General features: G+C 59.0%; 59 protein-coding genes and 3 tRNA genes (1 of these 62 running past the window's edge). 20 read left to right on the forward strand and 42 right to left on the reverse strand.

Going from position 1 to position 54,470, the window contains the following annotated elements:
* Nucleotides 1-88 precede the first annotated feature (88 nt).
* From ABWQ00_RS07185 to rpe, 10 genes are all read right to left on the reverse strand, one after another.
* Nucleotides 89-162, reverse strand: a tRNA-Gly gene (locus ABWQ00_RS07185).
* 87 nt (nt 163-249) lie between these two features.
* Nucleotides 250-335: transfer RNA gene (locus tag ABWQ00_RS07190), tRNA-Tyr, on the reverse strand.
* A gap of 61 nt (nt 336-396) precedes the next feature.
* Entirely contained in the window at nt 397-1,158 is a 762-nt protein-coding gene (locus ABWQ00_RS07195) for a uracil-DNA glycosylase (protein WP_353237994.1), read from the reverse strand.
* Entirely contained in the window at nt 1,158-1,946 is a 789-nt protein-coding gene (gene trpC / locus ABWQ00_RS07200) for an indole-3-glycerol phosphate synthase TrpC (protein ID WP_353237995.1), read from the reverse strand. The genes ABWQ00_RS07195 and trpC overlap by 1 nt, the downstream gene beginning before the upstream one ends.
* A gap of 55 nt (nt 1,947-2,001) precedes the next feature.
* Nucleotides 2,002-3,030: an anthranilate phosphoribosyltransferase gene (gene trpD / locus ABWQ00_RS07205; RefSeq protein WP_353237996.1), complete on the reverse strand. Its 1,029-nt coding sequence runs from the start codon at nt 3,028-3,030 to the stop codon at nt 2,002-2,004.
* A gap of 26 nt (nt 3,031-3,056) precedes the next feature.
* Nucleotides 3,057-4,133, reverse strand: coding sequence for a low-specificity L-threonine aldolase (gene ltaE, locus ABWQ00_RS07210; protein WP_353237997.1), 1,077 nt, complete (start codon nt 4,131-4,133; stop codon nt 3,057-3,059).
* Nucleotides 4,130-4,711 carry an aminodeoxychorismate/anthranilate synthase component II gene (locus tag ABWQ00_RS07215; protein WP_353237998.1) on the reverse strand — a complete coding sequence of 194 codons (582 nt, stop codon included), beginning with the start codon at nt 4,709-4,711 and terminating at the stop codon, nt 4,130-4,132. Before ABWQ00_RS07215 ends, ltaE begins: the two co-directional genes overlap by 4 nt.
* Before the next feature lie 2 nt (nt 4,712-4,713).
* Complete coding sequence (gene trpE / locus ABWQ00_RS07220) at nt 4,714-6,213, reverse strand: anthranilate synthase component I (protein ID WP_353237999.1); 1,500 nt, start codon at nt 6,211-6,213, stop codon at nt 4,714-4,716.
* 287 nt (nt 6,214-6,500) lie between these two features.
* Nucleotides 6,501-7,202, reverse strand: a complete 702-nt coding sequence (gph, locus tag ABWQ00_RS07225; protein ID WP_353238000.1) for a phosphoglycolate phosphatase — start codon at nt 7,200-7,202, stop codon at nt 6,501-6,503.
* Nucleotides 7,203-7,230: 28 nt separating this feature from the next.
* Nucleotides 7,231-7,911: a ribulose-phosphate 3-epimerase gene (gene rpe, locus ABWQ00_RS07230; RefSeq protein ID WP_353238001.1), complete on the reverse strand. Its 681-nt coding sequence runs from the start codon at nt 7,909-7,911 to the stop codon at nt 7,231-7,233.
* A 29-nt stretch (nt 7,912-7,940) separates the two neighbouring features.
* On the opposite strand from rpe, the gene apaG reads away from it, so the two are divergent.
* Genes apaG through ABWQ00_RS07250 form a run of 4 tightly spaced genes read left to right on the forward strand, consistent with a single transcriptional unit; the run spans nt 7,941 to nt 10,352 of the window.
* Nucleotides 7,941-8,333 (forward strand): Co2+/Mg2+ efflux facilitator ApaG/CorD, encoded by a 393-nt coding sequence (gene apaG, locus ABWQ00_RS07235; RefSeq protein WP_353238002.1) that lies wholly within the window; start codon nt 7,941-7,943, stop codon nt 8,331-8,333.
* Nucleotides 8,334-8,368: 35 nt separating this feature from the next.
* Complete coding sequence (gene thiL / locus ABWQ00_RS07240; protein ID WP_353238089.1) at nt 8,369-9,328, forward strand: thiamine-phosphate kinase; 960 nt, start codon at nt 8,369-8,371, stop codon at nt 9,326-9,328.
* A 14-nt stretch (nt 9,329-9,342) separates the two neighbouring features.
* Entirely contained in the window at nt 9,343-9,882 is a 540-nt protein-coding gene (locus tag ABWQ00_RS07245; protein ID WP_353238003.1) for a phosphatidylglycerophosphatase A family protein, read from the forward strand.
* Nucleotides 9,870-10,352, forward strand: coding sequence for a CinA family protein (locus ABWQ00_RS07250; RefSeq protein ID WP_353238004.1), 483 nt, complete (start codon nt 9,870-9,872; stop codon nt 10,350-10,352). Before ABWQ00_RS07245 ends, ABWQ00_RS07250 begins: the two co-directional genes overlap by 13 nt.
* A 94-nt stretch (nt 10,353-10,446) precedes the next feature.
* Here ABWQ00_RS07250 and ABWQ00_RS07255 read toward each other — a convergent pair whose 3' ends face one another.
* From ABWQ00_RS07255 to ABWQ00_RS07285, 7 genes are all read right to left on the reverse strand, one after another.
* A complete protein-coding gene (locus tag ABWQ00_RS07255) occupies nt 10,447-10,650 on the reverse strand; it encodes a hypothetical protein (RefSeq protein WP_353238005.1) in 204 nt (67 codons plus the stop codon).
* Nucleotides 10,629-11,054 (reverse strand): barstar family protein, encoded by a 426-nt coding sequence (locus ABWQ00_RS07260; RefSeq protein ID WP_353238006.1) that lies wholly within the window; start codon nt 11,052-11,054, stop codon nt 10,629-10,631. The genes ABWQ00_RS07255 and ABWQ00_RS07260 overlap by 22 nt, the downstream gene beginning before the upstream one ends.
* Nucleotides 11,055-11,079: 25 nt before the next feature.
* Nucleotides 11,080-11,493 (reverse strand): guanyl-specific ribonuclease, encoded by a 414-nt coding sequence (locus tag ABWQ00_RS07265; RefSeq protein WP_502908095.1) that lies wholly within the window; start codon nt 11,491-11,493, stop codon nt 11,080-11,082.
* Between the two features lie 154 nt (nt 11,494-11,647).
* A complete protein-coding gene (locus ABWQ00_RS07270) occupies nt 11,648-13,951 on the reverse strand; it encodes an NADP-dependent malic enzyme (RefSeq protein WP_353238007.1) in 2,304 nt (767 codons plus the stop codon).
* 206 nt (nt 13,952-14,157) lie between these two features.
* A complete protein-coding gene (locus ABWQ00_RS07275; protein WP_353238008.1) occupies nt 14,158-14,775 on the reverse strand; it encodes an MOSC domain-containing protein in 618 nt (205 codons plus the stop codon).
* A gap of 7 nt (nt 14,776-14,782) precedes the next feature.
* Nucleotides 14,783-16,171, reverse strand: a complete 1,389-nt coding sequence (locus ABWQ00_RS07280) for an aminopeptidase P N-terminal domain-containing protein (RefSeq protein ID WP_353238009.1) — start codon at nt 16,169-16,171, stop codon at nt 14,783-14,785.
* Nucleotides 16,172-16,231: 60 nt separating this feature from the next.
* Nucleotides 16,232-17,014: a nucleotidyltransferase family protein gene (locus tag ABWQ00_RS07285; protein WP_353238010.1), complete on the reverse strand. Its 783-nt coding sequence runs from the start codon at nt 17,012-17,014 to the stop codon at nt 16,232-16,234.
* A gap of 89 nt (nt 17,015-17,103) precedes the next feature.
* Here ABWQ00_RS07285 and ABWQ00_RS07290 point away from each other — a divergent pair, with 89 nt between their 5' ends.
* From ABWQ00_RS07290 to gap, 3 genes are all read left to right on the forward strand, one after another.
* On the forward strand, nt 17,104-18,198 hold the full coding sequence (locus tag ABWQ00_RS07290; RefSeq protein WP_353238011.1) for a Rieske 2Fe-2S domain-containing protein: 1,095 nt from the start codon (nt 17,104-17,106) through the stop codon (nt 18,196-18,198).
* A 102-nt stretch (nt 18,199-18,300) separates the two neighbouring features.
* Complete coding sequence (gene tkt / locus ABWQ00_RS07295; protein ID WP_353238012.1) at nt 18,301-20,328, forward strand: transketolase; 2,028 nt, start codon at nt 18,301-18,303, stop codon at nt 20,326-20,328.
* A gap of 102 nt (nt 20,329-20,430) precedes the next feature.
* Nucleotides 20,431-21,438 carry a type I glyceraldehyde-3-phosphate dehydrogenase gene (gap, locus tag ABWQ00_RS07300; RefSeq protein WP_353238013.1) on the forward strand — a complete coding sequence of 336 codons (1,008 nt, stop codon included), beginning with the start codon at nt 20,431-20,433 and terminating at the stop codon, nt 21,436-21,438.
* Nucleotides 21,439-21,597: 159 nt separating this feature from the next.
* On the opposite strand, the gene ABWQ00_RS07305 is transcribed toward gap, so the two are convergent.
* A complete protein-coding gene (locus ABWQ00_RS07305) occupies nt 21,598-23,190 on the reverse strand; it encodes a GMC family oxidoreductase (protein ID WP_353238014.1) in 1,593 nt (530 codons plus the stop codon).
* A gap of 215 nt (nt 23,191-23,405) precedes the next feature.
* Here ABWQ00_RS07305 and ABWQ00_RS07310 point away from each other — a divergent pair, with 215 nt between their 5' ends.
* Complete coding sequence (locus ABWQ00_RS07310) at nt 23,406-24,557, forward strand: alkane 1-monooxygenase (RefSeq protein WP_353238015.1); 1,152 nt, start codon at nt 23,406-23,408, stop codon at nt 24,555-24,557.
* 79 nt (nt 24,558-24,636) lie between these two features.
* On the opposite strand, the gene ABWQ00_RS07315 is transcribed toward ABWQ00_RS07310, so the two are convergent.
* Nucleotides 24,637-25,413 (reverse strand): IclR family transcriptional regulator, encoded by a 777-nt coding sequence (locus tag ABWQ00_RS07315; protein ID WP_353238016.1) that lies wholly within the window; start codon nt 25,411-25,413, stop codon nt 24,637-24,639.
* 193 nt (nt 25,414-25,606) lie between these two features.
* Between ABWQ00_RS07315 and ABWQ00_RS07320 the strand changes: the two genes are divergently transcribed.
* The 6 genes from ABWQ00_RS07320 to ABWQ00_RS07345 all read left to right on the forward strand — a co-directional run bounded on the left by ABWQ00_RS07320 (nt 25,607) and on the right by ABWQ00_RS07345 (nt 32,715).
* Nucleotides 25,607-26,581, forward strand: a complete 975-nt coding sequence (locus ABWQ00_RS07320; protein WP_502908096.1) for a tripartite tricarboxylate transporter substrate binding protein — start codon at nt 25,607-25,609, stop codon at nt 26,579-26,581.
* 26 nt (nt 26,582-26,607) lie between these two features.
* A complete protein-coding gene (locus ABWQ00_RS07325) occupies nt 26,608-27,399 on the forward strand; it encodes an enoyl-CoA hydratase/isomerase family protein (RefSeq protein WP_353238017.1) in 792 nt (263 codons plus the stop codon).
* Nucleotides 27,400-27,428: 29 nt separating this feature from the next.
* The gene (locus ABWQ00_RS07330) at nt 27,429-29,531 is read left to right on the forward strand and encodes an acetate--CoA ligase family protein (RefSeq protein ID WP_353238018.1); all 2,103 of its coding nucleotides are present in this window, start codon (nt 27,429-27,431) and stop codon (nt 29,529-29,531) included.
* Nucleotides 29,532-29,541: 10 nt separating this feature from the next.
* Nucleotides 29,542-30,906, forward strand: coding sequence for an MmgE/PrpD family protein (locus ABWQ00_RS07335; protein ID WP_353238019.1), 1,365 nt, complete (start codon nt 29,542-29,544; stop codon nt 30,904-30,906).
* Between the two features lie 205 nt (nt 30,907-31,111).
* The gene (gene otnI, locus ABWQ00_RS07340; RefSeq protein WP_353238020.1) at nt 31,112-31,945 is read left to right on the forward strand and encodes a 2-oxo-tetronate isomerase; all 834 of its coding nucleotides are present in this window, start codon (nt 31,112-31,114) and stop codon (nt 31,943-31,945) included.
* A gap of 26 nt (nt 31,946-31,971) precedes the next feature.
* Nucleotides 31,972-32,715, forward strand: coding sequence for a sulfite exporter TauE/SafE family protein (locus ABWQ00_RS07345; RefSeq protein ID WP_353238021.1), 744 nt, complete (start codon nt 31,972-31,974; stop codon nt 32,713-32,715).
* Nucleotides 32,716-32,721: 6 nt separating this feature from the next.
* On the opposite strand, the gene ABWQ00_RS07350 is transcribed toward ABWQ00_RS07345, so the two are convergent.
* Nucleotides 32,722-33,723, reverse strand: coding sequence for an XdhC family protein (locus ABWQ00_RS07350; protein ID WP_353238022.1), 1,002 nt, complete (start codon nt 33,721-33,723; stop codon nt 32,722-32,724).
* A 14-nt stretch (nt 33,724-33,737) separates the two neighbouring features.
* Nucleotides 33,738-34,424, reverse strand: coding sequence for a nucleotidyltransferase family protein (locus ABWQ00_RS07355; RefSeq protein ID WP_353238023.1), 687 nt, complete (start codon nt 34,422-34,424; stop codon nt 33,738-33,740).
* A 174-nt stretch (nt 34,425-34,598) separates the two neighbouring features.
* Here ABWQ00_RS07355 and ABWQ00_RS07360 point away from each other — a divergent pair, with 174 nt between their 5' ends.
* Nucleotides 34,599-36,080: a M20 family metallopeptidase gene (locus tag ABWQ00_RS07360; RefSeq protein ID WP_353238024.1), complete on the forward strand. Its 1,482-nt coding sequence runs from the start codon at nt 34,599-34,601 to the stop codon at nt 36,078-36,080.
* Nucleotides 36,080-36,958, forward strand: coding sequence for an alpha/beta hydrolase (locus ABWQ00_RS07365; RefSeq protein ID WP_353238025.1), 879 nt, complete (start codon nt 36,080-36,082; stop codon nt 36,956-36,958). Before ABWQ00_RS07360 ends, ABWQ00_RS07365 begins: the two co-directional genes overlap by 1 nt.
* Here the strand turns inward: ABWQ00_RS07365 and ABWQ00_RS07370 are convergent.
* The 3 genes from ABWQ00_RS07370 to ABWQ00_RS07380 form a co-directional block, all read right to left on the reverse strand.
* Entirely contained in the window at nt 36,912-38,102 is a 1,191-nt protein-coding gene (locus ABWQ00_RS07370; protein ID WP_353238026.1) for an MFS transporter, read from the reverse strand. The genes ABWQ00_RS07365 and ABWQ00_RS07370 overlap by 47 nt on opposite strands.
* Nucleotides 38,103-38,207: 105 nt before the next feature.
* Entirely contained in the window at nt 38,208-38,912 is a 705-nt protein-coding gene (locus ABWQ00_RS07375; RefSeq protein WP_353238027.1) for a 16S rRNA (uracil(1498)-N(3))-methyltransferase, read from the reverse strand.
* 6 nt (nt 38,913-38,918) lie between these two features.
* Complete coding sequence (locus ABWQ00_RS07380) at nt 38,919-40,016, reverse strand: aminoglycoside phosphotransferase family protein (protein WP_353238028.1); 1,098 nt, start codon at nt 40,014-40,016, stop codon at nt 38,919-38,921.
* A 77-nt stretch (nt 40,017-40,093) separates the two neighbouring features.
* Between ABWQ00_RS07380 and ABWQ00_RS07385 the strand changes: the two genes are divergently transcribed.
* From ABWQ00_RS07385 to rsmA, 3 genes are read left to right on the forward strand one after another with little or no spacing between them, the layout of a single operon-like run.
* On the forward strand, nt 40,094-42,487 hold the full coding sequence (locus ABWQ00_RS07385; RefSeq protein WP_353238029.1) for an LPS-assembly protein LptD: 2,394 nt from the start codon (nt 40,094-40,096) through the stop codon (nt 42,485-42,487).
* Nucleotides 42,480-43,823, forward strand: a complete 1,344-nt coding sequence (locus ABWQ00_RS07390; RefSeq protein WP_353238030.1) for a peptidylprolyl isomerase — start codon at nt 42,480-42,482, stop codon at nt 43,821-43,823. Before ABWQ00_RS07385 ends, ABWQ00_RS07390 begins: the two co-directional genes overlap by 8 nt.
* Nucleotides 43,820-44,656, forward strand: a complete 837-nt coding sequence (rsmA, locus tag ABWQ00_RS07395; protein WP_353238031.1) for a 16S rRNA (adenine(1518)-N(6)/adenine(1519)-N(6))-dimethyltransferase RsmA — start codon at nt 43,820-43,822, stop codon at nt 44,654-44,656. The genes ABWQ00_RS07390 and rsmA overlap by 4 nt, the downstream gene beginning before the upstream one ends.
* Before the next feature lie 68 nt (nt 44,657-44,724).
* Here rsmA and ABWQ00_RS07400 read toward each other — a convergent pair.
* The 18 genes from ABWQ00_RS07400 to rplN all read right to left on the reverse strand — a co-directional run bounded on the left by ABWQ00_RS07400 (nt 44,725) and on the right by rplN (nt 53,537).
* Nucleotides 44,725-44,801: transfer RNA gene (locus ABWQ00_RS07400), tRNA-Met, on the reverse strand.
* Between the two features lie 18 nt (nt 44,802-44,819).
* Complete coding sequence (gene rplQ, locus ABWQ00_RS07405) at nt 44,820-45,206, reverse strand: 50S ribosomal protein L17 (protein ID WP_353238032.1); 387 nt, start codon at nt 45,204-45,206, stop codon at nt 44,820-44,822.
* A gap of 82 nt (nt 45,207-45,288) precedes the next feature.
* Nucleotides 45,289-46,281 (reverse strand): DNA-directed RNA polymerase subunit alpha, encoded by a 993-nt coding sequence (locus ABWQ00_RS07410; RefSeq protein ID WP_353238033.1) that lies wholly within the window; start codon nt 46,279-46,281, stop codon nt 45,289-45,291.
* Nucleotides 46,282-46,379: 98 nt separating this feature from the next.
* Complete coding sequence (gene rpsD, locus ABWQ00_RS07415; RefSeq protein WP_353238034.1) at nt 46,380-47,003, reverse strand: 30S ribosomal protein S4; 624 nt, start codon at nt 47,001-47,003, stop codon at nt 46,380-46,382.
* Between the two features lie 88 nt (nt 47,004-47,091).
* The gene (gene rpsK, locus ABWQ00_RS07420; RefSeq protein ID WP_019427456.1) at nt 47,092-47,496 is read right to left on the reverse strand and encodes a 30S ribosomal protein S11; all 405 of its coding nucleotides are present in this window, start codon (nt 47,494-47,496) and stop codon (nt 47,092-47,094) included.
* A 19-nt stretch (nt 47,497-47,515) separates the two neighbouring features.
* Nucleotides 47,516-47,881, reverse strand: coding sequence for a 30S ribosomal protein S13 (gene rpsM / locus ABWQ00_RS07425; RefSeq protein WP_019427455.1), 366 nt, complete (start codon nt 47,879-47,881; stop codon nt 47,516-47,518).
* A gap of 24 nt (nt 47,882-47,905) precedes the next feature.
* On the reverse strand, nt 47,906-48,019 hold the full coding sequence (gene rpmJ, locus ABWQ00_RS07430) for a 50S ribosomal protein L36 (RefSeq protein WP_028820150.1): 114 nt from the start codon (nt 48,017-48,019) through the stop codon (nt 47,906-47,908).
* Nucleotides 48,020-48,124: 105 nt separating this feature from the next.
* Nucleotides 48,125-49,444, reverse strand: coding sequence for a preprotein translocase subunit SecY (gene secY, locus ABWQ00_RS07435; RefSeq protein ID WP_353238035.1), 1,320 nt, complete (start codon nt 49,442-49,444; stop codon nt 48,125-48,127).
* A gap of 22 nt (nt 49,445-49,466) precedes the next feature.
* Complete coding sequence (rplO, locus tag ABWQ00_RS07440) at nt 49,467-49,898, reverse strand: 50S ribosomal protein L15 (RefSeq protein WP_353238036.1); 432 nt, start codon at nt 49,896-49,898, stop codon at nt 49,467-49,469.
* Between the two features lie 10 nt (nt 49,899-49,908).
* Nucleotides 49,909-50,091: a 50S ribosomal protein L30 gene (gene rpmD / locus ABWQ00_RS07445; RefSeq protein WP_353238037.1), complete on the reverse strand. Its 183-nt coding sequence runs from the start codon at nt 50,089-50,091 to the stop codon at nt 49,909-49,911.
* A 14-nt stretch (nt 50,092-50,105) separates the two neighbouring features.
* Nucleotides 50,106-50,624 (reverse strand): 30S ribosomal protein S5, encoded by a 519-nt coding sequence (rpsE, locus tag ABWQ00_RS07450; RefSeq protein WP_353238038.1) that lies wholly within the window; start codon nt 50,622-50,624, stop codon nt 50,106-50,108.
* A gap of 17 nt (nt 50,625-50,641) precedes the next feature.
* Nucleotides 50,642-51,007, reverse strand: a complete 366-nt coding sequence (gene rplR / locus ABWQ00_RS07455; protein WP_353238039.1) for a 50S ribosomal protein L18 — start codon at nt 51,005-51,007, stop codon at nt 50,642-50,644.
* A gap of 11 nt (nt 51,008-51,018) precedes the next feature.
* Nucleotides 51,019-51,552 (reverse strand): 50S ribosomal protein L6, encoded by a 534-nt coding sequence (gene rplF / locus ABWQ00_RS07460; RefSeq protein ID WP_353238040.1) that lies wholly within the window; start codon nt 51,550-51,552, stop codon nt 51,019-51,021.
* Between the two features lie 16 nt (nt 51,553-51,568).
* Nucleotides 51,569-51,964, reverse strand: a complete 396-nt coding sequence (gene rpsH / locus ABWQ00_RS07465; RefSeq protein ID WP_019427448.1) for a 30S ribosomal protein S8 — start codon at nt 51,962-51,964, stop codon at nt 51,569-51,571.
* 18 nt (nt 51,965-51,982) lie between these two features.
* The gene (rpsN, locus tag ABWQ00_RS07470) at nt 51,983-52,288 is read right to left on the reverse strand and encodes a 30S ribosomal protein S14 (RefSeq protein ID WP_026039637.1); all 306 of its coding nucleotides are present in this window, start codon (nt 52,286-52,288) and stop codon (nt 51,983-51,985) included.
* Nucleotides 52,289-52,296: 8 nt separating this feature from the next.
* Nucleotides 52,297-52,836 carry a 50S ribosomal protein L5 gene (gene rplE / locus ABWQ00_RS07475; RefSeq protein WP_353238041.1) on the reverse strand — a complete coding sequence of 180 codons (540 nt, stop codon included), beginning with the start codon at nt 52,834-52,836 and terminating at the stop codon, nt 52,297-52,299.
* A gap of 2 nt (nt 52,837-52,838) precedes the next feature.
* Nucleotides 52,839-53,159, reverse strand: coding sequence for a 50S ribosomal protein L24 (rplX, locus tag ABWQ00_RS07480; RefSeq protein WP_353238042.1), 321 nt, complete (start codon nt 53,157-53,159; stop codon nt 52,839-52,841).
* A gap of 9 nt (nt 53,160-53,168) precedes the next feature.
* On the reverse strand, nt 53,169-53,537 hold the full coding sequence (rplN, locus tag ABWQ00_RS07485) for a 50S ribosomal protein L14 (protein ID WP_019427444.1): 369 nt from the start codon (nt 53,535-53,537) through the stop codon (nt 53,169-53,171).
* Nucleotides 53,538-53,855: 318 nt separating this feature from the next.
* Here rplN and proC point away from each other — a divergent pair, with 318 nt between their 5' ends.
* Nucleotides 53,856-54,470 carry the 5' portion of a pyrroline-5-carboxylate reductase gene (gene proC / locus ABWQ00_RS07490; protein WP_353238043.1) on the forward strand. It continues 210 nt past the right edge of the window, so only the first 615 of its 825 coding nucleotides appear in the window; it begins with the start codon at nt 53,856-53,858; its stop codon lies off the right edge, out of view.

The following is a 54,470-nucleotide window of genomic DNA, read 5'->3' on the forward strand; positions in this document are numbered from 1 at the left end:
GAATCGGACCCGCGACCTCTCCCTTACCAAGGGAGTGCTCTACCACTGAGCCACAAGGGCAAAACTCCTGACAAACTCACCGGCAGACTGGAGCGGGAAACGGGAATCGAACCCGTGTCATTAGCTTGGAAGGCTAAGGTTCTACCATTAAACTACTCCCGCACTGATTGAACCGCACGAGTGAATGCGGAGCCAATGCTTGGAAACCATTTCCAATTGCTCAAATCAAGCCGGCTTTCGCCAGTTTGCTGGTGGAGGAGACTGGATTCGAACCAGTGTAGGCGTAAGCCAACAGATTTACAGTCTGCCCCCTTTAGCCACTCGGGCACCCCTCCAGAAGCGAGTCTTAGATTATGCCATCTTTTTGTGACCGAGCGCAATTGAGCGCTCAACTTTTCACCAGGCGATGGGTTTTCTACCGGTTTGCGCCGCAAAAAGCTGGGCGCTGGCGAAATGCCCGCAACCCACAAAAGGCAAGGGCGGGCGCGAAGCGGACAGTGGCGAGGGGTGATTGGCCTGGAGGATCAAATGCCGAGCTGAACCCGCCACGGCTTCCACCACTTTTTTCTTGGTCTGCGCGTGCGCGCCCCACAACATGAACACAACAGGCTTGGGGCTTTGGGCCACAGCGGTGACCAGAGCATCGGTCAACACCTCCCAGCCCCAACCGGCGTGGCTGCCGGCCTGTCCCGCCCCCACAGTCAAGCAGGTGTTGAGCAGCAAAACGCCCTGCTGAGCCCAGTGCACCAAGGACCCGTCAGCGGGAGTTGGCACCCCAAGGCTTTGCTGAAGCTCCTTGAAGATATTGCGCAAACTGGGCGGGATGCGCACCCCAGGCGCAACCGAAAAAGCCATGCCATGCGCCTGACCCGGGCCATGGTATGGGTCTTGACCCAATATGACGACACCGACTTGGTCCAGGGGTGTCAATCTGAGCGCTTTCAATGGATCGGGCGGGTAAATGGTTTGACCTGCCAATAAAGCCTCGTTGAGGCGCGCAGACAAAGCCCGCCCTGGCTCACTGCTCAAGAAGCCCTGCACGAGCGGGGTCCAACCCGCATCCAAGGCCGACAGGTCTGGCGGCCAGTTTGCCAATCGATCGGCCCCCAAGGGGGTATCGCCCCAATCTAGCACTTGCTGAGCCACGCCAACTGGCATCAGGCAAAGAGCTTGGCCAAAGCCTCACCCGGCTCGTCCGCCCGCATGAAGGCCTCACCCACCAAAAAGGCATGGACCTTGGCCTCGCGCATGCGGCGAACATCGTCGGGCGTTTGAATCCCGCTTTCGGTGATCAACAGGCGATCAGCAGGCACGTCGGGCAACATGTCCAAAGTGGTCTGCAGTGAAACATCGAAGGTTTTCAGGTTGCGGTTGTTGATGCCGACAAGACGGGTTTTGAGTTTCAGCGCTCGGTCCAGTTCGGCGCGGTCATGCACTTCAACCAACACCGCCATGTCCAAGCTGCGTGCCACGGCCTCCATATCAGCCATCTGGGCATCGTCCAAACAAGCAGCAATGAGCAAAACCGCATCGGCGCCCATGGCCCTGGCTTCATAGATTTGGTAGGCATCGATCATGAAGTCTTTGCGCAAGACCGGCAGGTCACAACTGGCACGCGCCTGCTTGAGGTAATCGACGCTGCCTTGGAAAAACTGTTTGTCGGTCAGCACCGACAAGCAAGCGGCGCCGAATTCGGCATAGCTCTGGGCGATATCGGCCGGAATGAACTCGGCCCGCAAAACGCCCTTGGAGGGACTGGCTTTTTTGATTTCGGCAATCACCGCCGCTTGACCCGCAGCGATCTTGGCACGCATGGCGCCCTCAAAGTCTCGCGTGAGGACTCGGCTTTCTGCATCGGCCCGCACCACCTCCAAGGGCTTGTGCCTGAGTGAGGCGGCCACTTCTTCACGCTTGACCGCCACAATTTTGTCCAAGATGTCCGTCATGTCTTTTCTTTCTGTCTGGGCTCTGAGGCACCAATGGGCTGATTGGAAGCTGCACTCAAGCAGTTCTTTGGCCAAAGGCCACAAATTGCGCCAACTTGGCTTTGGCAGCGCCCGATTCGATGGCCACCCTGGCGCGGTCGAGGCCGTCTGCGATGCTGCTGGCCACATTGGCCGCATACAAGGCAGCGCCCGCATTGATCATGACAATGTCGCGCGCTGCGCCGGCCTGATTGTCCAGCACCCCACGCAACATGGCCATTGACTCCTCGGGCGTGTCCACTTTCAAGGCGCGGTTGCTGGACATGGTCAGGCCAAAGTCTTCCGGGTGGATTTCGTATTCGGTGATCTGGCCGTTTTTGAGCTCGCCCACCAAGGTGGCAGCACCCAGGCTGATCTCGTCCATGCCGTCGCGCCCATAAACCACCACCGCATGCTCCGCCCCCAAGCGTTGCAGGGCTCGCACCTGAATGCCCACCAGGTCGGAGTGGAACACGCCCATCAAAATGTTGGGCGCGCTGGCGGGGTTGGTCAGAGGTCCGAGGATGTTGAACATCGTGCGCACACCCAGCTCTTTGCGCACAGGGGCCACGTTTTTCATGGCAGGGTGGTGGTTGGGCGCAAACATGAAGCCAATGCCCACCTCTTCAATCGAGCGCGCAATCTGCTCTGGCGACAAATGGATGTTGCCACCCAAAGCCTCGACCACATCGGCGCTGCCAGACTTGCTGCTCACGCTGCGGCCGCCGTGCTTGGCGGTTTTGGCACCGGCAGCCGCGGCCACGAACATGGCGCATGTCGAAATGTTGAAGGTGTGCGCACCATCGCCACCCGTTCCGACGATGTCGACCAGATGCCGCGGGTCGGCCACATGCACCTTGTTGGAAAACTCGCGCATCACTTGCGCAGCAGCCGTGATCTCGCCAATCGTTTCTTTTTTCACGCGCAAACCCGTGAGCAACGACGCCATCATGACGGGTGACAACTCACCATTCATGATCATGCGCATGATGTGCAGCATCTCGTCATGGAAAATTTCGCGGTGCTCGATGGTGCGCTGCAGAGCTTCTTGAGGGGTGATGGGCATGGCGTCGTCCTAAGGGGGATAGATTTTCAATAGATACCTGTGGAGGATGATCCTGCACCTTGACTTGCCAATGGCTGGGCCATGAAGCGGCGAATGCAAGCGATGGCGAAGTCGACGCCTGCAGCGTCCACATCCAGATGCGTCACAAAACGCAGACCGATCAAACCTGTGGCCAAAACACCCTGGGCTTTGAGTTCGGCCAACAAGGCGGGGCCTCGGCCATCGGCCACATCCACAAACACGATGTTGGTTTGCGCAGAACGCACGCTCAGGCCCGGCAGGCCTTGCAAGCCCTGCGCCAGTCGCTGCGCCAGCGCATGGTCATCGGCCAATCGGTCGATGTGGTGATCCAATGCGTGCAAAGCACCAGCGGCCAACAAGCCAGACTGTCGCATGCCGCCGCCCAAGGCCTTGCGCCAGCGCAAAGCCTTGGCGACCAACTCATGCGAGCCGCACAAGGCAGATCCCACAGGCGCGCCCAAGCCCTTGCTGAAACACACGGACACACTGTCGAAGTGGTCGACGATGCGGCGCACGCTGGCCGTGACAGCTCCACCTTCGGCCTGTGCCACAGCGGCATTGAACAAGCGTGCGCCATCCAGATGCACGGCCAAGCCATGCTTCCGTGCCAAGCCTGTGGCTTGCGCCAGGTAGTCTTGCGACATGGGGTGGCCGTTCCAGGTATTTTCGAGCGCCAGCAGACGGGTGCGGGCAAAGTGGCAATCGTTGGGCTTGATGGCTGCGGCAATGTCGGCCAGAGACATTTCACCCGAATTGTTTTGCGCCAAGGGCTGCGGCTGGATGCTGCCCAGCACCGCCGCGCCCCCACCCTCATAGCGGTAGGTGTGGGCGTTTTGCCCCACGATGTACTCGTCGCCCCGCTCGCAGTGCGCCATCAAGGCGCACAGGTTGCTCTGCGTCCCGGTCGGCATGAACAGCGCCGCTGCTTTGCCGGTGATTTGCGCGATGCGTTCTTGCAAGGCGTTGACCGTGGGGTCATCGCCAAACACATCGTCCCCCAAGGGGGCGTTCATCATGGCTTCGCGCATGGCTGCGGTGGGCTGGGTGACGGTATCGCTGCGCAGATCAATGGGTCTGTTCATGGACGCACCAAAAAGTTTTTGAGCATGGCGTGGCCGTGCTCGGTCAGGATGGATTCGGGGTGAAACTGCACGCCTTCGATGTCGAGCTCGGTGTGGTGCACGCCCATGATCTCGCCGTCATCGGTCCAGGCGGTGACTTTCAGGCAGGGCGGACAACTGGCCCGCTCAATGGCCAGGGAATGGTATCGGTTGACGGTGAATTTTTCAGGCAAACCCGCGAACACGCCTTCTTGCGTGGTGGTGATGACACTGGTCTTGCCGTGCATCAACTCTTGCGCGCGAACAATCTTGCCGCCAAAGGCCGCACCAATGCTTTGGTGCCCCAGGCACACGCCCAGAATGGGCAACTGGCCCGCGAAGTGCCGGATAGCCGCCACGGAAATGCCTGCCTCTGCAGGTGAACATGGGCCAGGCGAGATCACCAAACGCTCGGGCTGGCGGGCCGCAATGCCCTCAAGCGTGATTTCATCGTTGCGAAAGACTTCGACCTCCGCGCCCAGTTCACCGAAGTACTGCACGATGTTGAAGGTGAAAGAGTCGTAGTTGTCGACCATCAGGAGTTTGATTTTTTTCGCCATGTTCACTCCAAGCCTTCTTCCACCAACTCGCTGGCCCTCAACAAGGCACGCGCCTTGTGCTCGGTTTCGCGCCATTCCATCTCGGGCACAGAATCGGCCACCACCCCCGCAGCAGCTTGCACATACAGCGTCTGGTCCTTGATGACGGCGGTGCGGATCGCAATCGCCACATCCATGTCGCCGGCATAGCTGATGTAGCCACAAGCGCCGCCGTAGATGCCGCGCTTGACGGGCTCGAACTGGTCGATCAACTCCATAGCGTGTACCTTGGGCGCGCCTGTCAGCGTGCCCGCCGGGAAGGTGGCTTTGAGCACGTCCATGTTGCTCATGCCCTGATTGAGCAGGCCCTCGACGTTGCTCACGATGTGCATGACGTGGCTGTAGCGCTCAACCACAAAAGCCTCGGTGACCTTGACGGAGCCAATTTGAGCGATGCGGCCAATGTCGTTGCGGGCCAGATCGATCAGCATCACATGCTCGGCCCGCTCTTTGGGGTCGTTGATCAGTTCCTGCTCGGCAGCCGTGTCCTTTTCGGGTGTCGCACCCCGGGGACGTGTGCCCGCCAAAGGACGGATGATGACTTTGGCGCCCTCTTCAGTTTGCTCCTGGCGCACCAAAATTTCTGGGCTGGCCCCGACGACATGGAAGTCGCCGAAGTTGTAGAAGTACATGTAGGGGCTGGGGTTGAGCGAACGCAGCGCACGGTACAAGGACAGCGGGCTTTCGGTGTAGCGCTTTTTGATGCGCTGACCCACCTGCACCTGCATGAAATCGCCCCCGGCGATCAGCTCTTTGGCTTTTTCAACCGCGGCGATGTAATCGGCCTTTGGAAAGTCACGCTCAGCCGGGTAAGACTGAGAGGGTTTGACCACCGGAGCGCTGACCGAGTATTTGAGCTGCTCTTTCAAATCGCGCAGGCGTTTTTTCGCACCCACATAGGCCTCGGGCGTGCCCGGATCAGCATAAACAATCAGGTAAAGCTTGCCTGACAAGTTGTCGATCACCGCCAGTTCTTCGCATTGCAGCAACAAGATGTCGGGCGTGCCCAAGGTGTCGGGCGGGCAGGATTTTTCGAGTTTTTTCTCGATATAACGGACGGCGTCGTAACCAAAATAGCCTGCCAAGCCGCCACAAAAACGTGGCAAACCGGGGCGCAAGGCCACCTTGAAACGCTTTTGGTACGCCTCAATGAAGTCCAGCGGGTTGCCCGTGGCCGTTTCGATGACCGCGCCATCGCGCACCACTTCGGTTTTGGCATCAGCCCCAAAGCCACTGGCGCGCAACAAGGTGCGGGCCGGCAGACCGATGAAGCTGTATCGGCCAAAACGCTCGCCACCCACCACGGATTCCAACAAGAAACTGTATTGGCCGTTGTCCTTGGTGTGCGCCAGCTTCAGGTACAGCGATAAAGGGGTTTCCAAATCCGCAAAGGCTTCCAGCATGAGTGGAATGCGGTTGTAGCCTTGACTGGCCAGGCTTTTGAATTCAAGTTCGGTGATCATGGGCAAGAGCCTCCAAAGCGCTCAGCGACCTCTGGCGAGGTGCTTTCATTCATCCAGGTGCCCAGTCATCTTGCGAATGAAGCTGGGCGCGGGTGGCGGGCAAGGCCGCACGGTCGGTGGGGTCAGGCTGGCCGACGCCAGGGCCAGGCTCCCCGGCCTTCCGCAGGGGAATGGCTCGGCAGGCTGGCTGCGCTGGAATGATGATGGAGGATGCACATGGTGTTGCGAGTGTAGCAAAGCCCTAAGGCACAGCGGCGGACACGCCAGCAGGCACTTTGGTCGAATGGTCAAGCCTTCATGCGCGCAGGCAAATCGGCCAAGCTGTCCAGCCAAGCAGCCGCAGGCGTGTCTTGAACAGGTTGGCCATGGTTGTAGCCGTAGGTCACCAGTACCACAGGACATCCTGCAGCGTGAGCCGCCTGGGCATCGTTGCTTGAGTCGCCGACCATCAGGGTCCTGGCCACAGGGCTGCTCAAGGCTTCGCAGGTTTTCAGAATCGGTAAAGGGTCGGGCTTTTTGCGCTCGAAACTGTCCCCTCCAAACACGGGGCCAAAAAAGTGTGCAAGTGACTTTTCTTTCAGCAAGTCCTTTGCAAAGCCCAAGGGCTTGTTGGTCAGACAGGCCATGGGCATGCCCCGGGCGGCCAAAGACTCCAGCGCCTCCAGGGCGCCAGGGTAGACATTGGCAAACTGGCCGTTGATGTCCAGGTAGTGGTGTTGGTAACGTTGCCAAGCGCGATCGAACAGGGCGTCTACCGACAGCGCTGGACAAGCCTGGCCCACCCCTTTGACTTCGGGCCGGTTGATTTGATGCGCCAGCAAGGTGCGGATCAGGTGCTCGGAGCCTTTGCCGATGGTTTGCTCGATGAGCGCGTCCGACACCGGCGGCAAGTCCAGATCGGCCATGGTGCGGTGCAAGGCCACCTGGAAATCGCCCAAGGTGTGCACCAAGGTACCGTCCAGATCAAAGATGACCGCGTCAATCTGCATCAAATGCTGCATATCGGTTGACACCAATTCAAGACAAAGCCACGCGCATCTGATCGATCACGGCCTTGTAATCGGGCTTGCCAAAAATGGCACTGCCCGCCACAAAGGTGTCAGCCCCTGCATCGGCCACGCGGCGAATGTTGTCGGTTTTGATGCCGCCGTCCACCTCCAGGCGAATGTCGCGGCCACTGCGCTCAATCCATTGGCGCGCCAGCTCAACCTTGCGCAAGGCCGAATCGATGAAACTTTGGCCCCCAAAGCCCGGGTTGACGCTCATGATGAGGATCAGATCGATTTCGTCGATCGTCCACTCCAGCACATCGAGCGGCTCGGCCGGATTGAACACCAATCCAGCCTTCACACCCTTGCTCTTGATGGCCTGGATGCTGCGGTGCACATGCGCGCTGGCGTCCGGGTGAAAGCTGATGAGGTCGGCTCCAGCCTCGGCAAAAGACGCGGCCAACGCATCGACTGGCGAAATCATCAGATGCACATCGATCGGGACAGCCAAACCAGTGGCTGTTTTGGCATGCGGCTTGAGCGCTTGACAAATCATGGGCCCGAAGGTGAGGTTGGGCACGTAATGGTTGTCCATCACGTCGAAATGGATCCAGTCGGCACCAGCATCGACGACGCTTTTGACTTCGTCGCCCAAACGAGCGAAATCAGCCGAGAGAATGGAAGGGGCAATGCGAAAAGTCTTTGTCATCACAGAATTGTCGCAGTTAACATCGGCCCATGTCTGCTTACAACGTTCAAATCGATGTCGTGCCTCAATACGTGGCCGACCAAAGCAAGCCCTTGCAAGAGGTCTTTGCCTTTGCCTACACGGTCACGGTCACCAACACGGGCAAGGTGCCGGTGCAACTGATCTCCCGTCATTGGGTGATTCAGGACGAACGCGGGCACTCCGAAGAGGTCAAAGGTTTGGGTGTCGTCGGTCAGCAACCCCTGCTGCGTCCGGGTGAATCCTTCCAGTACAGCAGTGGCTGCCGCTTGCGAGCCCCCAGCGGCACCATGGGTGGCAGTTATTTCTTTGTGGCAGAAGATGGTCACCGGTTCGACGCGGCCATTGGCACTTTCATTTTGGAATCTTCCAACACCATGCCCACGGGCCGCACCCTGCACTGAGTCCCCCCTTTTGACTTGCGGTTAAGCTCATGGGCATGGGTGAATTTGAGCTGATCGAGCGCTACTTCAAACGTCCTGCACGGCAAGCAGCCGTTGGCATTGGCGACGACTGCGCGGTGTGGACGCCCCGCCCCGGTCACCAGTTGGCTTTTTCGGCCGACATGTTGGTCGAAGGCCGTCACTTTTTGTCCACCGTGTCCCCCCGGTCTTTGGGTCACAAAGCCTTGGCAGTGAACCTCAGCGATTTGGCCGCTTCTGGCGCCACACCCCGTGCTTTTTTGTTGTCGTTGTCATTGCCTCGCGCCGATGAAGACTGGCTGTCGGATTTTTCGCAGGGCCTTTTGGCCTTGGCCGATGCACATTGCTGTGAGTTGATCGGTGGCGACACCACCCGAGGCCCCTTGAACATCGCCATCACGGTGATGGGCGAAATCCCCCATGGGCAAGCCATTTTGCGCAGTACAGCGCAAACAGGAGACGACATTTATGTCAGCGGTCATTTGGGCGATGCCCGACTGGCCTTGGAGGTTTTTCGGGGCCACTTGAGCGTGCCGCAAGCTGTTTTTGACCTGGCCAGAGCCCGCCTGGAAACACCGATACCCCGCATGAGCTTGGGCACTTCTTTGCGCGGTTTGGCCACTGCCATGGCCGACGTCAGCGATGGCTTGCTGGGCGACTTGGGCCACATCCTCAAGGCCAGCGGTGTCGGCGCCCAGTTGAACTTGCCAGCCCTCTCGCAGCTGATGCTCACCCGCCAAGCTTGGGACTGCCCCCGTGAATGCTGGCTGCGCTGCGTGCTGACTGGCGGTGACGATTACGAGCTGGTGTTCACCGCCCCGCCCGCCTTGCAGCACGCGGTGGAAGCGGCCACTTTGGGCAGCGGAACCCCCATCACCCGCATCGGCCGCATCACGTCAGACAGCGGCTTGATACTGATGGACGACAACGGCAATGTTGTGCGCCCTGCATTTTCTTCTTTTGACCATTTCGCATGACGATGAGCGGGCCAATGACCACCCCTGACGTCACCGCCCAACTGGGGCCCGTGCGTGCGACGGCGGGATTCATGCTCAAGCACCCCGCCCATGTGATCGCTTTGGGTTTTGGCTCGGGCCTGTCACCCAAAGCCCCGGGCACGGTAGGCAGCCTTTGGGGCTGGGCGTCTTGGTTGCTGATTCAACACAGCTTGTCTTTGCCGATGCAGGCTGCTTTGATTGGCGCAGCCATCCTCTTGGGCTGGTGGGCCTGCACGGTGACAGCACGAAACATGGGCGTGAGCGACCCCGGCGCGATTGTCTGGGATGAAATTGTGGCCGTCTGGCTGATTTTTTTCATCCTCGCGCCCTCTAGTTTTACAGGTCAACTGGTGGCATTTGTGTTGTTTCGTTTTTTCGATGCTGTGAAACCGGATCCGGTGGCTTGGGCTGACGGTTTGTTCAAGGGATTTGGATGGCGGGGCGGCTGGGGCATCGTCTTTGACGACCTGGTCGCCGCCTTTTGCACCCTTTTTCTCATCGCACTTTGGAGGTCATTTGGATGGCTGATGTGACTTCTATTTTGGCGGATCGGCTCCATTCCTTGCAATGGATGATGGCCACCGCCGAAAGCTGCACAGGTGGCTTGATTGCCGCCCATTGCACCGATTTGCCAGGCTCCAGCCGTTGGTTTGAACGGGGTTTTGTGACCTACTCGAATGCCGCCAAGACCGATTTGCTGGGTGTCCCACCGGATGTGATCGCTGCCGAGGGCGCGGTCAGCGAGGCTGTCGCACGTGCCATGGCGCTGGGCGCTTTCTACCGGACTCCCGCCAAGGTGTCTGTGGCCGTCACGGGTATTGCAGGCCCCGATGGGGGCAGCGCCGACAAACCCGTGGGCACGGTCTGGCTGGCTTGGTGCATCAATGGCCAGGTTCACGCAGAACGGCAAAATTTTGGCGGCGACCGTCAAAGCGTGCGGCACGCCACTGTGGCTCGGGCATTGGAAGGACTGCTGCAAAGGCTGCCCCACGCCACCACCTGAAGGCACCCAAGGCCAAGAAAAATCCATCAAAAAACCCGCTGAAAAGCGGGTTTTTTAATGATCGCAGGCCCTTCATCAGGGTCTGCCGAAAGGGTCAAGCTGCTGCGAGCCAGTACCCAGCGTTGAAAGGGCTGCTCATGCGCAGCGCCAAAGGCGAGACGTCCACCAACTTGTCGGTGGGCATTTTTTCACCTTCCTCGACCGACTCGGCCATGGTGGTGTCCTCGGTTTGTGCCTCAATCGCCCGTCCTGCTTGGCTGTTTTGCGCAGAACGGGCTACAGAAAAGAATAGAAGCATCGGAAGGGTACCTTCCTGTCTCCCCAGAAATCTGCCGTGTCGCGGAAGATGTCCAACAATTGCTCACGGGCTTCTTTGTCGAATTTAACGTGGGCAGGGATCTGCTCCAGCACGACAATGAAACCGGGCTGTGGGCCCGATTTGTGCAAAGGGTCGGTCATGCAGTCGTAAAGCGCATCGAAGTTTTTGCCGAAATGCGATGGCAATGTGAATTGCGCACCGATCAAATCCAGCACATCTTGCTTGCTTTGGGCTTCTGCCAAATTGGCATACAAAAAGTGATGCCCCAATCCTTGGGCGGCTTCCTGCAGATCGCTCACGCGGTAAGCGCGAATCGACTGCACGATATTTGACCGCACGCCCTTCAGGGGCGCCTCTTGGTCATAGCGTGTCAGCGTGTCCATCTCCGTGGTCTTTCTCAAACAAAAATTAGGGTCGATCGACCATCATGCGAAAACTCGCGTAATGGTCTTGGGTGTAGTAACAGGCTTTCGGTTCCGCTGGCACTGGACCGCCGCAAACAATGCGGCGAGCACCACGGGTGCGCTCTCCAGGGGTCCTGACGGTGTACTCACGGTAAAAACCGCGGTCCTCACGAGGCAAAAGCCGCTCGCGATTGCCAAAAACCGTGCCGTCCTTTTCGTAAGGAAAAGGACCACCCTTTCGGATGGCTCGGTAGGTTTCTTGCGCTTCGCGGGGCAGCTCAGTCACCAAAACGGTGGCCAGGCCTGCAGTCTCGGTGGGCGGCTTGGCATGCACCAAAACTGTGCAAGCCATCCAAAGAAGGCCCATCAGCACAGCAAACCAACGCTGATGGGGCACGAATTGCTGGGCCACCCTCATGAATACACCTTTCAGGAGCGTCCGGGTTTACCCGAAAACTCAAAGGCGCTAGTGTGCGGCAAATGCGATAAAAATGCAAGCGAATGCCCAATAAACAGGCAAAGACATTTTGGGCATTTTTAACGCAGGTGAGCGCGCACTCTCCTCAAAGTCTTTAGCGCGCAGCGTTCGCGTCTGCCACCGTCAAGGCTGTCATGTTCACAATTCGACGCACGGTCGTGCTGGGCGTCAAGATATGGACCGGCTTGGCAGCGCCCAGCAAAACCGGACCCACGGCAATATTGCCCCCGGCAGCGGTTTTGAGCAAGTTGTAAGCGATGTTCGCGGCATCGATATTGGGCAAAACCAACAAATTGGCATCGCCCATCAAGGTGCTGTTGGGCATGATGGTGTGGCGGGCGGCGGCGTCCAAAGCCACATCCCCGTGCATCTCGCCATCGACTTCGAGCCAAGGGGCTTTCTGACGCAACAGCGCCAACACATCGCGCATTTTGACGGCGCTGGGTTGGTTAGACGACCCAAAATTGGAGTGCGACAACAAGGCCGCTTTGGGCTGTATGCCAAATCGGCGCATTTCTTCGGCCGCCATGATGGTGAATTCGGTCAATTGCTCTGCTGTGGGGTCGTAGTTGACATGGGTGTCCACCATGAACACTTGGCGTCCGGGCAGCATCAAACCGTTCATGCACGCGAATGTGTTGACCCCCGCACGTTTTCCAATGACTTGGTCGATGTAATTCAGGTGCATCGGGTTGGTACCCCAGGTGCCACAGATCATCCCGTCCACATCGCCTTTGTACAGCAACATGGCACCGATCAAAGACAGACGGCGTCGCATTTCGATCTTGGCCATTTGCTGGGTGATGCCCTTGCGCTCGGTCATGCGGTGGTAGCTTTGCCAAAAATCGCGGTACCGGTGATCGTCTTCCACATTGACCACGTCGTAATCGAGCTCTTCTTTCAGGCGCAGGCCAAATTTTTCGATGCGCTCGGCAATCACCGCAGGGCGACCGATCAAGGTGGGGCGGGCAATGCCCTCGTCCACCACGATCTGGGCGGCACGCAGCACGCGCTCTTCTTCACCTTCGCTGTAGGCGATGCGCTTTTTCAGCGCGCGCTTAGCGGCTGTGAAAATCGGCTTCATCATGGTGCCCGAGGCATAGACAAAACCTTGCAGACTTTCACGGTAAGCATCCATGTCTTTGATGGGCCGCAGGGCGACGCCGCTGTCGGCAGCCGCCTGAGCGACGGCAGGAGCGATTTTGATCATCAAGCGCGGATCAAACGGCTTGGGGATCAAGTACTCGGGGCCAAAAGCCAAGGGCTCGCCCGCATAAGCAGCGGCCACCACTTCGCTTTGCTCGGCTTGGGCCAATTCGGCGATGGCGTGGACAGCGGCAATTTCCATCTCCAGCGTGATGGTGGATGCACCCGCATCGAGCGCGCCCCTGAAGATGTAGGGGAAACACAAGACGTTGTTGACCTGGTTGGGGTAATCGGTGCGGCCAGTGGCCATGATGGCGTCGTCGCGCACGGCCTTGACATCTTCTGGGTTGATTTCGGGGTTGGGGTTGGCCAGCGCAAAAATCAGGGGCTTGGCGGCCATGGACTTGACCATGTCTTGTTTGAGCACGCCGCCTGCCGACAAACCCAAGAACACGTCGGCCCCCGCAATGACTTGCGCCAAGGTGCGGTGATCGGTTTTTTGCACAAACTGGATTTTGTCTTCGTCCATCAGCTCGGTGCGACCCTCATAGACCACACCGGCCAAATCGGTGACCCAAATGTTTTCGCGTGGAATGCCCAGCTTGACCAACAGGCCCAAGCAAGCCAGCGCCGCAGCGCCCGCGCCCGAGGTGACCAGTTTGATCTGTTTAGGGTCCTTGCCCACGACTTTGAGGCCGTTCAAGATGGCCGCACCCACCACGATGGCGGTGCCGTGCTGGTCATCATGAAAAACCGGAATCTTCATGCGTTCGCGCAGCTTGCGCTCGATGTAGAAGCAATCCGGCGCCTTGATGTCTTCGAGGTTGATGCCACCAAAAGTGGGCTCCAGCGAAGCGATGATTTCGACCAGCTTGTCCGGGTCTTTCTCGTTGATTTCGATGTCAAACACATCGATGCCCGAGAACTTCTTGAACAGAACGCCCTTGCCCTCCATCACCGGCTTGCTGGCCAGCGGGCCGATGTCGCCCAAACCCAGCACGGCCGTGCCATTGGTCACTACCCCCACCAGGTTGCCCCGGCTGGTGTATTTGAAAGCGTTGGCTGGGTCTTTGACGATTTCTTCGCAGGGTGCAGCCACGCCGGGTGAGTAGGCCAACGCCAAATCATGCTGGTTGACCAGCTGTTTGGTGGCGGCGATCGCTACCTTGCCGGGGGTCGGAAACTCATGGTATTCGAGCGCCGCTTTGCGCAATTGGGCGCGCTTTTCTTCGGCTTGAACCTTGTTGGTCATGGATGTGCTCCGCTGTAAGTTTTTCCAGTGGGCTGCTGGGGTTCAGCAGCCTTCTTGCGTCCGTTCGAACACATGGGTGGGCAAGTCGAAACGGTGGTCGTTTCATTGTAGGCCCCGGATTAGGGGGTCAAGACTGCGTAAATCTGCGTAGCAAGTGAGTTGGCTTTTGACTTTTTGGCACAAATAAGGACCGACATGTCGTCTGTTCAGCGCAAATGCTTCCAGGCTTTGTGCTGCAAAGCCTGTGCCACGCTGACCGAGCCTTGCCCTGGGATGATTTGAAAAGACGCACCGGATTGCAAACGACCCGGTTGGTCCACCGCCAAATAAAAACCGCATCGCCCGCTTTGCACCATGTCTTTGGCGGCCTGGGCGTAGCCCATGACGGCATTGAACTTGCCGCAGGGCTCTCGCGGCTGGGTCACGCGCAGGACCACGCCGCCAAAGTCCAAGCGGTCACCCACGAAGAGGTCGTGTTCGAGCACGCCTTGCAAGCTGAGGTTTTCACCCAAGTAGCCGGGCACCAAAACTTCTTCAAACATCGTCGCGCCCCGCACTTGCCGCTGCGCCTGCCACCAGGCCAGATGCTCTGAGGGCAAGGCGTACACCGCTTTGCTGAGACCCCCATGCACCGACAAGTCGGCTTGCTCGTCACCGGCGAGGCCCAGCACCCCGACCGCGATGGGGCCAGAGACAGCGGTTTTGCCAATCGCCGACACCAGCTTGCGCCCGCCCACCATCAGGGGGCGAACCTGGCCGATTTGGATGGAGAGCAGCGAGCCCGACAAACCGGGCTGCCAAGTGGGCTGCGGGCTGGGCTGCATGGGCCTTTCAGCCCCGCATCAGGGCTTCGATCTCGTCGGCCTTGACCGGCACACCCCGCGTGATCAGCTCGCAACCCGTGGCGGTCACGATGGCGTCGTCTTCGATGCGAATACCAATGTTGTTGAACTTCTCGGGCACGCCCGGCGCAGGGCGCACATACAAGCCCGGCTCGATGGTCAAGACCATGCCCGGCTGCAGGATGCGGCTGGGGCGGTCTTTGATCAGCTCACCACTCAGCGGGTCCTTGCGTTCGCTCACCTGGCCCACCTGCGAGGGCTCGACATAGCTGCCGCAGTCGTGCACGTCCATGCCCAGCCAGTGGCCCGTGCGGTGCATGTAGAACTGGAAATAGCTGCGGTTGGCGATCACGTCCTGCGCGTTGCCCACTTTGTTTTTGTCGAGCAAGCCCACATCGAGCAGGCCCTGCGCCAGCACGGCCACGGTGGCCTCGTGCGGGTCCACAAAGCGGGCACCCGCTTTGGTGGCGGCCACAGCCGCATCTTGCGAGGCCAGCACCAGGTCGTACAGGGCACGTTGCGGGCCGGTGAACTTTCCGTTGGCCGGGAAGGTGCGGGTGATGTCGCTGGCGTAGCCGTCCAGCTCGCACCCGGCGTCAATCAGCACCAAATCGCCATCGCGGATCAAAGCGGTGTCGGCGCGGTAATGCAACACGCAGGCATTGGCCCCGCCCGCCACGATGGAGCCATAGGCCGGGTACTGCGAGCCGTGCTGACGGAACTCGTGCAGCAGCTCGGCATCCAGGTGGTATTCGCGCACCTCTTGGCCGGCGCGCAGCATGCTGGCGCTGCGCTGCATGGCGCGGATGTGGGCCCGGGCGCTGATGGCGCTGGCGCGGCGCATGATGTCTTGCTCGTGCGCGTCTTTCACCAGGCGCATCTCGTCAAGCAGGCTGCACAGATCGCGCTGCTGTTCAGGACACAAGGCGCCATAACGCACCCGCGAGCGCACCGACTGTAACCAAGCATGGACCAGGCTTTCCAGCCCGGTATGGATGGCAAAGGGGTACCACACGGTGCTGCGGTTTTCCAGCAACTTGGGCATGTGCGCGGCCATCTCGCCGATGGGCAATGCCCGGTTCACGCCCAAAGCGGCGGGTGCGGCTTCTGGCCCCAAACGGATGCCGTCCCAGATTTCCCGCTCCAAGTCTTTGGGCTGGCAAAACAGCGTGGTCTCACCATCGGCCGTGATCACCAAGGCCGCGTGCGGTTCGGTGAAGCCGGTCAGGTAATAAAAGTAGCTGTCGTGCCGGTACAGGTAATCGCTGTCGCGGTTGCGCTGGCGCTCAGGGGCGGTGGGGATGATGGCCAAGCCACCCGCGCCCAATTGGGCAGCCAGGCGAGCGCGGCGGTCGGCGTAGAGTTGGGACGTGTTCATGGCAGATAGGGTATGGGGTTGGGTCAAGAATGGCACAAGCTTAATGGGGCTGGGCCAAATTCAGGTCGCCTCGGGGGCATTCAGTTGCGCCAGCCGCTGCGGGGTGCCCACATCGGTCCAGCGGCCTGGGTACACCTCACCCGTGACCTGCCCGCGGTCCATCGCGGCGCGCAGCAAGGGGGCCAGCGCCAGCGCGACGCCTTCAGGGTTACCCGGCGGCAGGCCACAAGCTGCAAAAAAAGCTTTTTTGTACAGCGCCACCGTGCTGAAGGTGTATGGGCAAGCCTCAGCGCCTTTGGCCAAGTTGAGCACTTGCCCCGTGACCGTGAGGCCAAAGTCGCCGCCCGGGTTGTGCGCCGGGTTGGGCACCAGCCACAGGTGCGCCAGGGCCGGGCTGGCCTCAAAGCGCTGGACAGCCTGCGCTGTGAACACGAAATCGGGTGCAAACACATCGCCCGCCACCACCCAGAAAACTTCGGCGAGACGGGGCAAAGCCCGCACGATGCCGCCTGCGGTCTCCAGGGCGTGGCCAAAATCCTGGCCCTCGTGCGAGTACGCCAAATCAACCACCGGCAAGTCTGGCCAACAGACCCGATCGCCAAAATGGTCCGATATGTTCGACCCCAGCCAAGCAGTGTTCACCAGCTGGCGCACAAAGCCGCCACGGGCCAGCGCCTGCATGGCCCACTGCATCAGGGCTTGGCCGCGAACTGGCAGCATGGGTTTGGGCATGCTGTCGGTCAGGGGGCGCATGCGCTCACCCCGCCCGGCGGCCAGCACCATGGCCTGAAAATCAAAAGTTAATGACATGCCCCGGATATTGCCATGCCCGGAGGCGCTCATGGGACACCGCCCTCTGGTCCCTGAGCCCTAAACTCATTTTTCAACGCCCGACCCGCACACAGGTCGGCTGGTCCAGAAAGAGCACCGCCATGACACGCCCCCTGCCCGCCGTGATTGCCGCCGTACAAAACGCCTCTCAGCGCATGGCCGATCGCCACACGCCTTTTGTCATGAACGACTGGTATGTGGCCGCCTTTGGCGAAGAGATCAAAGACCAGCTGCTGGCCCGCACCTTGCTTGGCAAACGCCTGGTTTTCTATCGCAGCACCCAGGGGCAAGTGGTGGCGCTGGAAGACCGCTGCCCCCACCGCTCCATGCCCTTGTCGGCCGGCACCTTGGAGCAGGACACCATCATTTGTGGCTACCACGGCCTGCGTTTCAACAGCGAAGGTGACTGCATCGAAGTGCCCTCGCAAGCGAACTGCCCGCACAACATGGGCATCCGCGCTTACCGCACCCACGAACGCGGCGCGGTGGTCTGGATCTGGATGGGCGATCCCGAACAAGCCGACCCGGGCAAACTGCCCGCGCAAGACTGGATGGAGAGCACCAAATGGGAACGCTCGCACGGCTATTTGAGCCTGCAAGCGAGCTATGTGCGCCTGCACGAGAACCTGCTGGACTTGACGCATTTGAGCTTTTTGCATGCCAACAGTTTTGGCACGCCCGACTACGCCAAGGCCGCCTTCGACACCGAAATCGGCGATGGCCAGTTCGCCTTGCTGCGCCAGGTGGTGCCGACCACGCTGCCCCCGGTGTGGGGTGTGCCCACCGGACTGACAGGGCCAGACCAAGCCGCCCGCATCGTGCGCTCCGAGTTCCGCAGTCTGGGCCTGCACGAGGTGTCGGTGCTGTTTTACGACTGCCATCTGCCCGAAACAGACCGCCCGCAGTTCCGCATCCGCACCGCCCACATGCCCACGCCCGAGACCGCCACCAGCACGCATTACTTCATCGTGCACGGGAGAGACTTTGCACTGGACGATCCAGGCACCACGAGCTTCATGCACGATCAACTCTTTGTGGCTTTTCAAGAAGACGTGGACGGCTTGGCGCTGCAAGAACTTGCCCTGGCCAGCACGCCCGCCGAGGATTTGTACGAATTTTCGGTGGCCGCCGATGCGCCGGCCGTGGCCATGCGCCGTTATGTGCTGGCCCGGCAGCAAAAAGAGGCCCCGTCCTGATCACCACTTGCAGGGCCCATGCCGGACTGCGAGAGCCGGGTCAACCGATGGACAACCGCTAAAATCACGGGTTTTCCAGAACATCTTCCCGGAGCTGCCCACATGGCAAACACACAGCAAATGGCCAACGCCATCCGCGCCCTCGCAATGGACGCTGTTCAACAAGCCAAATCCGGACACCCCGGCGCCCCCATGGGCATGGCCGACATGGCCGTGGCGCTGTGGGGCGATCACCTGCAGCACAACCCCGGCAACCCCCATTGGGCCAACCGCGACCGCTTTGTGCTGTCCAACGGCCACGGCTCGATGCTGATCTATTCGGTGCTGCACCTGACCGGCTACAAGCTGCCGATTGATGAGCTGAAGAACTTCCGGACCTTGCACAGCAAAACCGCTGGCCACCCCGAAGTGGGCGTGACCCCCGGCGTGGAAACCACCACCGGCCCGCTGGGTCAAGGCATCACCAACGCCGTGGGCATGGCCCTGGCCGAAAAAATGCTGGCCGCAGAGTTCAACCAAGAGGGCCTCGCCATCGTCAACCACCACACTTATGTGTTCCTAGGTGACGGCTGCCTGATGGAAGGCATCAGCCACGAAGCCGTGGCCTTGGCCGGTGCTTGGAAGCTGAGCAAGCTGATTGCCCTGTATGACGACAACGGCATCTCGATCGACGGCCAAGTCGCCCCTTGGTTCATCGACAACACGCCCCAGCGCTTTGCCGCCTGCGGCTGGAACGTGATCGACGCCGTGGACGGCCACGACGCAGCGGCCGTGTCCAAGGCCATCGCTGCCGCCAAACACAGCGCAGACAAGCCCACCCTGATCGTCTGCAAAACTGCCATCGGCAAGGGCTCACCCAACCGCGCGGGCACCTCCAAAGCCCACGGCGAGCCGCTGGGTGCTGAAGAAATCAAACTCACCCGCGAAGCCATCGGCTGGACGGCCGAGCCCTTCAAGATCCCCAAAGCGGTCTATGCTGACTGGGACGCCAAAGCCGCAGGCAAAGCCCGCGAAGCCGCTTGGAACACCCAGTTTGCCGCCTACAAAGCCGCCTTCCCCGCACAAGCCAAAGAGTTTGTGCGCCGCATGAAGGGCGACTTGCCCAAGAACTTCAACCAAGTGGCGTTTGACGCCGTGGTGGCCGCCCACACCAAGGGCGAGACCGTGGCCAGCCGCAAGGCCAGCCAGCTGGCACTGGAAGCCTTTACCGCTGCACTGCCCGAAATGCTGGGCGGCTCGGCCGACCTGACCGGCTCTAACCTGACCAACACCAAGAGCACCCCCGCTTTCCGCGTGGACTTGGCCGGTGATGTGGTCAAGACCGAAGGAAAGATCGGCCGCCACATCAACTACGGTGTGCGCGAATTCGGCATGGCCGCCATCATGAACGGCGTGGCGTTACATGGCGGTTACATCCCCTACGGCGGCACCTTCCTCACTTTCTCTGACTACTCGCGCAACGCCATCCGCATGGCCGCGCTGATGAAGCAGCGCGTCATCCACGTCTTCACCCACGACTCGATTGGTCTGGGCGAAGACGGCCCCACCCACCAGTCCATCGAGCACGCCGCCAGCCTGCGCCTGATCCCCGGTCTGGACGTTTGGCGTCCTGCCGACACGGCCGAGACCACTGTGGCCTGGGCTGTGGCGCTGCAAAACGCGAATCGCCCATCGGCCTTGTTACTCAGCCGCCAAAACCTGGCTTACTCACCCAAGAGCGACCTGGGCGACATCAGCCGCGGCGCTTATGTTTTGTCCGAGCCTGCCAACGTGGGCATCAAGAAGACCCACGGCGTGATCATCGCCACCGGCTCTGAGGTGCAACTGGCCCTGGCCGCACAAAAGCTGTTGGCAGAGCGCAAGATCGGTGTGCGCGTGGTCTCCATGCCCAGCACCAATGTGTTTGACCGCCAGGACACCGAATACAAGCAAAGCGTGCTGCCCAAAGGCCTGCCCCGCGTGGCGGTGGAAATGGGCTCCACCGACGGCTGGTGGAAATACGGCTGCGCTGCGGTGGTTGGCATCGACACCTATGGTGAATCGGCCCCGGCACCGGTGCTGTTCAAACACTTTGGCTTCACCGCCGAAAACGTGGCCGACACGGTCCACGCCGCATTGCTCAAGGCCTGACAAGGCCCACTGACCGGCACAGGGGATCAGGTTCTCGCAAGGATCCTGGTTTCCAATCCGGTGACGTAACGGTTTAGTAACTTTTCTCCCGAGGCTCTCACCATGACCATCAAGTTGGGTATCAACGGATTCGGCCGCATTGGCCGCCTGGCCCTGCGCGCTGCGCTCAAACACGGTTTTGACGACATCCAGATCGTCGGTATCAACGACCCCAAGCCTGCCGATTATTTGGCCTACATGCTCAAGTACGACAGCGTGCACGGCCGCTTTGATGGCACGGTGGACTTCACCGAAGACACCCTGATCGTCAATGGCAAAAAGATCAAGCTCTCGCACGAGCGCGACGCACACCACCTCAAGTGGGGCGCGATGGGCGTGCACACCGTGCTCGAGTGCACCGGCCACTACCTGACCGAGCCCACCAGCCAGATGCACATCGCCGCTGGCGCCAAGAAGGTCGTGATCTCGGCCCCGTCTAAAGACAGCATTCCCATGTTCGTCTATGGCGTGAACCACAAGAAATACGCCGGCGAAGCCATCATCTCCAACGCTTCTTGCACCACCAACTGCCTGGCCCCCGTGGTCAAAGTGCTGCACGACAAATGGGGCATCAAACGCGGCCTGATGACCACCGTGCACGCCGCCACCGCCAGCCAAATGACGGTGGACGGCTCGTCGCGCAAAGACTGGCGCGGTGGCCGTGGCATCCTCGAAAACATCATCCCCAGCAGCACGGGCGCGGCCAAAGCAGTGGGCGTGGTGATCCCCGAGATCAAGGGCAAGATCACTGGCATGGCTTTCCGCGTGCCCACGTCGGACGTGTCGGTCATTGACCTGACCGTGGAACTCAACAGCGATGCCAGCTACGCCGACATCTGCGCCGAGATGAAAGCACAAAGCGAAGGCGCGCTCAAAGGCGTGCTGGGCTACACCGACGAGAAAGTCGTCTCCACCGACTTCCGTGGCGAGCCCTGCGCCAGCGTGTTCGACGCGACAGCCGGCATCGCGCTGGACAAAACTTTCGTGAAGATCGTGGCCTGGTACGACAACGAATGGGGTTACGCCAAGCAGTGCTTGGAAATGGTGCGGGTCGTCAACAAGAAGAAGTGACCTGCGTCTGGTAGGGCAGGCAGCGTCAGGGCTCCCCGCAGGAGCTCAGAGGCGCTTCGCTTTGCCACATCGCCCCTGCGGGGAGCCCTGACGCCGCCATAGGACATCGCTCAAAGCGCCTTCAGGCGCTTTTTCTTTGGGCTCACACGCCAAGAGACATCAAGGCCTTGAAGCCCGTATCCAATCCGCCGCCTTCTCAGCAATCATGATCGTCGGCGCATTGGTGTTGCCGCTCACGATGCGCGGCATGACCGAGGCATCCACCACGCGCAGGCCGGGCACGCCGTGCACACGCAACTGTGCATCGACCACCGCCAAGCCGTCTTGCCCCATGCGGCAGGTGCCCACCGGGTGGTAGACCGTGTCGGCGTTTTGCCGAATCCAGTGCTCCAGTTGTTCGTCGGTGCGCGCATCGGCAGTCTCAGCCCACTCTTTGCCAAACGCGGCCAGCGCAGGCTGGGCCAGGATGTGCTGGGCTTGGCGCACACCGTCGCGCAAGCGCTGCAGGTCACGCGGATCGCTCAAAAACTGGGGGTCAATCAACGGGGCGCTGTGCGGGTCGCGGTCGGTCAGCTGCACGCGGCCACGGCTGTCGGGTTGCAGCAAACACACATGCAAAGAGTAGCCATGCCCCAGCGTGAGTTGGCGGCCGTGGTCCACCAGTTTGGCCACCACAAAGTGCAGTTGAATGTCCGGGTGCGCCTCATCGGGTCGGCTTTTGTAAAACGCACCGCCCTCGGCAAAATTGGTGGTCAGTCGCCCTTTTTTGTATTGCCTCCATTCCCACAACGCTTGCAAGGTGTGCCACATGCCTTGGGGTGACACCCCGATCAAATCGGTCTGCCCCGGTGCATCGGCCACCAGCACCGCATCGGGGTGGTCGTGCAGGTTCTCGCCCACACCGGGCAAGTCGCGCAGCACCTCGATACCCAGGCTCTGCAAATGCGCGGCAGGCCCGATGCCAGAACGCATGAGGATGGCGGGTGACTGAAAAGCACCGGCACTCAAAATGATTTCGCGGCGGGCGGTCACTGTCTGCGCTTGACGGCCCTGCAAGGTGTGCACCTGCCGCACCACGCCATCCACCAAGCCGATGCGGTCCACCGTCACGCCGGTCATCACATGCAAATTGGGTCTGCCCAAGTTGGGCGTGAGGTAGGCCTTGGCCGCGCTGAAGCGCTCGCCCGCCTTTTGCGTGACCTGGTAAAGACCCACGCCTTCTTGCGTGGGGCCGTTGAAGTCGGTGGTGTGCGCTAAACCCGCTTGCACGCCCGCTTCGACAAAACGTTTGGCAAACGCATTGGGGCTTTGCAGGTCGGCCACGTTCAAAGGGCCGTTTTGGGCATGCCACTCATTGTGGATGCGCTCGTTGTGTTCGGCCTTCAGAAAGTAGGGGAAGACCTCGGCCCAGGACCAACCCGCGCAACCCATCTGCGCCCAAATGTCGTAGTCAACCTGTTGGCCACGGATGTAGGCCATCGCGTTGGTCGAGCTGGAGCCCCCCAAGGTGCGACCACGCGGCTGAAAGCCGATGCGGCCGTTCAAGCCGGGTTGCGGCACGGTGTTCAGGCCTTGCGAAACGATTTCGGTGCGGGCCATGAGCGCAATGCCCGCTGGGCAATGGATCAAAGCGCTGGTGTCGGGCGGCCCGGCTTCGATCAGGGCCACCTGCACGGCAGGGTCTTCGCTCAGGCGGCTGGCAAGCACACAACCGGCCGAGCCGCCGCCCACGATCACGTAGTCAAAGTCCATGAATTCCCCCCGTCCCAATGTTTTGTGCGTCCAATGTAAGGGCTCCAGCGTGCCTTGGCCTGTCTTGTGTGCATCAGGGTTTTTCCCAGCAAACCCCTGGTCATGGCGACATCTCCTTGGCCCCAACACCCCTCACAATGGCACCACATTGGGAGACAAGTTATGCGGAACGTCCTTGAGTTTGTTGGCCCTCATCGCCTCAGCAGGCCTCATCCGTGAACAATCCAAGCATTCCACTTGAAGATGCTTGGCAAGACAAGCGTTGGTGGTGGTTGCTCAGCCCCGCCATCCCTCTGGTGTTCACCGCCTCCTTGCTCGCCTTTGTCTGGAGTGGGCAATGGTGGTGCATGCTGCTGGCCCCAATGGTCATCCATGCTTTTTTGCCGGCACTCGACCGCGTGTTTGGCGAGGACTTCAGCAACCCGCCCGAATCGGCGGTGGCGCAACTCGACCAGGACATGTTTTACCGCGCCATGGTGTGGGCTTATGTGCCTGTGCAGCTGATGGGCACGGTCTTGGGCGCTTGGATCGCAGTCACTCAGTCGCTGCCATGGTGGGGCTATGCCGCCTTGGTGCTCACAGTGGGAGCCATCAACGGCATTGGCATTGGCACCGCGCATGAGTTGGGTCACAAAAAAGAGATTCTGGACCGATGGCTGTCCAAGATCGCCCTGGCGCCCAGTGCCTATGGCCACTTTTTTGTCGAGCACAACCGGGGCCACCACAAACGCGTGGCCACGCCCGAAGACCCTGCCAGCGCAAGAATGGGCGAGAGCTTTTGGGCCTTTTTGCCACGCTCAGTCTGGGGTAGCCTGCAATCGGCCTGGGCGCTGGAGCAAGAGCGATTGAAGCTTCAAGGCCACAGGGTTTGGCACCCCCAGAACCACAACCTGCAGGCCTGGGGCCTGACGCTGGTTTTGTTTGGCGCTCTGGTGGCGTGGCTCGGCTGGATGGTGCTGCCCTTTTTGGTGGCGCAGGCGGTGTACGCGGCCTCGATGCTGGAGGTGGTGAACTACGTAGAACATTACGGCTTGCTGCGACAACAAGACGCCAGTGGCCGCTATGTGCGCTGCGAACCCGAGCACTCGTGGAACAGCAACCACCTGGTGGGCAACCTCTTGCTGTACCAGCTGCAAAGGCACTCTGACCACCACGCCCACCCCAGCCGGCGCTACCAAGCGCTGCGACATTTCGAGTCCGCCCCGCAACTGCCCGCAGGCTACGCCACCATGATCTCGGTGGCCTATTGCCCGCCCCTGTGGTTTGCATGGATGGACCGCCGCGTGATGGGCCACTACGGTGGGAACTTGAATCGGGTCAATCTGCAGCCATCAGCCCGGTCCAGACTCACGCAGCGCTGGGGCTGAAGGTTTGGGGGCTCGAAAGCTCAGGGATTGTTGGACCTAAGGAGAACGATGTTGCGCGGCTGGGTCAACTCCAATGTCTTCATGGCAGTTTGGACAATGCCTGCTCAATCTCCGACTTTATGCCGAGCAAATGAGGCGCCAGTGTCTCTATCCATGCGTCGACATTTTCGGGCGTAGACACGCTGACATTGATGATGCAAACGCCCTCTGCAGAATGCAAGGTAGTGGACAGGGCCAAGACTTCGGGTTGCCAACTGGCCCAGCAATACCCATTGGCTTTCATACACAGCTTCGAGGCCTCGATGGCCAACTTGACCTCTTTCCATTGCCTGCCGTTGCGCCGCTTGAAAATCGGCTCCAGAAGTTGGTAGCGCTCTGCTGACACGGTCGCCAAATAAGCCTGCCCCAAGGAAGTCAGCTCCATCGGAACACGTTGGCCAGACACCACCTTGCGCAGGGCCAGTCGGCGGTTGTAGCGGATGGATTCAAGGTAAACCATCTCGTCACGGTCAGGGCAGGCCAATCCCACATTGATGTGTTCTCGCTCGGCCAAAGCACGCATCAAAGGCGCGGCAACGGCCAGCACTTGCGAGCCTGAGCGCATCGCATGCCCCAAGCTCAAGACCAAAGGTGCCAGCCGGTAGGCACGGCGAGCACGGTCTTGTTGCAGCAAACCGGCAGCCACCATGGTTTGCGTGAGGCGACTGACCGTGGATGCAGACAAGCCCGTGCGCTCTGCAATCTCACCATTGCCCAACAAATCAGAGCCAGGACGGAAAGCGCGCAGGATATCAGCTCCGCGCAGCAAAGAGCGGTTGGTGGTGGAACGGCCAGGATTTTCGTTGAGGGCATTCATGGCGAGATTGGCCGGGCTTTACTGGGTTAACTTGGATGACTGAGGGCACTTCATCGGCCATTTTAATTCCACCAGTTGGAAATGGATGGGTTCCAAAAAGTCTTTCACCTTCTAAGCTGGCGCTTCGAATCATTGTTCTTTGCTGCGGCGCACCAGATGCCGCACCCGAGCCCACCCATCACGGAGACATCCCATGACACTTTTCTCTTCAAGACTGCGCAGCATGGCCCAAGTTATCTGCTTGGGCCTGGCGCTCTTGGCCGGCCTGGCTCACGCTGAGTTTCCTGACAAACCCGTGCGCATCGTCGTGCCCTTTGCCCCCGGAGGCGGCACTGACCTGATTGCACGCACCTTGGGTCAAGGCATGTCGCAAGCACTGGGCCAGCCAGTCGTCATCGACAACAAACCCGGCGCGGGCACGGTGATCGGCACCGACTTGGTGGCCAAAAGTGCCCCCGATGGCTACAACCTGGTCATCGCCACTTTGGCGCATGCGGTGAACCCCAGTTTGCTCAGCAAACTGCCCTACAACAACGACACGGCCTTCGCACCGGTCAGCCTGATCGGCCGCGGTCCCAATGTGTTGGTGGTGCGCACTGAAAGCCCATTCAAAACGGTCAAAGACGTCTTGGATGCAGCAAGGTCGGGCAAGAAGTTGACCTATGCCTCACAAGGCAATGGCACCTCAGCCCACCTGGCTGGCGAAATGTTTGCCAACTTGACCAAGCTGGATTTCTTGCACATTCCCTACCGCGGAGCAGGACCCGCCATGGTCGATGTGCTGGGCGGTCAGATTGACCTGTTCTTTGGCACAGCGGCGGCCGTGGGCAATTTGGTGGATCAAGGCAAGTTGCGCGCGCTTGCCGTGACGACGCCAGAACCTTCGCCCGCGTTCAAGGGCGTGCCCACGGTGGCCGCCTCGGTTCCTGGCTATGCGGTGGAAAGTTGGTACGGCTTTTTTGTTCGCGCAGGCACGCCCGCTCCGGTGATCGCCAAGCTGAATGCCGCCGTCAAAAAAGCCGCACAGAACCCCGAGTTTGTGAAGAAGGTCGAGCAAGAGGGCTTGATCGTGACCGCGTCTGAACCTGCAGAGTTCGACCGCTATGTGAAGGCCGAAGAGGCACGCTGGAGAAAGATCGTGAAAGAAAACAACATCAAAGCCGACTGAACACTGACCACGAAATCAAAATCACCATGGACTACCAACTGATTGAAATGACCGTCAACGACGGGATCGCCACGCTCACGCTGAATCGCCCCGACAAGCGCAACGCCATGAGCGACGACATGCGCACAGAGTTCATCGCCGCATTGGAGTCGGTGACGGCCGACAAAGCCATCCGAGCCCTGGTGCTGACCGGCGCAGGCAAAGGTTTTTGCGCGGGCGGCGACATCAGCGGCATGCAAAAGCGCATGAACGCCCCGGCGGGCGAAGTCGGCTTCAATGGCTGGCACCGTCAGCAGCGGGTACACACCACGCAGGCCCTGCTGCACACCTGCCCCAAACCGGTGATCGCTGCGGTGAACGGCGCCGCATCGGGCTTGGGTGCAGACACGGCGCTGGCCTGCGACTTCATCATCGCCAGCGAGTGGGCCAGTTTTGCCTGGTCCTACATGCTGCGCGGCATCATTCCCGACGGTGGCGGCATGTACTTTTTGCCCCGCCGCGTGGGCTTGGCCAAGGCCAAAGAGCTGATCTTCACCGGCCGCCAAGTCAAGGTGGACGAGGCGCTCGCCTTGGGCATCGTGGACCGCAAAACCAGTGCAGACACCTTGCTGGCCGACGCGCAGGCCTGGGCGGCCGAGTTGAGCCAACACTCCAGCACCGCGCTGGCCCTGACCAAAACCATCTTGAACCAAAGCTTTGAGATGAGCTCACACGACGTGTTTGCGCAAGGCAGCCAAGCGCAAGGCATCTGCTACACCAGCAGCGAGCACCGCGCATCGGTCGAAGCCTTTTTAGCCAAGTCCGCAGGCCAGGCCTGAACACCATGACTGCCCCTGTGAGTGCGCCTATGAATGCAATGTCTCGTTTGCTGCAGCCCCGCAGCGTCGCCGTCATTGGCGCATCGGCCGACGCCAGCAAAACCGCTGGCCGCCCAGTGGCCTACTTGCAAAAGCACGGCTTTGCAGGGCGCATCCTGCCCGTCAACCCCAAGGCCGAGCGCATAGGCGATCTGCCTTGTTATGCCGACATCGCCTCGCTGCCCGAGACGCCCGATGTGGCCATCGTGCTGCTGGGGGCTGAACGCGCCCACTTGGCGGTGAAAGAACTTTCGGCGCGTGGCTGTGCGGCGGCCATCGTGCTGGCCAGCGGTTACACCGAAACCGGCGAGGACGGTGCACGCCGCCAACAACAACTGATGGAAGCGGCGGGTGCCATGCGCATCTTGGGACCCAACACCATCGGTCTGGTGAACCTGACCGACAGCATCGTGCTCTCGGCCACCGGTGCGCTAGAGATGGCGGAGTTTCCAATCGGGAGCATTGGCGTGGTGTCACAAAGTGGCGGTATTTTGGGCTCACTCTTGTCACGCGCGGCGGCACGCGGCATTGGCCTGTCCAAGTTGATTTCCACCAGCAACGAGGTGGACTTGGAGTTGGCCGATTTCATTGACCACTTGGCCGACGACCCGGCCACGCAGGTGATTGCGCTGTACATCGAAACCGTGCGCGACCCGGCCAAGTTCCGTGCCGCATGCCTGAAAGCCGCACGACTGGACAAACCGGTGGTGGCCTTCAAGATCGGCCGCTCTGAAGCCGGTGCGCAAGCCGCCGTGTCGCACACGGGTGCGATGGCGGGTGCCGACCGCATGTACGACGCGCTCTTCAAACAAGTGGGCGTGATCCGCGCACAGACCTTCAACGACCTGCTGGACATTCCCGTGGCACTGGCCACCGGACGCCATTTGCGCGGTCAGCGCGTGGCCATCCTCACCAGCACCGGCGGTGCGGGCACGCTGGTGTCCGACGACTTGGGCGTGGCCGGCTTTGAAACCCCCGCACCCGACGCCACCACGGCCCAGGCGCTGCGTGCGCTGCAAACCGGCAGCGAAGCGGTGCTCGACCGCAACCCGATTGACGTGACCTTGGCGGGCCTGCGCCCCGATCTGCTGCGTGGCGCGATACGCGCCTTGTTGGCCAGCCCCAGCTACGACGCACTGGTGATCATCGTGGGTTCGTCCAGCTTGGCCATGCCCGAGCTGATGGCCAACGCCATCCGCGACTGTTTGCCCGAATCGGACAAACCCGTGATGGCCTATGTCAGCCCGCACGCCCCGGAAGTAGGCGCACTGCTGACCCGCAGCGGTGTGCCCGCCTTTGCCGCTGCCGAGAGCTGCACAGCCGCGTTGGCCGCCATGCTGAAAGTCGGCCGCTTTGTGGTCCCTCTCGAAGAAGACACGAACAGCAAGCCTGCCGACATCGCCATCCACGACTTGCCTTCCGGTTCGCTCGACGAAGCGCAGGCCAAACAAGTGTTTGCGCGATTCAACGTGCCGTGCGCGGCCGAGCGCATCGTCACCACACCAGCCGAGGCGCAGACCGCTGCGCGCGAACTCGGTGGCCGTGTGGTGCTCAAAATCCTCTCCTCGCAGATCACGCACAAGAGCGACGTGGGCGGTGTGGCCATCGGCCTCACCCCCGACACCATAGGCGAGCGCATGGCCAGCATGGGTGCCGAAGTGCTGGCCAAAGCCGGTGTGCGCCCGGAGCGCTTTTTGGTGCAAGAGATGGTGGGCGGCGGCACCGAATTGATTTTGGGCCTGCACCGCGACGCGCTGGGCACGGCCGTGTTGCTGGGCATGGGCGGCGTCACAGCCGAGTTGTTTCAAGACACCACGCTGCGCCTCTTGCCGCAAGACGCACAAGGCCTCAAAAGCCTCAGTCGCGCTGATGCGCTGGCCATGGCCCAAGACCTCAAAACCTGGCCCTTGCTGGACGGCTTTCGGGGCCGACCCAAAGCCGATGTGGACGCGCTGGTGGACGCCATCGTGGCTTTTTCCAGCATGGCGGCGCAATTAGGCGACCGCTTGGTCGAGGCCGAGATCAACCCGGTGTTTGTTCGGGCACATGGCCAGGGCGTGAGCGCAGCCGATGGCGTGCTCGTGCTGGCATAAGGGCTGTTCAATGGCCCACACTGAATCCGTATCCAAACAAGCACCCGAGCCCTTGGCCGTCGAAACATTTGCACGCTTTGCGATGGGCTTTGTTCAAGCGCCGCTGCCGCCTGAGGTGGCGCACCATGCCCAGCGTGCGGTGATCGATTGGTATGCCTCGATCTACCCGGGCCTGAACACGCCAGCGGTGCAGGTGCTGACCCACACCCTGGCCGACGACCTGGACCGGGGCGCCGCACAACTGGTGCAAGGGCGCGCCGCCACCCCGCGCGCAGCCGCCTTGATCCAGGGCACCGCCGCCCACGCGGCCGAGGTGGACGACAGCTTTCGCGATGCCATGTATCACCCCGGCGCGGCCACCATCGCCGCGGCTTTGGCCGTGGCCCAATCGGTGGGTGCGAGCGGGCCTGAATTCTTACGCGCTGTGGTGCTGGGTTATGAAGTTTCCACCCGCATTGGCGTGGTCATGGGGCGGCCGCACTACCAGTACTGGCACAACACAGGCACCATGGGCAGCTTTGGGGCAGCTGCAGCAGCCGCCAGTTTGCTGAGGCTGGACGAAGTGGCTTTTGCCAACGCCTTGGCCATCGCCGCCACCTTCACCGCAGGTCTGCAGCAAGCCTTTCGCACAGAGGCCATGGCCAAACCGCTGCACGCAGGCCGTGCAGCCGAAGCCGGGGTGCTGGCCGCGCAGCTGGCCGCAGGCGGCATGCGCAGCTCACTCGATGTGCTCGAAGGCGAATCGGGTCTGGGTCAGGCGATGGGCCATGGGCCAGACTGGTCCCAAATTGGCGCTACGCTGGGCAGCGACTTTCACATCACCCGCCTCACCTTCAAAAACCACATCGGATGCGGCCACACCTTTGCCGCCATCGACGGCGCTTTGGCCCTGCAACAGCAACACGGCTTTGGCCATGCCGACATCGAGCGGGTGCAACTGGGCGTGTACCAGCCCACGCTCGACATCGCGCCGCACGTGGACCCGCAAAACGCCGACCAAGCGCGTTTCAGCCTGCACTACATGGTGGCCACCGCGCTGGTGCACGGCAGCGTGCGCCTTTCAGCCTTCGAGCCCGAGCGTTTGAGCGACCCGCACACCCGTGCGCTCATGCAACGCATCGACAAAGCACTGGACCCGGTTGTTGACGCCGCGTTTCCTGGGCGGCGCGGTGCGCGGGTGGCCATCACCCTGCGCGATGGTCGGCAGCTGAACCTGCTGCAACCTGATCGCAAGGGTGATCCTGAACTGCCCCTGTCCGATACCGACTTGGAAGGCAAACTCATGGAGCTGGCCACACCGGTGATTGGCGAGAGGCAAGCACGCGATTTGCTGTCACGCATCTGGCAATTGCACCAAAGCGCCCGGCTTTGTTGAAAACTGCGCAGCGGCCACTGGAGCGCACACCAAAGACCCCGCGGCACAGGCCCTTCAAAGCTGAGCCCAAGCTTGTTTGTCTGCAGTCCCGCATCCAAGGCCAGCGGTGGCCGATGTCACGGAGGTTCTCCAAATCGCACGAAGATGCTGACTGAAAAATACTGTTATCTTTGCCCACTGAACCTCCATTTTTTCAATACCCAACATGCCTCAATTTGCTGCCAACTTGTCCATGATGTACCCCGACCTGCCGTTCTTGGACCGCTTTGAAGCAGCGGCAAAGGACGGCTTCAAGGCGGTGGAGTATTTGTTTCCCTATGCTTTCCCCGCGCAAGAGTTGGCGGCCCGCCTGAAGGCCAACGGCTTGCAGCAAGTGTTGTTCAACACGCCGTCGGGCGGCACCGACAGCGCCAGCTTCACGCAAGCTTGGGAAGGCGGCAGCCGGGGCACCGCCAGTGTGCCCGGACGTGAAGCCGAGTTCCGCACCGGCTTTGCACAAGCCCTGGTCTATGCCGAGGCGCTGAATTGCCCACGCATCCACACCATGGTGGGTTTGCGCGCCGCAGGTGCCCGCCCCGAAGATGCCGACGCCACCCTGGTGAAAAACCTGCAATGGGCCGCAGCCGAAGCCGCCAAAGCGGGGCGCGATGTGCTGATCGAGCCGATCAACACCCGCAGCGTGCCGGGCTTTCATCTGAACCGGCAAGACCACGCGCACCGCATCGTGCAAGCCGTGGGTGCGGCCAATGTGAAAGTGCAGATGGACTTGTTCCACTGCCAGATCGTCGAAGGCGATTTGAGTGCCAAGATTGCACAGCACCTGCCCACAGGGCGGGTGGGGCATTTCCAGATCGCCGAGGTGCCACACCGCCACGAGCCGGGCACAGGAGAGGTGAACTGGACGCACATCTTCCAGACGATCGACAAAGTCAGCGCCGAATGCGGCTGGAATGGCTGGATCGGCTGTGAGTACAACCCAGCCGATGCTTCGGCAGGGGGCACATCGCGGGGATTGGCTTGGGCGCGTCCCTATTTGTGATTCAGAGACCTGTGCCCTGAGTTGTGATGGATGATTGGCATTACCTGATTTGGGCGGGCATGGCCGCGACCATGGTGGGCTTGTCCAAAGGCGGCTTACCCACAGTGGGCATGCTTTCAGTGCCTATTCTTTCGCTGTTCATGTCCCCGGTCAAAGCAGTCGTCATGCTGCTGCCGATCTACATCATCTCTGACATGGCGGGCCTGTGGTTGTACCGTAAAAACTTCAGCGCCATCAATCTGAAAATTCTCGTTCCGGCTGGGGTGGGCGGGGTGTTGGTGGGCTGGCTCACCGCATCACTGGTGTCTGACACCGCTGTGAAAATGATGATTGGCCTGATGGGCGTGGGCTTTGTGTTCAACGCCTGGCGCCAGCGCAACACCGCGCAAGCACCGAGCCCAGCCCGTTGGGGCAAAGGTCTGTTTTGGGGTGGTTTGTCGGGATTTACCAGCTTCATCTCCCATGCGGGCGGCCCCCCGTTTCAGGTTTACCTGTTGCCCCAAAAACTTTCTAAGCTGGTGTTTGCTGGCACCTCCACTTTGTTTTTTGCGTTCATCAACCTGGCCAAACTGGGGCCTTACCACCAGCTGCAGCCCTATGGCCCCGCTGAAATGACAGGTGCACTGGTGCTGATTCCGTTTGCCTTGGTGGGCACTGTGGTGGGGGCTTACCTGACTCGCAAAATCGCCGACGACTGGTTCTTCAAATGGGTGCAAGCGGGCTTGCTACTGATCTCACTGAAGTTGATCCTGGACGTCGTCAGGGCTTGAGCGCCATCAAGCCAAGCCGCACACCGTCTTTGAGCCTTGCCAATTGCTGAGCGCTTGACTCAAATCGGTGCCCCGGCGCATGGCGGTCATCTCGGCCACGATGCTCATGGCAATTTCTGGCGGCGTGAGTGCACCAATATTCAGGCCCACGGGGCCATGCAATTGCTGCACTTCGTCTTCGCTCACATCAAAGTCAAGGAGGCGTTTGCGGCGCTGCGCGTTGTTGTGCAGCGAGCCCAATGCGCCCACATAAAAGGCGGGGGTACGCAACGCTTCCATCAACGCCAAGTCGTCCAGCTTGGGGTCGTGCGTGACGGCAACCACGGCGCTGTTGTGGTCCAAGCGCATGGCCAAGACCAAATCGTCGGGCATTTGGGTGGACAGGGTCACGCCGCTCATGGCTTCCCAGCCTTCGTGGTATTCCACACGCGGCTCGCACACCGTGACTTGGTAGTCGAGCATGACGGCCATCGCGGCCAGATAGCGCGACAGTTGCCCGCCACCAATGATGAGCAAGCGCAGGCGCGGGCCGTGCACCGTGGTCAGGCTTTGGCCGTCAAACTGCAGCTTGTCGCCTTCGGTGGCGGCACCCATGCGCACCAGGCCGGTGGCCATGTCCAAGCGGCGCTCCACACGCTGGTGTTGTTCGATCAGCACCAACAATTCCCGCAGTTGCGACTGGGGCGACAAAGGCTCCAGCACCACCTGCACCGAGCCACCGCAGGGCAGGCCAAAACGGCGCACCTCTTCAGCGGTTTGGCCATAGGTGGTGGTGTCAGGCAGGCGCAGCGCCAGCTCGCCAGCAGCCACGCGGCGGATCAGATCGTCTTCGATGCAGCCGCCCGAGACGGAACCGGCCACCTGACCGTCGTCCCGGATGATCATGAGCGAGCCGGGTGGTCGCGGGGCCGAGCCCCAAGTGCGCACCACCGTGCCCATCACCACGCGGTGGCCACGGCTTTGCCAATCGAGGGCGGTGCGGATCACGTCGATGTCGATGCTGTTCATGCTGGGGTGAAGTTTTATCGGCTCAAGTCGCTGGGCCAGAGCAGGCTATGCCCTGTCAAGGTCTTCAGGGTCTGAAGGTCTTGCTCATTGTCCACATCCAAACGGTAACGCGCATCGGGGGTTTTCCATCGGTAGGCCTGCTCGGGGTGAAGTTGCTGCCATTGACGCGCGCCCATCTGAACGCCCCCCGCCAAGATCTGCGACGCCACTGCAGACGAAAAGACCACCGGATTGCCGGGCAAATCCTGCACTGTCGGCTGAACCATGTGCGTGCCTTCAGGCCGGGCGGCATAAGCATTCATCAGCGATTGGATCGCCGTCACATCGATCATGGGCTGGTCGGCGAGCAACACCATCACGGCGTCTAGACCAGGGGGCAATGCCTGAAGGCCTGAGCGCAAAGAGCCGACGTGGCCCGCATCTGGATCTGGATTCACCACCCACCGTGCGCCCCAATGCTTGAGCGCCGCTTCTTGTTGGATGCGTTCCGCATGGTGGCCCAAAACCACCAGCACGGACACCAGGCCCGCTTGAAACACGGCCTCCAGTTGGCGATCGATCAAACTCCTGCCGTTCAGTTGCAACAAGCATTTGGGGCGATGCCCCATGCGGCGGCCGGCGCCCGCAGCCAACACCACGGCACCCATGCGTGGCAAGGCAGCATCTTGGCTTGTGGCGTTGGACTGTTTTGTCGCGTTCAAGGATGTCTTTGAAGATGAGGGTAAGGGTAGGCAGCACGGTGGCTGCACCACAACGATTTTGCGCCAAAGCGTGTCCGAAATGCTGCGGCTGTCCCCGCAGCGAAACCTCGCTGTGGCCAGGCCGGTGCAATCGCGCTACAGTGTTTTTCTTTTGTGCCGACCCGAGGAGCCCCCATGAACGCCCCCCTGCACCGCGAAATGCCCGATGGCCTGCTCGACAGCGCCCGCGCCCTTCAGGATGTCACCCAAGCTTGGGACAGCACCATCCTGCCCGAGCTGAAAAAATACATCGAAATCCCCGCCAAGTCGCCCTCGTTTGACGCCGATTGGGCGGCGCATGGCCACATCGAGACCGTGCTGCGCAATGCCGCGCAATGGGTAGAGGCGCAAAAGGTCGAAGGCTTGCAGCTCGAAATCATCCGTTTGCCAGGCCGCACGCCCGTCATGTTTTTTGAAGTGGCCGCCACCCGCGCTGCCAGCGAGGGCTCGGGCCAAACGGTGCTGATGTACGGCCACCTGGACAAACAGCCCGAATTCAATGGCTGGCGCAACGACCTGGGGCCTTGGACCCCGGTGTATGAGGACGGCAAGCTCTATGGCCGGGGCAGCGCTGACGACGGTTACGCGGTTTATGCCAGCATCGCAGCCGTTCAAGCCCTCAAGGCGCAAAACACGCCTCACCCGCGCATTGTCGGCCTGATTGAAACCTGCGAAGAATCGGGATCGTATGACTTGTTGCCTTATGTGGATGCGCTGCGCACCCGCATGGGCGATGTGGGCCTGGTGATTTGCCTGGACAGTGGCGCGGGCAACTACGACCAGCTGTGGCTCACCACCAGCCTGCGCGGCATGGCCAGCGGCACGCTCAAGGTGCAGGTGCTGACCGAGGGCATCCACTCGGGCGACGCCTCGGGCCTGGTGCCGTCAAGCTTTCGCATCATGCGCCAGGTGCTCGACCGCCTCGAAGACAGCGCCACAGGCCGACTGTTGCCCGCCAGCTTCCATTGCGAAGTGCCTGCCGAGCGCTTGGCGCAAGCGCAGGCCACAGCCGCCATTTTGGGTGACGAGGTGTACAAGCGTTTTCCTTGGGCGCACTACGACTGTGGCGGCTCGACCAGCTTTGCCCTGCCCACCACCACCGACCCCACACAGGCCCTGCTCAACCGCACCTGGACGCCCACGCTGAGCGTGACCGGTGCCGAAGGCTTTCCGGCGCTGAAAGACGCAGGCAATGTGCTGCGGCCCTACACCGCCTTCAAACTCAGCCTGCGGCTGCCCCCGTTGGTGGACGCGGCGCAGGCCGTGGCCGAAATGAAAGCCTTGCTGGAAGACAACGCGCCCTACCAGGCCAAGGTCACCTTTGAAAGCGGCGGCGGTGCCACCGGCTGGAACGCGCCCGACACCTCGCCTTGGTTCGAACAAGCCCTCAACGCCTCCAGCCAAGCGCACTTTGGCGCAGGTGTGGGCTACATCGGGCAAGGCGGCACGATCCCGCTCATGAACATGCTGAGCGCCGGTTTCCCCAAAGCGCAAATGATGGTCTGCGGCGTGCTCGGCCCCAAGAGCAACGCGCACGGACCGAACGAGTTTTTGCATGTGCCTTACGCCAAAAAGCTCACGGCCGCGGTGGCCGAAATCATGGCAAGGATGCCTTGATGAATGTGACATCGCGCCCCGCCATCGCGCGCCCAAAAGCTTCCGCTTTGCCGGGCGAAGCGGGCCAACTGGCGGTGTACGACTGGGCCCTGCCTGCCAGCCAACCGCTGGGTACGGTGCTCTTGGTGCACGGTCTGGGCGAGCATGCCGGACGCTACGGCGAGGTGGCGGCCCACTTGCACCAATGGGGTTTTGCGGTGAGGGCCTACGACCAACAAGGTCACGGCCAATCGGCAGGCGCGCGCGGTGACATGTTGCGCCCCGGCAGCTTGCAAGCCGATTTGTGCCGGGTGATCGACGACACCCGCCAGCACCCGTCTTTGCTGGGGACACCCCTCATCTTGCTGGGCCACAGCTTGGGCGGCTTGGTGGTGGCGCGCACGCTGGCCGAGGGTTTGCGTCCCGTCGATGCGGCAGTCTTGTCATCCCCTGCGCTGGGCGCGTTTCCCAACATTTTTCAAAAAATACTGCTGGCCATTTTGCCGCGCGTAGCGCCTCACTGGCGCGTGGACAACGGCCTGAAGGCCGAGTTTGTGTCACGCGACCCGGATGTGGTGAAGGCCTACCAAGCCGACGCGATGGTGCACCGGCGCATCGCCACCGGGCTGGCTGCCTGGATTTTGGAGAATGGCGAGAAAACCTTGGTCGATGCTGCCAAGTGGGAAGTGCCCACCTTGCTGCTGTATGCGGGGAAAGACCGTTTGGTCAATGCGCAAGCCAGCGCTGACTTTGCCAGCTCAGCCCCCAAGGCTGTGGTGCAGGCCGAATGCTTTGAAGCCATGTACCACGAGATCTTCAACGACCTTTACCGCGCCCAAGTGTTCACCGCCCTCAAGCGCTGGTTGCTGGGGCGTTTTTCTGTTCATCCCTCTGCTTGAACACCATCCAAACGAGCGCCACACCCGTCAAGCTCACGGGCACGAGCGAACCGATGTTCAGCCAAGTCCAGCCCTGCGTGGTGACCAGCGCGCCTGATGCGAAAGAGGTGACGGCCATGGTGGCAAACACAAAGAAGTTGATGGCGGCCTGACCCCTGTCTTTTTCGGCGGGGGTCCAAGCCTGCATGGCCAGCGTGGTGCTGCCGGTGAACAGGAAGTTCCAGCCCAAGCCCAGCAAGAACAGTGAAATCAAGAATTGGTGCAGCTCAACCCCTGTGAGTGCAATCGCGATGCACGCGAAATTGATGACCACGCCCACCGCCATGATCTGCAACGTGCCGAATTTCTTGATCAGGTGGCCTGTGAAAAAGCCCGGCGCGAACATCGCGATCACATGCCACTCCAGCACCAGCGCCGCATCGTCAAAACTGAAGCCGCACACCTGCATGGCCAGCGGGGTGGCGGCCATCAGCAGGTTCATCACGCCATAGCTGAGGGCCGCAGCGGCTGCCGCCACGATGAACACCGGCTGGCGCATGATCTCGCGCAAAGGGCGGCCCGCGCTGTCGCCCGGCTTTTTGGCAGGCATGGCAGGGAAGCGGATGAAGCTCATGCACACCATGGCCAAAATGGCGACAATGCCCAGCGCCATGTAAGCGCCCAAAAAAGGCACCTCGTAAAGCGTGCGGGTGCGCGAAGCCAAGTTGGGACCCACGATGGCGCCGATCAAACCGCCAGCCAAGACCAGCGAGACGGCTTTTTCCTTGAAACCGTCTGCGGCCAACTCGGCCGCTGCAAACCGGTACAGCTGGCCATTGGCGCTGTAGTAACCCGCAATCACCGTGGCAGACACCAGCAGCCAAAAGTTGTGGCTCCATGCGGCATAAGCGGCCAGCAGCGCCGAAAACAAAGCCACCACCAGCCCCAGCTGGAACGACACCTTGCGACCCCAGCGCGACTGGCTCTTGGCCACCAGCCCGGTCGACAGGGCACCACCCACCACATAGCCCATGACCGGCAAAGTCGCCATCCAACCCAGCGGCGCCATGGACAAACCCACCAGCCCGTTGATGGCGATGAAGGTGACGTTGTTGGTGAAAAACAGGCCCTGGCAGAGCGTCAGAAGGATCAAGTTGGCGTTCATGCGGCCCAGTTTATCGGCAGCTGCTTATGAAAAGCTGTCGCCAAGGCTCAAGCACGCACTGCATTGGCCCATCGTTTTAGGGTGACCCTGAAACAACGACCCCCATCAAGCGGAACACACCGCCAACACCGCCAAAGGTGCGGTTTCGGCCCGCAAAACGCGTGGCCCGAGTGTCACAGGCACAAAGCCTGCAGCCAGTGCACTGGCTTCTTCGCTCGGGCTGAGACCGCCTTCGGGACCGCTGAGCACGGTGACAGGCGCGCTGCCGGCCATGGCAGACAGCGCTTGCGTGCTTTCTGACAATGACAGCACCCAACGCTCCCCGGCTTCGGCCCGCACCAGCCACTCTTTGAGTGTCACGGCAGCGTGCACCGTGGGCACGCGGTTGCGCCCACACTGCTCGGCAGCGGCCACGGCCACGCCTTGCCAGTGCGCCAATTTTTTATCGGCCCGTTCACCCTTGAGCTTGAGCACACTGCGCTCGGCCACCAAAGGCGTGATGCTGGCCACGCCCAGCTCGGTGGCTTTTTCGACCAGCCAGTCCATGCGCTCGTTGGCGGTGATGCCCACCAGCAGATGCACAGCGCGGGCGGCTTCGCGCTCCACAGCGCGGTGCGCCCCCACCTCCACGTCCACATCGCTGCGGCCCATGCGGGTCACGGTGGCGTCAAACTCGCCGCCTTCGCCGTTGAACAAGGTGATCACATCGCCGGGTTGCGTGCGCAGCACCTGCACATGGCGGGCGGCACCAGCGGGCAGGCTCAGGCTCAGCCCGGTGTGCAGCGGCGTGGGGCAATGAAAGCGGGGCATGGATGCTTACATCCGTCCGTAGGCAAAACCAAGCTGGGGGGTGGTGCCTTCGATCTCGTCGATCAATTTCAGCAGCGGGCCCAGTTCGCGGTAACGGTCGCAGGTGCTGCGGATGTAATGGATGAAACGAGGCGCATCAGCCAGGTATTTGGGTTTGCCGTCGCGCAGGGTCAGGCGGGCAAAGATACCGGCTACTTTCAGGTGGCGTTGCAGGCCCATCCACTCGACGGCGCGGTAAAACGCGCCAAAGTCGCTGTGCCAGTCTTCAAAGTCCATCAGACCCGCCTTGCGGGCTTTTTCCCAGTAGCGGATGGTGATGTCGAGCACGAAGTCCTCATCCCAGGTGAGGAAAGCGTCGCGCATCAGGCTGGCGATGTCGTAGCTGATGGGGCCGTAGACAGCGTCCTGGAAGTCCAGCACACCGAGTTGCGCACTGGAACCATGAGGCATCATCAGATTGCGGGGCATGAAGTCGCGGTGCACATACACGCTGGGCGCGGCCAGGTTGCGCTGGACGATCAGGGCGAAGGCCTTGTCGAACACCTCGCGCTGCGCGCTTTGCAGTTGCACGCCCCGGTGTTGGGCCAAATACCAGTCGGGAAACAGGCTGAGCTCTCTGTTCAGGAGGGCTGCGTCATACGGGGGCAGGACGCCGGGGCGCGATGCCAGTTGCCACTGCACCAGTGTGTCGACCGCCTGCATGTAAAGGCCGTGGTTGGCCTGAGGGCGCTCGGCGTCGATGGCCGACATCATGGTGGCGTCGCCCAAGTCCGTCAAAAGCATGAAACCGTGGGCTTCGTCCCAATGCAGCACCTCAGGGGCGTTCAGGCCCGCCGACTTCATCAAGGCGGCGATGCGCACGAAGGGCTCAGAGTTTTCCTTGTCGGGGGGCGCGTCCATGACGATGCGACTTTCGCCCTGCGCTGTGTCTACACGCAGGTAGCGCCGAAAGCTGGCGTCAGCCGATGCAATCCGCAAGCTCTGAGGCAAAAGACCCTGGTCGATTGCCCTTTCTGACAACCAAGCAGCAAATGCCTTTTGTCGCATCGGATCGGCCCAAGTGACTTGATAATCGACCGTTGTGGGGTGTGTAGGGTGGCTCATGGATAATCACATTTTACAAAGTCAAAATCTCACCGCTTTGTTCACCCAGTGCGCCTTGCCCAATTCTGTTGATCCTTGTGAGCTGCCCCCCCAAGTTGAGTCCCGAAGACTGCTTTTTTGCCTTCAAACATGGCGGCATGGTCGTGGGTGTGCTGTGGGCCCTGCAGGGCACAGCACAGGCCCAATCTGAACCTCTTTTGCTTCGCAGCAGTCCTTTGCTGGAAGAGCGCATTTCACCTCGCCAGAACAAAGAAGGCGCAATTTTTGTCTCCGGTCAGCGCTTGATCATTCAGCCAGACCTGAACACGGTCATTGAGGGACAGGCCCGCCTGCGTAAACCTGGTTTGAGCCTGAGGGCCGATCGCATGGTGTATGACCAAAGTCAAGACGTGCTGGAAGCTTCTGGCAGCATTCAGCTCAACAGAGCCGGGAGTCAATTTCAAGGATCGGAATTGAGGCTGCAAGTGGACAGTTTTCAAGGCGCCTTGAACAAGCCCACCTATGAGATTTATGGCAATGGTGCGCACGGCACCGCCTCACAACTGGAATTCATTGATCCGTCCCGTGCCCTTGTGCACCAGGCCACCTACACCACTTGCCGCAGAACGCCTGGCCCAGATTGGTTGCCTTCATGGTTGCTCAAAGCCACCCGCATGAGCATTGACGACGAAGAGTCGACCGTTAAAGCAGAAGGTGTCAAAGTGCGATTTCAGAACCTTCCTGAAGTCTCAATTCCCACGGTCAGCTTTCCATTGACAGACGATAGGCGCTCGGGATTTTTGCCGCCCATTGTCGGCGTCACGACACGCAATGGTGCTGAAATCGCTCAACCTTATTACTTTGACATCGCACCCAACCGCGATGCCACGGTGACCACACACGTCATGAGCAAACGCGGTATCGCTGTGGACACCGAATTTCGTTACCTGGAAAAAGATTACAAGGGCCAAACCCGTTTGAATTTGATGCCGTCGGACACCTTGAGCGATCAAGCCCGATGGAGTTTATCCAGTCAACACAGTGGCATCATTGACACAGGCATTGACCGCATCGGCTCGCTTGGCCTTGGCCTGAACTTGAATCGCGTCAGTGACGACAACTACTGGCGAGATTTTCGGCGCACGGGTTTGGTGCTGACACAGCGTTTGTTGCCGTCTACCGGCGTATTGAACTGGGGGCGCGGCGGCTTCAACATGACGGCTCAGGTTCAGCGCTGGCAGACATTGCAGGACATCAATGCCACGATTCTGCCCCCTTACGACCGCACCCCCCAAATCGGAATGTCTTACGGTCAATGGCAAGCCGATGGCTTGGATTGGTCTGTTCGGGGCGACACGACCCGATTCGAAGCGGACTTCAGCCGTAATCCTGGCAGGGTGGCACAAAATGGTGAACGCAGCTTTGTGCATACCCAGGTCAGCCGCCCCTGGATCCGTCCCTGGGGGTTTTTCACGCCCAAGCTTCAGTTGCACGCCACGCGTTACCAACTCGACCAAACCATGGACAATGGCTCCAATTCTGCCAATCGTGTCCTGCCCACTTACTCGCTGGACTCAGGTTTGGTGTTTGAGCGAGCAGCACAGTGGTTTGGTCGGTCTGTGGCCCAAACTTTGGAGCCCCGTGCCTTTTTTGCCAAAACCCCCTTCAAAGACCAAAGCATGCTGCCGGTCTATGACAGTGGCATCACCGACTTCAACTTGTCCACCATCTACAGTGAAAACACCTTTGTGGGCAATGACCGTTTGATTGACAACGATGCACTGACACTGGGTGTGACCAGCCGATTTTTTGACTCCAACAATGGGGCTGAATTGTTGCGCTTGGGCATTGCCCAACGCATCCGTTTCTCTGATCAACGCGTATTGCTGAACAACCAGCCTGGGGCATCTGCGGGCTTGAGCGACCTGTTGGTGGGAGCTGGTGTCCGCTGGGATAACCGTTGGGCCTTGGACAACACGGTCCAAATCAACAACCAGACCAATGACATCAGTCGCAACACCCTTCAGCTGCGTTATTACCCCAGCCCTTATCGTGTTTTGAATGCAGCGTACCGCTTGAATCGCGGTGTCAGTGAACAACTTGATCTGGGCTGGCAATGGCCTTTGAGCGATTTGATTGGGCGCTCCAACCCTGCTGCCGAGTCCGCCTGGACCCGCTCTCCAGGTCAGGGTCTAGGGCCTGACCGTTGGTTCACGGTGGGCCGTATGAACTTCAGCATGAGCGAGGGCCGAATGGTGGAAAGCCTGATGGGTCTTGAATATGATGCCGGTTGTTGGATTGGCCGCATTGTTTTTGAACGCAACCAGCGGTCTATTGAGACCTCGAATACCCGTTTGCTGTTCCAATTGGAGTTGATTGGCTTGGCCCGTGTTGGCTCCAGCCCTCTGGCCACACTTCGCAACAACATTCCACGTTATCAAGATTTGCGTGACAACCCTTTGCAACCGAGCCGTTTTAAGAACTATGAATAAATCTTTCTTCTGTCGCAGTTTCTCCTGGCCGAAGTGTTCGTCGTTTTTAGCCGCATGCGTTTTGCTCCCCTTTTCGGTGTTTGCGCAACCCAGCGCCGCGCCCCTTCGTTCAGCCGACTTTGTGGTGGCGGTAGTCAATTCGGAGCCCATCACCAATCAGGAAGTTCAAGCCTTGAGTCTTCGCTTGCAAAGAGATGCCCGTGCACAAGGTCTTGGCACGACTGTTTCTGAGATCAAGAAACTCGCGCTTGAGCAATTGATCAACGACAAAGTTCAAATCCAACAAGCTGCATCTTTGGGTGTTGTGGTGGACGAAGCAGCCATCAACCAAGCCGAATTGTCTGTGGCCAACAACAACCAAATGACCGTTGAAGTCATGCGTTCAAGAATTCAGCAAGACGGTCTCTCGATCAAGACTTTTCGCGATCAATTGCGGCAACAGCTGCTGCTCACGCGTGTGCGTGAACGCGAAGTCGACAACCGGATTCGCATTTCTGATTCAGAGATCAACCAGTTTCTGAGTGAGCAAATTCAGCGTCAAGCGGCCAAAACCACCTCGGAACTTAACTTGGCGATGATTTTGATTGGCGTCCCCGAGAACAGCTCACCGGAACAGATCAAAGTTTTAGAAGACAGGGCGCAATCGGTTCTCACTCGCGCTCGCAATGGCGAAGATTTTGCGTCTTTGGCCGCCGCTTTTTCTACCTCACCGGACCGCGGTGCCAATGGCGGCGCCATGGGCCTTCGCGCCTTGGACCGCTACCCTGAATTATTTGTTCAAGCCACTTCCGCTTTGCCTGTGGGGGGCGTTTCAAACCTTGTGCGTTCAGGTGCCGGTTTTCATATTTTGAAAGTGCTTCAACGGCAATCACCCCCAAGCACCTTGTTGGTCACCCAAACCCGCGCTAGACATATTTTGCTTCGCCCCAGCGCACAGCTTTCGCAAGCACAAGCCATGGAACAACTGGGCTCTGTGCGCCGCGACATCTTGTCTGGCAGAGCAGATTTTGCGGAGGTCGCCCGAAGAATTTCTCAAGACGGCAGCGCTGCACAGGGGGGTGATCTTGGATGGGCCAGTCCTGGCATGTTTGTCCCTGAGTTTGAGCAAACCATGAACCAATTGCGCCCCGGTCAGTTGGCCGATCCTTTGGTTTCTCGGTTTGGCGTGCATTTGATTGAAGTCACTGATCGACGCGATGCCCCCATGACCGATGCCGAACAACGCAACTTGGCAAGGAATGCCCTAAGAGAGGGCAAACTGGAAGAGGCTTACGCCTCATGGGTTCAAGACATTCGTGGCAAAGCTTTCATCGAGATGCGGGAATCTCCGCAATGAAGCACATCGCACGCAAACGTTTCGGTCAACATTTTTTGACCGATGCGGCCATCATTGATGGCATTGTGGATGCCATCCATCCGCTACCGGGCGAATTGATGGTTGAGATCGGTCCGGGTTTGGCGGCCTTGACACAGCCCTTGGTTGAGCGCCTGGGGCATCTCACGGTGATTGAGTTGGATCGGGACCTTGCTGTTCGTTTGCGTGAACATCCTCATTTGACCGTCATCGAGTCAGACGTTTTGAAAGTTGATTTCAAATCTTTGCATGCCACCTTGGATGCCGAATTGAGGCCTTCAAAATCAGATCCATCTGACCCCAAGAGCACCCCAACAGGCGGCAAATTGCGTGTGGTTGGGAATCTTCCCTACAACATCTCGACACCGATCCTTTTTCATCTGCTTGACCACGTCGATGTGATCGAGGACCAGCATTTCATGCTTCAAAAAGAAGTGATTGATCGGATGGTGGCCTCGCCCTGCACCTCGGATTACAGCCGCCTCTCCGTGATGCTTCAGTGGCGTTATGCGATGGAGAATATTTTGTTTGTGCCTCCCAGCAGCTTTGATCCTCCTCCCAGAGTTGACAGCGCCATTGTTCGCATGTTGCCGCTGTCCGCTCCACCTGACTTGGACGTGAAGACGCTGTCAACATTGGTGCAAGTGGCTTTCAGCCAGCGCCGCAAGATTTTGCGCAACACCTTGGGCCCTTGGTTGGATGAGCAAGCGTTCAGCGGCTTTTTTGATCTTCAACGCCGCGCAGAGGAGGTGCCTGTGGCCGAATATGTTCAGCTCGTCCAATCTCTCAAGTTGGCTGAAGCGCGGACACTCTGAATCAATTTGCAGACGCAAAAAAGCCCTCATCAGAGGGCTTTTTTACATTCAAAACCAATTTGAACATTTGGTTGCGGGGGCCGGATTTGAACCAACGACCTTTGGGTTATGAGCCCAACGAGCTACCAGACTGCTCCACCCCGCGGTATGACTTGATTATACCTTACACAGCTGCTGCATCAGCAGTGGTTTCGGGGCGATCGACCAATTCAACTAATGCCATTGGGGCATTGTCGCCCACGCGGTAACCCATCTTGAGGATGCGTGTATAGCCACCAGGACGCTTGGCAAAACGAGGGCCCAAGTCGGCGAACAATTTGACAACGCTGTCACGATCGCGCAGTCGGTTGAAAGCCAGGCGCTTGTTGGACAAGCTGTCCTCTTTGGCCAAAGTGATCATCGGCTCAATGACGCGACGCAATTCTTTGGCTTTGGGGAGTGTGGTTTTGATGACTTCATGCTCGATGAGCGAGTTCATCATGTTGCGCAGCATGGCGAGGCGGTGCTCGCTTGTGCGGTTCAATTTACGGAGGCCATTTCCGTGGCGCATGGTGCTTACCTTTCTTTATTAAACAAGCAGCCGTATCAGGTACTGCCCGTGCACAACCCGGATTCTTCCGGGGAACTTTCAATTAACGCTTTTCCAGACCGGCTGGCGGCCAGGACTCGAGTTTCATACCCAATGTCAAGCCGCGTGAGGCCAAGACTTCCTTGATTTCATTCAAGGACTTACGCCCCAAATTAGGCGTCTTGAGCAACTCGTTTTCGGTGCGCTGAATCAGATCACCGATGTAATAAATATTTTCCGCCTTGAGGCAGTTGGCCGAGCGAACGGTGAGTTCGAGTTCGTCCACAGGCCGCAACAAGATCGGGTCAAAACTGCCCGCACCACCGCGGACTGCAGGTGCATCAAAGGCAGACAGCTCGCTGCCTTCCAATTGAGCAAACACAGCCAATTGCTCTACCAAAATCTTCGACGATGCGCGAACAGCGTCTTCGGCAGTGATGGCACCGTTTGTTTCGATCTCGATGACCAACTTGTCCAAGTCAGTGCGCTGCTCAACGCGAGCGCTTTCGACGGTGTAACTCACACGCTTGACGGGTGAGAACGAAGCGTCGAGGACAATACGACCCAAAGCTTTTGTTGGTTCGTCGGCGTAACGGCGCATGCTGCCTGGCACATAACCACGGCCCTTTTCGACCTTGATTTGCATGTCCAGCTTGCCACCTTGTGACAGGTTAGCAATGATGTGCTCTGGGTTGATGATTTCAACGTCGTGAGGCGTTTGGATATCGGCGGCGGTGACTGGGCCTTCGCCATCTTTGCGAAGGCTCAAGGTCACTTCATCACGGTTGTGCAGTTTGAAAACCACGCCTTTGAGGTTCAGCAAAATGTTCACCACATCTTGCTGGACTCCGTCGATGGAAGAGTACTCATGGACAACACCAGCGATGGTCACCTCAGTGGCGGAATAACCCACCATGGAGGACAACAAAACTCGGCGAAGCGCATTGCCAAGTGTGTGACCGTAGCCGCGCTCAAATGGCTCAAGCGTGACTTTGGCACGGTTGGCAGCCAGCTGCTCAACTTGGATCGCTTTAGGTTTCAACAAATTTGTTTGCATTCAGATTTCCTTCTCAATACCCCCGGTTCGTTACACCGGTAAGGCTGATGAAGCGCTCAGTCACAAGGAATGTGACTGAGAACGATCAAAACAGCGAATTAACGTGAATACAGTTCGACGATCAACGATTCGTTGATGTCAGCACCAAATTCGTCTCGATCAGGCACCTTCTTGAAAGTACCCTCGGCCTTGTCCGCATTGACTTCGACCCATGCAGGCATACCAACTTGGGCTGCCAATTGCAGAGCTTCGACCACACGGTTTTGTTTTTTGGATTTCTCACGAACTGCCACAACATCACCGGCTTTCACCAGATACGAAGGGATGTTCACAGATAGGCCATTCACTGTGATGGCTTTGTGAGAAACCATTTGACGGGCTTCAGCACGGGTAGAACCAAAACCCATGCGGTACACCACGTTGTCCAGGCGGCACTCCAGCAAAGCCAACAGATTAGAGCCTGTATTGCCTTTGCGACGATCTGCCTCAGCAAAGTAGCGGCGGAACTGCTTCTCCAAAACGCCATACATGCGTTTGACTTTTTGTTTTTCACGCAGTTGAAGACCGTAGTCTGATGTGCGCTGACCCGAAGTGCGGCCGTGTTGACCAGGCTTGGTGTCAAATTTGGACTTGTCAGCAATTGAGCGACGTGCGCTCTTCAAGAACAAGTCAGTGCCTTCACGGCGAGAAAGTTTGGCCTTGGGGCCTAGGTAACGTGCCACTTGATTTTCCTTTGTGCAGCTGCCGCATCAAAAAAAATGCGGGAGCCAGGCGATGCAAGCAAGGCCTGGCGGTGGGCTTGGTTTGAAATTAAATACGACGACGCTTTTGAGGGCGGCAGCCGTTGTGCGGGACTGGCGTCACATCGGCAATCGAAGTGATGCGAATACCCAAGGCACCCAATGCGCGAACCGAAGACTCGCGACCTGGACCGGGGCCCTTGATCTCGACGTCCAGGTTTTTGATGCCTTGTTCTTGTGCAGCACGACCAGCCACTTCGGAAGCAACTTGAGCAGCAAAAGGTGTCGACTTGCGCGAACCTTTGAAGCCTTGGCCACCTGAAGACGCCCATGACAATGCATTGCCTTGACGATCGGTGATTGTGATGATGGTGTTGTTGAACGAAGCGTGCACGTGAGCAATACCGTCTGCAATGTTCTTGCGGACTTTTTTGCGGACTCGTTGAGCTGCGCTGTTGGATTGTGCTTTTGCCATATTGGTCTCTCAGTCCTGCTTATTTCTTCAGAGCCGCAGCACCTTTGCGCGGTCCCTTGCGAGTGCGTGCATTGGTGCGTGTGCGCTGACCGCGCATGGGCAAACCACGACGGTGACGGAAACCACGGTAGCAACCAATGTCCATCAAACGCTTGATGTTCATGGTCGTTTCGCGTCGCAAGTCACCTTCAATGGTGAAGACAGCGATATGGTCGCGAATTTTTTCCAAGTCTGCGTCGGTCAGGTCCTTGATCTTCTTCGAATAAGCGATGCCAGTGGCTTCGCAAATTTGTCGAGCGCGGGTGCGACCAATACCAAAAATGGCGGTCAAGCCAATCTCAGCATGTTTGTGCGGCGGAATGTTGATGCCAGCGATACGTGCCATTTTCGTCCTCTAAAACTAATTCAATCAGCCTTGACGCTGCTTGTGACGTGGATCGGTACAGATCACACGAACAACGCCTTTACGGCGGATGACTTTGCAATTACGGCAAATTTTTTTCACCGAAGCAGAAACTCTCATGGTTCTCTCCAAAAAACTGATCAAAACTGAGGCGTTGAAGCCAAAGTTAAAAACTCTGACCTTGATTATTGAAATCAAGGAACTCAAATAAACCGAAACAGACCATCAGGACTTGAAACTCGCCTTTTTAAGGAGCGAATCGTACTGCTGGGACATCATGTAGTTTTGAACCTGTGCCATGAAATCCATGGTGACCACCACAATGATCAGCAAAGATGTGCCACCAAAGTAAAACGGAACATTGTATTTCAGAATCAAGAACTCAGGCAGCAAACACACGAACGTGATGTAAGCGGCGCCTACTGCCGTCAAGCGCAACAAGATTTTGTCGATGAACTTGGCCGTTTGGTCACCAGGACGAATTCCAGGAATAAATGCACCGCTTTTCTTCAAATTATCAGCCGTTTCGCGGCTGTTGAAAACAAGAGCCGTGTAGAAGAAGCAGAAGAAAATAATGGCCGCTGCGTAAAACATGACGTAAACGGGCTGGCCTGGGGCCAAGGCGTTTGCCACATCTTTGAAAAAGCGGACCACCGAACTCTCTGACGATCCTGAACTGAACCAACCGATCAATGTTGCGGGCAACAAAATGATGGAAGAAGCGAAGATGGGAGGAATAACACCTGCCATATTGAGCTTGAGCGGCAAGTGCGAAGACTGGCCACCGTAAACCTTGTTTCCAACTTGACGACGGGCGTAATTCACCAGAATCTTACGTTGCCCTCTTTCGACGAACACCACAAAATAAGTCACCAGTCCAACAACCACAATGATCATCATCGAGATCAGAGGGTTCATCGCACCAGTACGGACCAATTCAAACAATCCACCCAAAGCACTCGGCAGACCTGCGGCAATGCCAGCAAAAATCAGAATCGAAATACCATTGCCCAATCCACGCTCGGTGATTTGCTCACCCAACCACATGAGGAACATGGCACCAGCCGTCAGGCTGACCACCGCCGTCATACGGAAACCCATTCCAGGATTGATCACCAGACCTGCGGATGCCTCGAGTGCGACTGCAATACCAAAAGATTGAAAGATGGCCAGACCTAAAGCACCAAAACGTGTGTATTGGGTGATCTTTCGACGACCGGCTTCGCCCTCTTTCTTCATCTGCTCGAAAGTGGGAACCACGTAAGTCATCAGCTGCATCACAATCGATGCGGAGATGTACGGCATGATACCCAGAGCAAAAACAGTAAAACGCGACAACGCGCCGCCGGAAAACATGTTGAACAAGTTCAAAATGCCGCCCTGCTGACCATTGAACAACTGTTTCAGTTGGTCGGGATCAATGCCTGGCACGGGAATGTGCGCACCCATCCGATAAACAACCAGCGCCAACAGCAAGAAAACAAGCCGACGACGCAGGTCGCCGAACTTGCCCGCTTTGGATGTTTGATTAGCAATGGTTGCCACTGTGACTCTCAGTTAACGAGTTTCAGGCCACAGATCCACCGGCTGCCTCGATGGCTGCCTTGGCACCTGCTGTCGCACCAATGCCTGTCAACTTGACAGCTTTGGACAACTCACCTGTATTGATGACTTTGACCACTTTGGCCATTTGACCCACCAGACCGGCTTGTTTCAATGTCAGCACATCGACTTCTGCCAAATCCAGACGAGCCAGTGAAGTCAAAGTGATTTCAGCGTTGTACTTCAAAGTCTGTGACTTGAAACCACGCTTGGGCAAACGGCGCTGCAGAGGCATTTGACCGCCTTCGAAACCCACCTTGTGGTAGCCGCCCGAACGGGATTTTTGACCTTTGTGACCACGGCCTGCCGTTTTGCCCAGACCGGAGCCGATGCCACGACCCACGCGACGGGGTGCGTGCTTAGAGCCTTCTGCAGGCTTGATGCTATTGAGTTCCATCATCGGCCTCTTAGAGAACTTTAACCAGGTAGCTGATCTTGTTGATCATGCCGCGCACTGCGGGCGTGTCTTGCAACTCGCTCACAGAGTTCAGCTTGCGCAAGCCCAAACCGCGCACTGTAGCGCGGTGTGACTCTTTGGTGCCAATCGGGCTGCGAACCAGTTGGACTTTCACAGTTGTTGCTGTCGTCATGTGCTTTCTCCAGTTCAGCCGAACAGCTCTTCAACGGACTTGCCACGCTTGGCTGCCACGTTGGAAGCTGTAGTGCAGTTGGACAAAGCGTCCAAAGTGGCACGAACCATGTTGTAAGGATTGGACGAACCATGGCTCTTGGCCACGATATCGGTGATGCCCACCACTTCGAACACAGCGCGCATAGGACCGCCAGCGATGATGCCGGTACCCTTGGGGGCTGGTGCCATCATGACGCGAGCTGCGCCATGGTGACCGTTCACTGCATGGTGAATCGTGCCGTTCTTGAGGTGAACTTTGGACAAGTTGCGACGGGCTTCTTCCATCGCTTTTTGCACAGCCGCTGGCACTTCTTTCGATTTGCCCTTGCCCATGCCCACTTTGCCATCGCCATCACCGACCACTGTCAATGCTGCGAAACCGAGGATACGGCCACCCTTGACCACTTTGGTCACGCGGTTGACCGCGATCATCTTTTCGCGAAGACCGTCCTCGGGTCCTTCGCTTTGCGGTTTTGCTGTAAATTTAGCCATTTGTAACTCCGATCCGTTTAGAACTGCAGGCCTGCTTCACGGGCTGCTTCGGCCAAAGCCTTGACACGACCGTGGTAAGCGAAACCTGCGCGGTCGAAGGCGACCTTTTCAACGCCAGCCGCTTTTGCTTTTTCAGCAATGCGCTTGCCGATCACCGCAGCTGCGGCGGCGTTGCCGCCTTTGCCAGCAGCACCCAATGCGGTGCGAACTTCGGCCTCTGCTGTTGATGCAGCAGCCAAAACTTTGGTGCCGCAGCCAGAAATAACGCTGGCGTAAATGTGCAGGTTGGTGCGGTTCACGGTCAAACGGGCCACGCCTTGCTGTGCAATGCGGATGCGTGTTTGACGTGCACGGCGGAGACGCTGCTCTTTCTTGGTCATCATGATGCAGCTCCTTATTTCTTCTTGGTCTCTTTGATCGTGATCTTCTCATCCGAATAACGGATGCCCTTGCCTTTGTAAGGCTCGGGAGGACGAACAGCACGGATCTCAGCAGCGATTTGGCCAACACGTTGACGGTCGGCACCCTTGATCACGATTTCGGTCGCAGAAGGGGTGGCCACCGTAATGCCTGCTGGCATATCGATGTTGACGGGGTGCGAATAACCCACAGCGAGGTTCAATTTGGCGCCAGTGGCAGCCGCTTTGTAACCCACGCCGACCAGGCTCAACTTTTTCTCAAAGCCTTTTGTCACACCAGTCACCATGTTGTTCACCAGCTGACGCAAGGTGCCGCTCATGGCATTGGCTTCACGTGAATCGTTGATTGGCGCAAAGCTGAGCTTGCCGCCTGCGTTGCTCACGGTCACCAGCATGCTGGAGGCGATGGCCAGTTGGCCACCAGCGCCCTTCACACTGATTTGATTTTGGTTCACGGACACATCCACACCTGCGGGGATGGTCACGGGCATTTTTGCTACTCGGGACATTCAGTCTCTCCTGCCTTTAAGCGACGTAGCACAGCACTTCGCCACCGACACCGGCTGCGCGCGCTTTGCGGTCGGTCATCACGCCTTGAGGCGTGGTGACAATGGCGACGCCCAAGCCATTTTGGACTTGTGGGATGGCATCACGGCCTTTGTACACGCGCAGGCCAGGGCGGCTCACGCGCTCGATGCGCTCTATGACTGGGCGACCGGCGTAGTACTTCAGGGCAATTTCGAGAACGGACTTGCCGTCTTCGGTTTTGACTTGGAAGCCGTCAATGTAGCCTTCATCTTTCAGCACCTGGGCAATGGCCACCTTCACTTTGGAAGAGGGGACCATCACAGCGGCCTTGGCCACCATCTGTGCATTACGGATGCGGGTCAACAGATCGGCAATAGGATCACTCATGCTCATGTTGTTATCTCCTGCCGATTACCAGCTGGCCTTGGTCACGCCCGGAATGTGGCCAGCAAAGGCTAATTCACGGATTTTGGCGCGACCCAAACCAAATTGACGGAACGTGCCGCGTGGGCGACCGGTGATTTCACAGCGGTTGCGTTGACGGGTCGGGTTGGCGTTGCGCGGGAGCTTTTGCAGACCCAGACGGGCAGCTGCACGCTCTTCATCGCTGCGCTTGAAATCGTTGGCAACGGCCTTCAATTCCGCGTATTTCTTCGCGAATTTAGCTGCCAGTTTTTCACGCTTGAGCTCGCGCTCGATCAAAGCTACTTTAGCCACGTGGCACCTCAGTTCTTGAAGGGGAAGCGGAAAGCTGCCAAGAGCGCTTTGCACTCTTCGTCAGACTTGGCCGTGGTGGTGATGCTGATGTTGAGACCACGCAAGGCATCCACCTTGTCGTACTCAATCTCAGGGAAAATGATCTGCTCTTTGACGCCGATGTTGTAGTTACCGCGGCCATCGAATGCACGACCAGAGATACCACGGAAGTCACGAACGCGAGGCAGCGCCACGGTCACGAAACGGTCCAGGAATTCATACATCTGAACACCGCGCAATGTGACCATGCAGCCAATGGCTTGTTGTTCACGAATCTTGAAACCAGCGATGGCTTTTTTAGCCTTGGTAACCACAGGCTTTTGGCCAGCAATCTTGGTCAAATCGCTCACAGCGTGGTCCATGACTTTCTTGTCAGCGACTGCTTCGGATACACCCATGTTCAGGGTGATCTTGGTGATGCGAGGAACCTGCATGGGTGACTTGTAGCCAAACTTGGCTGTCAAATCGGCAGAGATTTTCTCGCGGAAAAGTTGTTGCAAACGTGCCATGCTCATGCCACCTTGATTTCTTCGCCGCTCGACTTGTAAACACGAACGCGTGTTCCGTCAGCTTGCAGCTTGATGCCCACGCGATCAGCCTTGCCAGTTGCGGCGTTGAAAATCGCCACATTGGATTGGTGAATCGGCATGGCCTTTTCGATGATGCCGCCAGTTGTGCCCTTCATGGGGTTTGGCTTGGCGTGCTTTTTGACGATGTTGACACCGTCAATGACCACGTGCGAGTCAGTGGCGCGTAGCGACACTTTGCCGCGCTTGCCCTTGTCACGACCTGTGATGACGATGACCTCGTCGCCTTTGCGAATCTTGTTCATGGCGAGTCCTTACAGTACTTCAGGAGCCAAGGACACGATCTTCATGAACTTCTCGGTACGCAGTTCACGCGTGACCGGGCCGAAGATACGGGTGCCAATAGGCTCCAACTTGGCGTTCAGCAACACAGCGGCGTTGCCATCGAATTTGATGAGGGAGCCATCGCCACGGCGGATGCCCTTGGCAGTGCGAACCACCACGGCACTGTAAATCTCGCCTTTTTTGACGCGACCACGTGGAGCGGCTTCTTTGATGCTCACTTTGATGATGTCGCCAACACTTGCATAGCGACGCTTAGACCCGCCGAGCACCTTGATGCACAGCACGGACTTGGCGCCGGTGTTGTCGGCCACATCCAACCGAGATTCTGTCTGGATCATTTCTTTGTTCCCAACTTGTATTCTTTGTCTGCCAGCCCAACAGCCAACCAACAAGAATCAGTCTTGGACCCGTCATTCACGCCGCGAACCACTCGCTGCGTTTCAGTTTGGGCAGATACTTACGCCTTTTGCAAAGCGAAGCCTACTATTATGCCAGCAAATAATCGGCGGTGCAACAACTTGAGCAAAATATTTATGAAACAGCGCTTCATTCGCCGTGGCAGCAGGCCAAACCAATGACGGTGGGGCAAACAGCGACAATCGCCGCATCGCACAGTTCAAGATGCCCACCGGCGTCACCTTCGGAGTTTGCAAAGCATGACACACCCAGCGCAGCACATGGCTTTCATCGGCGGCGGCAACATGGCCAGCGCCATCATTGGCGGCCTGATTCGCCAAGGCATGAAAGCCGAACAATTCTCTGTCGTTGAACCTTACCCCGATACAGCGGCCAAACTGCAGCAAGACTTCGGCATCACCGCTTTACCCGCCGCCAGCCCAGCTTTGGCGCAGGCCCACCTGGTAGTCTGGGCCATCAAGCCACAAGTCTTTCACGGGGCCGCCCTTCCCGTCATGCCCTTCACCCGCCAAGCGCTCCACCTGTCGGTGGCAGCAGGTATCCGTACCGACAGCATTTGCCGTTGGGTCGGCACCGATCGTGTGGTGCGCTGCATGCCCAACACACCAGCCTTGGTGGGTCAGGGCATCACGGGACTGTTTCCCTGCCCGTCGGTGACCGCCGCCGACAAAGCCTTGGTGGAGCAAGTCATGGCCACCACGGGGCAATTCGTGTGGGTCGATCAAGAAGCCAAACTGGACGCGGTCACCGCCTTGTCGGGCTCCGGCCCAGCTTATGTGTTTTATTTCCTGGAAGCCATGACCGAAGCTGGCGTGGGCATGGGCCTGAGCGCAGAACAGGCCTACCAACTGGCC

Source organism: Limnohabitans sp. (assembly GCF_040400975.1).
Lineage (GTDB): Bacteria > Pseudomonadota > Gammaproteobacteria > Burkholderiales > Burkholderiaceae_C > Limnohabitans_A.

What these genes read in the sequence shown, in the direction of transcription:
- ABWQ00_RS07195 (WP_353237994.1), bottom strand. Translation starts at nt 1,158, where the DNA reads ATGCCAGTTGGCGTGGCTCAGCAAGTGCTAGATTGGGGCGATACCCCC.
- trpC (WP_353237995.1), bottom strand. Translation starts at nt 1,946, where the DNA reads ATGACGGACATCTTGGACAAAATTGTGGCGGTCAAGCGTGAAGAAGTG.
- trpD (WP_353237996.1), bottom strand. Translation starts at nt 3,030, where the DNA reads ATGCCCATCACCCCTCAAGAAGCTCTGCAGCGCACCATCGAGCACCGC.
- ltaE (WP_353237997.1), bottom strand. Translation starts at nt 4,133, where the DNA reads ATGAACAGACCCATTGATCTGCGCAGCGATACCGTCACCCAGCCCACC.
- ABWQ00_RS07215 (WP_353237998.1), bottom strand. Translation starts at nt 4,711, where the DNA reads ATGGCGAAAAAAATCAAACTCCTGATGGTCGACAACTACGACTCTTTC.
- trpE (WP_353237999.1), bottom strand. Translation starts at nt 6,213, where the DNA reads ATGATCACCGAACTTGAATTCAAAAGCCTGGCCAGTCAAGGCTACAAC.
- gph (WP_353238000.1), bottom strand. Translation starts at nt 7,202, where the DNA reads ATGCAGATTGACGCGGTCATCTTTGATCTGGACGGTACCTTGGTGCAC.
- rpe (WP_353238001.1), bottom strand. Translation starts at nt 7,911, where the DNA reads ATGACAAAGACTTTTCGCATTGCCCCTTCCATTCTCTCGGCTGATTTC.
- apaG (WP_353238002.1), top strand. Translation starts at nt 7,941, where the DNA reads ATGTCTGCTTACAACGTTCAAATCGATGTCGTGCCTCAATACGTGGCC.
- thiL (WP_353238089.1), top strand. Translation starts at nt 8,369, where the DNA reads ATGGGTGAATTTGAGCTGATCGAGCGCTACTTCAAACGTCCTGCACGG.
- ABWQ00_RS07245 (WP_353238003.1), top strand. Translation starts at nt 9,343, where the DNA reads ATGACCACCCCTGACGTCACCGCCCAACTGGGGCCCGTGCGTGCGACG.
- ABWQ00_RS07250 (WP_353238004.1), top strand. Translation starts at nt 9,870, where the DNA reads ATGGCTGATGTGACTTCTATTTTGGCGGATCGGCTCCATTCCTTGCAA.
- ABWQ00_RS07255 (WP_353238005.1), bottom strand. Translation starts at nt 10,650, where the DNA reads ATGCTTCTATTCTTTTCTGTAGCCCGTTCTGCGCAAAACAGCCAAGCA.
- ABWQ00_RS07260 (WP_353238006.1), bottom strand. Translation starts at nt 11,054, where the DNA reads ATGGACACGCTGACACGCTATGACCAAGAGGCGCCCCTGAAGGGCGTG.
- ABWQ00_RS07265 (WP_502908095.1), bottom strand. Translation starts at nt 11,493, where the DNA reads ATGAGGGTGGCCCAGCAATTCGTGCCCCATCAGCGTTGGTTTGCTGTG.
- ABWQ00_RS07270 (WP_353238007.1), bottom strand. Translation starts at nt 13,951, where the DNA reads ATGACCAACAAGGTTCAAGCCGAAGAAAAGCGCGCCCAATTGCGCAAA.
- ABWQ00_RS07275 (WP_353238008.1), bottom strand. Translation starts at nt 14,775, where the DNA reads ATGCAGCCCAGCCCGCAGCCCACTTGGCAGCCCGGTTTGTCGGGCTCG.
- ABWQ00_RS07280 (WP_353238009.1), bottom strand. Translation starts at nt 16,171, where the DNA reads ATGAACACGTCCCAACTCTACGCCGACCGCCGCGCTCGCCTGGCTGCC.
- ABWQ00_RS07285 (WP_353238010.1), bottom strand. Translation starts at nt 17,014, where the DNA reads ATGAGCGCCTCCGGGCATGGCAATATCCGGGGCATGTCATTAACTTTT.
- ABWQ00_RS07290 (WP_353238011.1), top strand. Translation starts at nt 17,104, where the DNA reads ATGACACGCCCCCTGCCCGCCGTGATTGCCGCCGTACAAAACGCCTCT.
- tkt (WP_353238012.1), top strand. Translation starts at nt 18,301, where the DNA reads ATGGCAAACACACAGCAAATGGCCAACGCCATCCGCGCCCTCGCAATG.
- gap (WP_353238013.1), top strand. Translation starts at nt 20,431, where the DNA reads ATGACCATCAAGTTGGGTATCAACGGATTCGGCCGCATTGGCCGCCTG.
- ABWQ00_RS07305 (WP_353238014.1), bottom strand. Translation starts at nt 23,190, where the DNA reads ATGGACTTTGACTACGTGATCGTGGGCGGCGGCTCGGCCGGTTGTGTG.
- ABWQ00_RS07315 (WP_353238016.1), bottom strand. Translation starts at nt 25,413, where the DNA reads ATGAATGCCCTCAACGAAAATCCTGGCCGTTCCACCACCAACCGCTCT.
- ABWQ00_RS07320 (WP_502908096.1), top strand. Translation starts at nt 25,607, where the DNA reads ATGACACTTTTCTCTTCAAGACTGCGCAGCATGGCCCAAGTTATCTGC.
- ABWQ00_RS07325 (WP_353238017.1), top strand. Translation starts at nt 26,608, where the DNA reads ATGGACTACCAACTGATTGAAATGACCGTCAACGACGGGATCGCCACG.
- ABWQ00_RS07330 (WP_353238018.1), top strand. Translation starts at nt 27,429, where the DNA reads ATGAATGCAATGTCTCGTTTGCTGCAGCCCCGCAGCGTCGCCGTCATT.
- ABWQ00_RS07335 (WP_353238019.1), top strand. Translation starts at nt 29,542, where the DNA reads ATGGCCCACACTGAATCCGTATCCAAACAAGCACCCGAGCCCTTGGCC.
- otnI (WP_353238020.1), top strand. Translation starts at nt 31,112, where the DNA reads ATGCCTCAATTTGCTGCCAACTTGTCCATGATGTACCCCGACCTGCCG.
- ABWQ00_RS07345 (WP_353238021.1), top strand. Translation starts at nt 31,972, where the DNA reads ATGGATGATTGGCATTACCTGATTTGGGCGGGCATGGCCGCGACCATG.
- ABWQ00_RS07350 (WP_353238022.1), bottom strand. Translation starts at nt 33,723, where the DNA reads ATGAACAGCATCGACATCGACGTGATCCGCACCGCCCTCGATTGGCAA.
- ABWQ00_RS07360 (WP_353238024.1), top strand. Translation starts at nt 34,599, where the DNA reads ATGAACGCCCCCCTGCACCGCGAAATGCCCGATGGCCTGCTCGACAGC.
- ABWQ00_RS07365 (WP_353238025.1), top strand. Translation starts at nt 36,080, where the DNA reads ATGAATGTGACATCGCGCCCCGCCATCGCGCGCCCAAAAGCTTCCGCT.
- ABWQ00_RS07370 (WP_353238026.1), bottom strand. Translation starts at nt 38,102, where the DNA reads ATGAACGCCAACTTGATCCTTCTGACGCTCTGCCAGGGCCTGTTTTTC.
- ABWQ00_RS07375 (WP_353238027.1), bottom strand. Translation starts at nt 38,912, where the DNA reads ATGCCCCGCTTTCATTGCCCCACGCCGCTGCACACCGGGCTGAGCCTG.
- ABWQ00_RS07380 (WP_353238028.1), bottom strand. Translation starts at nt 40,016, where the DNA reads ATGAGCCACCCTACACACCCCACAACGGTCGATTATCAAGTCACTTGG.
- ABWQ00_RS07390 (WP_353238030.1), top strand. Translation starts at nt 42,480, where the DNA reads ATGAATAAATCTTTCTTCTGTCGCAGTTTCTCCTGGCCGAAGTGTTCG.
- rsmA (WP_353238031.1), top strand. Translation starts at nt 43,820, where the DNA reads ATGAAGCACATCGCACGCAAACGTTTCGGTCAACATTTTTTGACCGAT.
- rplQ (WP_353238032.1), bottom strand. Translation starts at nt 45,206, where the DNA reads ATGCGCCACGGAAATGGCCTCCGTAAATTGAACCGCACAAGCGAGCAC.
- ABWQ00_RS07410 (WP_353238033.1), bottom strand. Translation starts at nt 46,281, where the DNA reads ATGCAAACAAATTTGTTGAAACCTAAAGCGATCCAAGTTGAGCAGCTG.
- rpsK (WP_019427456.1), bottom strand. Translation starts at nt 47,496, where the DNA reads ATGGCAAAAGCACAATCCAACAGCGCAGCTCAACGAGTCCGCAAAAAA.
- rpsM (WP_019427455.1), bottom strand. Translation starts at nt 47,881, where the DNA reads ATGGCACGTATCGCTGGCATCAACATTCCGCCGCACAAACATGCTGAG.
- rpmJ (WP_028820150.1), bottom strand. Translation starts at nt 48,019, where the DNA reads ATGAGAGTTTCTGCTTCGGTGAAAAAAATTTGCCGTAATTGCAAAGTC.
- rplO (WP_353238036.1), bottom strand. Translation starts at nt 49,898, where the DNA reads ATGGAACTCAATAGCATCAAGCCTGCAGAAGGCTCTAAGCACGCACCC.
- rpmD (WP_353238037.1), bottom strand. Translation starts at nt 50,091, where the DNA reads ATGACGACAGCAACAACTGTGAAAGTCCAACTGGTTCGCAGCCCGATT.
- rpsE (WP_353238038.1), bottom strand. Translation starts at nt 50,624, where the DNA reads ATGGCTAAATTTACAGCAAAACCGCAAAGCGAAGGACCCGAGGACGGT.
- rplR (WP_353238039.1), bottom strand. Translation starts at nt 51,007, where the DNA reads ATGATGACCAAGAAAGAGCAGCGTCTCCGCCGTGCACGTCAAACACGC.
- rplF (WP_353238040.1), bottom strand. Translation starts at nt 51,552, where the DNA reads ATGTCCCGAGTAGCAAAAATGCCCGTGACCATCCCCGCAGGTGTGGAT.
- rpsH (WP_019427448.1), bottom strand. Translation starts at nt 51,964, where the DNA reads ATGAGCATGAGTGATCCTATTGCCGATCTGTTGACCCGCATCCGTAAT.
- rplE (WP_353238041.1), bottom strand. Translation starts at nt 52,836, where the DNA reads ATGGCACGTTTGCAACAACTTTTCCGCGAGAAAATCTCTGCCGATTTG.
- rplX (WP_353238042.1), bottom strand. Translation starts at nt 53,159, where the DNA reads ATGAACAAGATTCGCAAAGGCGACGAGGTCATCGTCATCACAGGTCGT.
- rplN (WP_019427444.1), bottom strand. Translation starts at nt 53,537, where the DNA reads ATGATCCAGACAGAATCTCGGTTGGATGTGGCCGACAACACCGGCGCC.